We start from the raw sequence: 57,671 nt of genomic DNA, 5'->3' as shown, positions 1-57,671 counted from the left end.
GCAATGGGATCAACCCCTGAAGTTGGTTCATCCAATATCAACATTTCAGGTTTATGGATAACAGCAACGGCGAGCGACAAACGCTGACGAATTCCTAATGGCAAACCATCAGGCATTATTTCTTCAACATCCGTTAAATTAAAACGCTCACTCATTTCCCTAACACGTTGAGGAATTTCCTCTTCTGGAATATGAAAAAGCTTGGCGTGTAATTCAAGGTTTTGTCGTACAGTCAATTCACTGTAAAGTGAAAATGCTTGAGACATATAACCAACACGACGACGTGTTTCAATATCTTTAGGATCAACTTCTTGACCAAATAACCAAGCTCGCCCTTCACTCGCTTCGAGTAAACCTGTCAGCATTTTCATAGTAGTTGATTTACCACAACCATTCGATCCTAAGAATCCAAAAATTTCTCCTTTAGGAATACGAAAGCTTACATGGTCTACTGCAACAAATTGCCCAAAACGCATGGTTAAATCTTGTGCTTCAATGGCGATAGTATCATCGTCACTTTTATCTCTTGGAGGGATAATCACTTTTTGATGATCTTTCTTTTTCTCTTCTGGCAATAACTCGATAAAAGCAGCTTCTAGTTCATCAGTATGAGTTTGGGCTTTTAATTCATCGGCATGGCCTGTTGCTAATATTTTTCCGGCATCCATAGCAACCAACCAATCAAAACGTTCAGCTTCTTCCATATAAGCGGTCGCTACTAATACGCTCATATTTTTTTGACGCTTACGTATACGATTAATTAATTCCCAAAATTGCGCGCGGGATAACGGGTCAACCCCAGTAGTGGGTTCATCGAGAATAAGTAACTCTGGATCGTGAATAAGCGCACAACATAAACCCAGTTTTTGTTTCATTCCTCCAGAAAGTTTACCCGCAGGCCTATCACGGAATGGGGCTAAACCCGTACTTTCAAGTAAATCATTTATGCGTTCTGCCCGCTCTTGTTTTGATTGACCAAATAAACGACCAAAAAAATCCACATTTTCAAAAACAGAAAGTGTGTGATAAAGATTTTTACCTAATCCTTGAGGCATATAAGCAATACGAGGACAAACAGCTCTTCGGTGTTCAACATCATTCATATCACCGTTTAAAACAATTATTTGCCCAGTTTGGATTTCTCTCGCACCAGCAATAAGAGAGATCAAGCTCGATTTCCCTACACCATCAGGGCCAATTAGCCCGACCATTTTTCCAGCAGGAATAGCCAATGTCACATCATCAAGCGCTTTGGTATCGCCATAATGTTGGGATACATGAGTCAATTCAATGATATGAGAATGACTTTGCGTTCTCATTGTTTGACTCATTGCGGTAATTTCACCTCTAAATCAGTTGGCCAAGATTGGTTATTATCTAATCTAATATAAGCACGACCCGGTAATCCTGTTTTGACATATTCAAGGTGTTTTTCAAGTAATTCAGGTGCAATACGCGCTCTTACACGAAACATGAGTTTTAATCGTTCATTATCAGTTTCAACAGTTTTTGGTGTAAATTGAGCGACACTAGCAACGTAGGTTGTTTTTGCAGGAATAACGATATGAGGTGCCGCATCTAAAATAATGTGAACTTCACTTCCTAATGCAGCTTTACCAGCAGCTTCTGTTGGTAAAAAGAACGTCATATAAACATCACTTAAATCGACCATATTTAATACACGGCCGCCAGCGCCTAAAACTTCACCAGGCTCTGCGACACGATACTGAACACGACCATTACGCGGTGCTTTTAAAATACTGTCATCCAATTCTGCTAAGATGCGTCTTTCGGTTGCCGTTGCAGCATCCACTTTTGTATTAGCTTGAATGATCCCCGCTTTTGCCGATTCTATTGCAGCAATGGTTGCGGTTTCTTGAGCTTTAGCTGCTTCAACCGCCGCTCTTGCTCCTTCTGTTCTTGCAATATCATCATCTAATTGTTGAATAGAAATAGCATTAGTTTTTACTAATGCACGAGAACGATTAAGTCTTTTTTGTGCAGCATCAAGCTCCGCAATACGTTGACGAACAACTGCCTGAGCTGCAAGTTGTTCACTTTTACGTTGTGATAATGCAGATTGTGCAGTGACCACACTGCTTTTTGCTTGGTTTAATTGAGCTTGAACTTCATGAAGTTGTTCTTTAAGTGTTCGAGTGTCCATGTTTGCTAACACTTCACCCGCTTTAACAAAATCACCTTCTTGAACTAAAATAGAGTCTATTCTTCCCGGACTCTTTGTTGAAATATCGATTTCTGTTGCTTCTATTCTCCCATTACTTTGAGCAAATCCTGAAGGAAGTGTTGGTGCTTGAGATTTCCACCAAAAAATTCCCGCAGCAACAACCGCGACAAGAATGATGCTATAAATAAAAAAACGACTCTTTTTTTGATTTTTCATATAAATTATTTAACCTTCCTTTAGCCATAAAAGAATACCAAAAATATGTTTATCCGCTGTATGTAAGAAAATAGTTAAATAATGAGACGTATTAATTTTTATTTTTTATTTATATTTAAAAATAGTTCATTTGTATTGATAAAGCTAACGCACTCACTATAAAAAAATAAAATATTAAAAGCTAACCTTATGAATTATAAATGTTATGTTATTATAATAGAGCCTTAACCCAAATTAATGTAGTACTTTTATCACATAATCTACCATCTATTTTTGATTATTCGAGGAAACACACAAATTGTATATAGAAAGTTAGTTTTCGTTACATTAAAATACAAATGAAATAATAACAAAACGTTATCAAATATTAATCAATATTAAAATAAAACTTAATTTTTTGATAAAACCCAATTAATAACCGAATTATCCCTAATTTAAAATTATCAAAAATTGTATTTATTATATTATTTAATAAATTTTATATTTTAAATTTCATAATATAAAATAAAAACAAAAAGTAAAAATAACATTATTATTTTTATTCTTAAAAAAATACTATTAGCTACGTCTTATATTTATTATCTTCATTAAACAAAGAAACATTAAAAATATACACCGCATTAACTTTTCCATTTAAAAAATAACGAAATCAGTCTATTACATGATGAAGATCGATAATTTAAAAAGAAAGTTGAGTGTTCAGACCACTTACACTTTAAACTTTTTATATAGTGATTATTGCAGTTAGTAATCAAAGTACTTTGATGTAGTTAATTAGAATTTAAGATCAAGATCGTAAAATCCATATGATGATACCACGTCAATTTTAATTAAAAACAAGAAGGGTTATATGAATAATATTAAGTATAAACTCGCTACAATAACACTTTGCACACTGTTTGCTACCTCTGTTTTCGCAAATACTGATACCCCTATTCGCCTTGTAATTCATGGTGGTGCAGGAACAATTACTAAAGACACCATCACACCAGAACAAGAAAAAGAATATAAAGAAAAACTAACTGAGGCATTAAATGCTGGATATGCTGTTTTAAATAGTGGAGGTACCAGCATAGAAGCTGTTCAAAAATCCATTAATGTGATGGAAGATTCCCCCTTATTTAATGCAGGGAAAGGTGCCGTTTTTACCCATGATGGTCGTAATGAACTTGATGCTTCTATTATGGATGGTAAAACCCGTAAAGCTGGCGCTGTTGCGGGTGTAACTACGGTTAAAAATCCAATTAACGCAGCCATTGCAGTGATGGAAAAAAGTCCACATGTTATGATGGTTTCTAATGGTGCTGATCTTTTTGCTAAAGAACAAGGGCTTACAATTGTTGATCCTTCCTATTTTAGGACTGAACATCGTTGGCAACAACTTCAAAAAGCAATAGAGAAAGAACAAGTCGTTTTAGACCATGATGGTAAAACAGCTGCTCTTTTTGTTGATCCTATGATGTACGATTATAAATATGGCACTGTTGGTGCAGTTGCTCTTGACCAACATGGCAACTTGGCAGCGGGAACTTCGACGGGAGGCATGACAAACAAGCGTTATGGCCGAGTTGGTGATTCCCCAATTATTGGTGCGGGTAATTATGCTGATAATGAAACCGTTGCTGTATCTGCAACAGGATCTGGTGAAATGTTTATCAGAACATTAACGGCATTTAATATCGCAACCCAAGTTAAATATAAAAATTTACCTTTAGAAGAAGCTGCTCAAAATGCACTTGATGAAGTTAAAGCGATTGATGGTAGTGGCGGTGTTATCGTATTAGATAAAACAGGTAACTACACAATGAGTTTTAATTCTGAAGGTATGTATCGTGGCACGATTGGTAATGATGGAAAGCCAGTTGTCGCCATTTATAAAGAGTAAATTTAAACGGTTATTTTTCTATTTCGTACCCAATATTTATGTTTGATCTTCTCCTTTTCTAAAAAGAAAAAAGATAAAACATTGGGTACGAAACTCATAATATAAGCCTATTCCCCCCTTATTTCCTGCATTCTATCTTAAATCTATTTAACGTTATTTTTATCATTAACGCGCTCCGATTATTATCCCCCCCCAAAAAGCTCATTTAATAAACGATATGATGGTAAAGCATACAAGATCGATTCTACTTATTAAAATGATCCTTTGAAAAAGTAGCTTTTTTCTTTTTTGGATCTGTTAGAATATTCATCATGGTTATGTTGATTTAATAAGGAAATCACAGTGGAATTTCACCACGACGATCAGGATTTAACACCCGAAACATCGCTAGTGTTGTCTGAAAAACAAGCAATATTGGATCTGAATGCAACATTCACCTCGCCTGCTCATACTAACCCTGCAATGGCATATTTAATGAGTTTAGGTTCAAAACGTAGTCGTCAAACAATGGGATCGTTTCTAACTATTGTTGCCAAAATGATCGGTTTCTCTTCTCTTAAAAATTGCCAATGGGGAGCACTTCGTCGTCATCATATTCAAGCAATTATTGATATGTTGTCTGATGCCAATAAAGCCCCCGCCACTATCAATACTTATCTTGCTGCCTTAAAAGGTGTTGCTTTAGAAGCTTGGGCAATGAAACAAATGGATACTGAAAGTTATCAGCATATCCGCCAAGTTAAATCGGTAAGAGGAAGTCGGTTACCCAAAGGGCGTGCACTAACTAGCAGTGAAATCCGTGCTTTATTTAGAAGTTGTGAAAAAGACAATTCATCGAAAGGTTTAAGAGATGCCGCAATATTAAGCGTGCTATTAGGTTGTGGATTACGTCGCTCAGAAATTGTGGCTCTAAATTACGAACATATTCAGTTTCGTGATCAAGCCTTTATTGTCAGGGGTAAAGGTAATAAAGAACGCATGTCTTATATGCCTGATGATACTTGGGATCGTGTTCAATTATGGATCGATGAAATAAGAGGTACTCAAGATGGCGCCCTTTTTACTCGAATTCGTCGGTTCGATGATGTTACTGATGAGCGAATAACAGACCAAGCCATTTACTATATTTTAGAAATACGCCAACAAGAAAGTGGTATTGATAAATTTGCTCCCCATGATTTGAGAAGAACCTTTGCTTCAGCAATGCTTGATAACGGTGAAGATATTGTCACGGTAAAAGATGCTATGGGACATGCCAGTATTATGACAACTCAGCGTTATGATAGACGTGGAGATGATCGACTAAGAAAAGCGGCTCGACATTTACGTTTTTAGTCTGAAAAATACCCAATTTAATAAATTAAATTGGGTATTTAAATTAAGCTTATTTTTATAACATGCTATTTTGCTGTTATTTTATTGTATTTTATCTGAAAGGTGGTTCGTTAAACGTTCTTAACTTACGAGAATGTAATTTATCTTCTTCTTCTTTTAATAGCTCAATCGCTTGAATACCAATTTGCAGATGTTCTGATACCGCACCTTCATAAAAATGATTAGCCTGACCAGGCAATTTAATTTCACCATGTAACGGTTTATCTGATACACACAATAAGGTGCCATAAGGAACGCGAAAACGATAACCTTGTGCAGCAATTGTGGCACTTTCCATATCAACAGCGACGGCGCGACTTAAGTTAAATCTTCTCGCTGAAACGGAAAAACGTAATTCCCAGTTGCGATCATCCGTTGTAACAACAGTTCCCGTTCTTAATCTCTGTTTTATTTCATGTCCTGGTTTACCACTAATCATTTTCGTCGCATCATAAAGTGCACGTTGTACTTCAGCAATATTTGGGATAGGAATATCAGGAGGTAAAACGTCATCTAAAATATGATCATCACGTAAATAAGCATGAGCCAAAACATAATCACCAAGTTGCTGGCTTTCACGTAGCCCGCCACAATGACCAATCATTAACCAAACATGAGGGCGTAAAACCGCTAAGTGATCGCAAATTGTTTTCGCATTTGAAGGGCCAACACCAATATTCACTAATGTTATTCCGGGACCTTCTTTAGCAATTAAATGATAGGCAGGCATTTGATATTTCTTCCAAGTTAAATCAGAAATTAACTTTTCAGGATCAACGGTTTCCGCCGTAATTTGCTGAAATCCCGCACAAGAGAGTGCGCAATATGCGCTATTCTTATCTGCAACTTGTTCACAAGCCCAACGAACAAACTCATCAACATAACGATTATAGTTTGTATATAAAATATAAGGTTGAACATCTTCAGGTAATGTTCCCGTATAATGTTTTAAACGTGCTAATGAAAAATCAGTACGCAATGCATCAAAATGAGAAAGAGGTAAAATATCCCTATCACTGATTAAACCATCGGTAATTTCATCACCAATTTTAGACAAATCAGTAGTAGGAAAGTATTTTGCTAAAGAGGCACTCATCTTTCTATCAAAACCAATGCCTGTACCATCAATGACAAAAGGATAAGGAATTTCTTGTTTTGAAGCAGTTACTTCAAAAGTAGCATGGTAAGCATCAGCAATAAGTTGCAGTTGTTCTGACAGATAATTTTCAAATAAAGCCGGATTAGTAATCGTGGTAGAATAATTACCTGATTTTGATAATCTACCATAAGCACGCGTTTTATCTTCTGTTTTAACTTCACCATACCAATGTACAGTTAATTGAGGGTAAGCAAATATTCCTTCAGCTCTTTGTTTTATATCTGGTAATTTTCCATCTTGAACATAATCAATAATGGCATTGCGTAATGCATCAACAGCATTTTGATATTGTTGTTTTAATTCATTAATAATTTTTTGAATTTCTGGATTATGAGGTTGTGACATAAAAGAGCCTCTTATTTATTATTGGTTTATAACCATAATAGCAAGAAGCTCTGTTTAGCCCAATAGTCAACATTCTAAGATCGCGTATTTATATTCACTTTTACTATCTAGAATAAGTGTTTTATTTTTAAAATCATATTCGAAAATTAATTTTGTATGATCTTCTAACGTAATTTTATTTCCGACTAATAATAACTCTGAAAGATTAGAATCAAGTGCAGTTACATTAAAATATTTATCCAATGAAAAAGGCTTTCCTACAAGCTCCTCACTAACGAGGTTGACTAAATTATAGTGTTTTTCATTAACGTACGCTAACTCTGTATTTACTAAATTGTCTATATCATTAGTATTTTTATCTTGTAATGATTTTTTATTTTCTACTTCAATTCTTATTTTATTTTTACTATCATCTTTTATAACATTTATTGTTGTTTTTCCTGAATAAGGAACATTAATTAATCCTGCAAATGGATCTTGTTCCATCAAAAATGATTTAAATTCAAGAATTCCTTTTTGATACAATAAGGAGTAAATTATTTCTTTATCATTTTCATTCAAATTTGTAAATTTATTTTTTAATTTTTTGAATTCTAACTCTTTGAATTCTATCTCATCTAAACCTTGTGGTTTATTTTTTAGATCACCGATTGGAATAGAATCAATACTCAGCGTCATTCTTGATAGATCTTTAAATAGTTCAGTTTCAATTTTCTCTAACAGAGTCTTATATTTTGATGCTCCTTTTATACTCTCTTTTTCAATTTCAATAAGCTCTTTTAATTTATCTGGGAATAGCTCACAATCAAATTTAGCATTTTTATACAATTTATGTTTTAATATATAATCTCTATTGAATTTTTCCTCACTTCTGAATCTACTTATATTATTGATGATCATTTCGCTAATAATATCTTTTTTAATATCATCACTTTCAATTTTTTTCTTCTTTATTTCGATAGCCTTATCTATAGCATAGAATAATAAATCATCAAATCCAATTTTTTCTAACGATAGAATTATATCTTTTATGATTTTTATTTCATCAGATCCATCTTCATTTATATTACATATAAAGCTTATTTTTTCATCATTAAAGTTACCATCCAAAAGAATGGAGAAAATTATTTCATTATGTTTCTTTTCAATAAAAAAATTCTCTTTATATGCATCACCAGTAAGATCCCTTAATTTGCAAAATCCTTTTATTTTCTCAAAGTCATTTATTCTATGATCAAAAAAAGTCTCTTTAATTAATGGGATAACGATTTCTTCTTTCCCAAAACCAAACCAATTTTTTATTTTCTCCCATAAGGTCCTTACATTTAATGGTTCTTCTGTATTTTTTATCTGTTCCATTCTATCATGATGAATTGAAACACCGTTGATTTTCATAGTTTTTATACCTAAGTCTAGAGTTTATGAAATTCAAAATATCACGAAGTAGAATTTATGATATAAAAAAACACCATTTAATTTTGAAATAGTATTTTTTTAATAACGCCAATTTTTCTATGGTACTAAAAGATTTAAAATAATAGGTAATGTAATCGTAGCAAATATCGTTTGAGAAGTAATTATCCCTGCCATAAGTTCAGAATCTCCCCCTAATTGTCGAGTTAAAATATAAGAAGTAGGAGCAGTTGGAATAGAAAAGAAAATAACGAGAAGTATTGTCACAAGTGGTGATAAACCTAAAAAGTAGGCAACACTATAGGCGATTATTGGCACAATAAGTAAACGAGTAACCGTATTAATACTAATCATTTTACTTTCTGCTTTTAGTGTTGATAAATGTAATGCTGCACCAATACAAATAAGCCCCAAGGGTAAGCTGGTTGCTGCTAGCAATTTGAGAAATTGATCGCTACCAAAAGGAAGCCCCACTCCTGACAGATTTATTATGATCCCAATAACACAAGAGATAATTAAAGGGTTTTTTATGATAGGTAATATTAGTTGACGCAATGTCACATTTTGCCCTGCGGTTAAACAAAGTACTGAAGTGACATTTGATAAAGGAACCAGTGTTGCTAATATCAAGGCGGCTATTCCTAATCCTTCAACACCAAATAAATCAGCGACAATAGCTAAACCTAAATAGGTGTTAAATCGAATATTGCCTTGAACGATTGCTCCAAAACGTCCAGCTGGCCAACCTGTGATTTTTTTCAAAATAACACACAAAATAGTGACAGTAATGACTACAGAAAAAATAGCTACAGCAAGGTGAGGTAATTGAGGATCAGATAAAGGTGCATTTGCCAAACTATTAATTAGTAAAGCAGGAAAAAGTAAAAAATAATTTAATTTTTCAGCCCCCACCCAAAACGCAGGCTCAAACGTTTTATTTCTTCTTAAAATTGCACCTAGCGCAATTAACGCAAATAACGGCCATAACGTTAATAACACATTTTGCATAATATTTATCCTAGAGATATTGTGATACTTTACAATATCGCAACATTATGCAAATTGCTATTTCATGTTATTTAATATAAAAGCTAATTCAAAAAATGATAAAAATAAATTTATACCGCATTTTAAGAATAGCTTTTTTATTATTAGTCTATTATAAAAACCATCCTTAAAAATGGTTAAAATACAAACAACTAATCTAAATCAATGCACATGCGGTAACAAGGTAAATTTGCTTTTGCTAAATCAGAATAATAATCACGTTCTTCTAATACTTTAAAACCCTGCTTTAAATAAAATAATACTGCATTAGGTGTTGCATCTAAAAACAACTTGGATTGACCTCTCTTAATTGCTTCATGTTTAAGTTGTTTTAAAATTAGTCCAGCGAATCCTTTCCCCATGTATTCAGGTAATGTAAAAATGGCCTCAGCAAAACCAGTTTTAACATCTAAAAAACCTGAAGCAACAGGAATATTGTATTCTTGATAATCAATCACATAAAATGGATTATCAATAATAGCCTGCCGATATCCTTCAGGCATTTTATCAGGAGTCCAAGCGGCTAAAATCTCTGATGGATAAACATTCTCACAACCAAATCGCAATGCTTGATTTCGTAAATACCATAACCTTCTGGCTTCTTGTGGTTCAGCGAGTCTAAGTTGAATCATACTTATTTCCATCTTATTCATTAGAATTAACAGCCTCAAATTAGTGAAACAATTTATTCTAATAATGCTTTTTAAATTTTAATTTTTTAGTGTTACTTTTTTTAAGAGCGTGATATGTTTTTGAAGAAGGAATAATGTAAGGAAATCTTATGCCTAATTCAACATTGCCTTCATCAATAAAAAAACCTCCTCTTTTGTTGCTGGTTCTCCACTTCCTTTTTATTATCGATTCATCTCGAGTGCAATTAGAGAAATCTACTTTTCCAAAATTTCACTTATTTACCCTAGTAGATCTCAAGCTGAAAATACACATCCAAAGTTAATTCTATGTAGTCATCGGAACAGTGCATTTGATGGTTATGTGGCATTAAAAGCATTTCCCGAAGCTCAAGCTTTAGCATCAATACAATTATTAAATAGTCGGTTAATAAGACTCTTTTTTACGGGTATTCCGGTAGTTAGAAAAAAAGATAGGCAGCGTTTGGGTATAAATACAAATACTTTTTCAAGTCCTTCAGAGGCCGCGATTGCACATATAAAAGCAGGTGGAGATTTACTTTTATTTCCTGTATGGGATTATGTCCAAAGAATTAATAAGTTAGGTGCTGATTACTTTTTACCTAATATTGCCATATCCTTAACTCAGCGCTCACTCTATTCCGCATTAATGGCATTGCTAAAACTCTTCTTTAAAGAAGAAAAATATGCACATACAGCATTCGATAATTTAATTGCTATGTCTGAAACTAAAACTGGACAAGTGAATGCGGAACTTTGGACTCTTTCTCGCTATGTGCGTCAGCACCCTCAACTTCTCAAACTTATAACATCCATTGTTCCTGAAAGCATTATGCAAGAAATTGAGGTATGTGATCCTCATTTCTACCAGCAATTTACCTTATTCTTAGCTAATCATGGCCATAGAGAATTAGATTTTGATGCATATCATCCTACTTGGTTAGATGCCCCACATATTGTATTAACTCAAATTAAAGCAATGGCAGACTTAGCAGATGATAAACAAACCGATGATCCATTAGGTAAAAAAATTCTTCAGTCAGAAACTGAATTTTCAATTCTCTCTGATGCACCAGAAGAGTTGCGCTTTTTCTTACAAGAGATTATTCGATTAGCTCGTGTTTATACTGCACTTGATGACTTAGAGCATTATCAAACAACTCGATTAGCTTTACCTATGCGTCGCGGATTAAAAGCATTAGGAGAGCGATTGGTTATTCGTAGCGTCTTAGATTGCCCAATGGATATTTATTTTGCTAATGAAAAACCTTTAGCTGATGCAATTCTTGCAGATAACCCTACTGAGTGGAATCAGTTACGTCATCATATATACCAAAATAAGGCGGGATATCTAAAAGCAAAATCAGTCACACCACAATGGATCTATGGTGAGGATAGTTGTAATGCACTAAATACAAATGAGCATCAATTAAAGGGACTAGCTGGTAGTGCAGGTATTGTTGAAGGTGAAGTTTATCTTGTTTATGGTTCAGAGAATTTTGCCTAATTTCCGCAGAATGCCATTTTAGTTGCAAGAACAACTAACCCTGCTTGGACAGCACTTTTTTACCGTGCATCTGGCATTATTACAGAAAGTGGTGGGCCATTATCTCATGGTGCGGTTACTGCTAGAGAATTGGGATTACCCGCAGTAATGGGTGTTCGCAATATCTTAAATATTTTAAAAAATGGGCAAAAAGTAAGGGTTGATGGACAAAAAGGTATTATAGAAATCTTATCTTAATTATTAGATCAATAATGCCTATTAAGCAGAAAAAGCATCTTTTCAGATGCTTTTTCTATTTTTCATACTATCAATCTGTCTTTTAACTGATTATTTTATTTTTTACTCTCTTTGGCGTCTTTATTAGTATCAATATCGACTTTATAAGCTGATGGTGCAAATAAAGCAACCAACCCAGCGATTAATAATATAGAAAGCAATACCATTAACATAGATGGTGCATTAAATAATAAGTATGGTGTTAATAAAATAGGACTAGCCGTTAAAATAATTGAAATAATAATAGGATAGCCTATACCTATATCTCTTATTCGTTGAGATAAAATAAGTGTAAATATGTAGACTTGTACTATTAAAAACACCATTTCTATTAGGCCATATGGTGTAAAAGAAAAGTGATAGTAAAAATAACTTTCAGTAATTGACTCCATTTTTTCGGGGTAAAGTTCTATATACCATCGATCAGCTAAGTTTTCTGCAATAGAAAAGAAAATTGTCCAAGCAATTTCTAGACCTAAAAAAGAGAGTCTCCCACGTCTTTGTTGTTTCCATTGATAAGCAAGTTTAGCTTGCATAACAAATTCCTTCATTTTTAAATGATAATTTAATCCTTTTAATCATAATACACTTAATATCTTTATCAAAATAATGTATTAGTTTAAAAAATACTGCTCTTTTATCGATTAAATAAAAGAGCGGATATCATTATTAAAAATTAAATTATTAATAATCATCTAACCTGCTTATTGATCCACTTAATCTCTTCATTAGTGAATCGAATATTGCTTTCTTTAGTTGTATCAGTATCTAACAAGATTTTATCTTTAATTAATTTACTGACAGGTACAATGATATTGAAATGGTCACCATTTTTAATGTTATATATTTTTAATGGAATATCATGCACCATTGCAACCGCTCGTAGCTCATTAAACTCATTCCAAAAATAGTCACGCCCTTCAAAATAGAAAGTTGGTGTTTTTATTGATTTAATATAGCGATATACAGAGCGAACATTAAACTCTTCTTCGTTATTTCTATCAAAAGGCAATTCAACTATCATATCTCCTTCAGCTCTTAATTTAAGATCAGGTATTCCACCCAAAGAGAAAATAGCTCTAAATTTGTCACTATATTCACTCGCTAATAATGCTCTAGTTCCCCCCGTACTATGTCCAACGACATAGATACGCTTAGAGTCAATATAAGGCAGTGATGCTAAATATTCTCTCGCTGATTCTAAATCTTCTAATTCGCCATAAAACATTTCATAACGACCTGGGTTAGTATTTTCACCTCGGAAAGACGGGATCATCAACACCATATTGGGATCACGGAAAGTTGCACCTGTTTGGTCATTATCAACTGGTTTAGGTTGCCAAAAATAATCATCACCACCAATTCCGCCGTAGCCTCCATTTAACCAAATTACAGCAGGTAATTTCATTTTTTTATTTGCTGGAGGTGGTGTTAAATAGGCATACATATCTCCTGGTTTTGCCGGATATTTAATAACATTAAATATTTCAGGCGGCGCTTCCCAAGGCGGATCAATATTATCAAAACTGTCGTTTATAATTTCTGTTTTAAAGCGTTGATGCGCTTCATATAAAGTTTCATCACGCACTTCAATATCTGCGTTGACAGAAAAAGAACTAGCACATAGCAGGGAAAAAAATAGCGCAGGTACAACTTGTCTAAAACACATTTTATTTATATTCATATCAACTTCCCTATAAATTATTAATTTTGCGTGATAATAGCATAGGTTATTTGGGGTTTATGAATAGGATTTTTAAGGTAAGTGGAAATTAATGCAGAAAAAAGCATCTCGATTGAGATGCTTTAAACGATATAAAATAATTAAATTTTTTAACGTTGATTTGCTTATTTTGCACTTGTGCGAATCAAGTAATCAAAGGCGCTAAGTGAGGCTTTTGCACCTTCACCAGCGGCAATGATGATTTGCTTATAAGGTACGGTTGTACAGTCACCTGCTGCAAACACACCTTTGATATTAGTTTCGCCACGAGCATCAACAATAATTTCGCCCATCTTATTACGCTCAACAGTACCTTCTAACCACTGTGTATTAGGTAATAAACCGATTTGAACGAAAATACCTGCTAATGCAATATCATGCATAGAATCATTAGTACGATCTTTATATTTTAGACCTGTTAACTTAGTGCCATCGCCATATACTTCTGTAGTTTGCGCATTTAAGATAACTTCTACATTGCTTAAGCTACGTAATTTTTTCTGTAATACTGCATCTGCTCTCATTTCTGGAGCAAATTCTAATACTGTTACATGTTCAACTAAGCCAGCTAAGTCAATTGCAGCTTCAACACCTGAGTTACCACCACCAATAACAGCAACTCTTTTACCTTTAAACAGAGGGCCATCACAATGTGGGCAATAAGTTACACCACGAGTGCGGTATTCATTTTCACCGGGAACATTCATATTTCTCCAGCGAGCACCTGTTGCAATAATTAGGCTACGAGTTTTTAAAATTGCACCTGATGCTGTTTCAATTTGATGTAATTCCCCTTCTGATGCACCCGGAATTAAGCGACTAACAGTTTGGCTATCAATCACATCCACTTGGTAATCATCAACGTGAGCTTTTAATGCACCTGCAAGTTTTGCACCTTCAGTTTTTGGTACTGAGATGTAGTTTTCAATATCAACAGTATCAAGAACTTGACCACCAAAACGTTCGCCAATAAGGCCTGTATTTAAACCTTTACGAGCGGAATAAACAGCTGCAGATGCACCCGCAGGACCACTACCCACAATTAATACATCAAATGCAGCTTTTTGATTCAACAATTCTGCAGTACGTTTTTCTGCATTGCTATCTACTTTGTTAACGATTTCAGCTAAGGTCATACGGCCTTGACCAAACTCGTTACCATTTAAGAATACAGCAGGAACGCCCATGATATTACGTTCCTGAATTTCATTTTGGAACATGCCTCCGTCAATCGCAGTATGTGTGATCTTCGGATTTAAAATCGCCATTAAGTTTAATGCCTGAACAACATCAGGGCAGTTATGACAAGAGAGCGAATAATAGGTTTCGAAATGAAACTCACCGTCTAACTGACGAATTTGTTCAAGTAATTCTTGTGCTTCTTTTGATGGGTGTCCACCAGTTTGCAGTAATGCTAAAACTAATGAAGTAAATTCATGACCTAATGGTGAACCTGCAAAACGAACACCAGTTTCTTTCCCTGGGTTGGTAATAAGAAAAGATGGTTTACGTACATTTGCGTTATTATCTTCACGATAAGTGACTTTATCGGATAATGGTTCGATTTCTTTTAATAGCGCTTGGATATCAGCAGAATGTTTACTGTCGTCTAATGTTGCTACTAACTCAACTGGCTGGGTTAATCGTTCTAAATAAGCTTTCAATTGAGCTTTTAAATTATTATCTAACATTTTTGCACCCTCAATAAAATCGGGTGCCGAAACACCCGATAAATAACTTTTTAGTGGCTTAATTCTTATTTAGATTTTGCCAACTAAATCCAGTGATGGAGCTAAAGTTGCATCACCTTCTTTCCATTTTGCTGGGCAAACTTCGCCTGGGTGGCTAGCTACATACTGAGCGGCTTTAACTTTACGCAGCAGGTCTGATGCATCACGGCCAATACCTTCAGCTGTGATTTCAATTGCTTGGATGATACCTTGTGGGTCAACAACGAAAGTACCACGGTCTGCAAGACCTTCGTTCTCACGCATATTTTCGAAGTTACGAGTTAATGCGCCAGTTGGATCGCCAATCATGCCATATTTGATTTTACCGATAGTTTCTGAGCTGCTATGCCATGCTTTATGGGTAAAATGTGTGTCAGTAGAAACTGAGTAAATTTCTACGCCCATTTTTTGGAACTCAGCATAATGATCAGCTAAGTCACCTAATTCAGTTGGGCACACAAAAGTGAAGTCTGCAGGGTAAAAGAAGAAAACGCTCCATTTGCCTTCGACGTCCTTTTCAGTCACTTCAACGAATTGACCGTCTTTAAATGCCATGTTTTTGAATGGTTTGATTGGGGTATTAATTAAAGACATTGTATTTCCTCCTGTTTGGTATGGGACTAATGTACCTATTCCATTTGAGAATAGCTAATACATTCCTGCTATCAGTTCAATAGGTTTTACCTAATTAGTTGAAGAAATTGATAGAGATAGGTTAACGAAATGTAGCTATTAAAGCAAATGGACAACAAGTCAATTACGCCTACTTTCTATTAGCCTACTCTCTGTTTAATATCCTTAGCTTCAGCAACGAAATGATTATAACATTATGAATTATAAAATTAATATTCAATCCAGCATAGATAGATTCAATATTATTGCGCTAATTTGGCAGGTTTAAGAATAGTATAAGTACATTCAAATGCTGCCTTTTGAATACGATAAACATCTTGGCTATCTGTTGTGGATTGCACAACGGCATCGCCCGATTGAAAACGTTGTAATTCTCCCCAAGGAGCTTTCATTGCAAACGCGGGTGTAGATTCAGGCACAATAAAATAATTCATTTCGATACCTTTAGGGATAAAAGGCTGATAATTATCGGGATAAGACGTTATATTGATTTTGATCTTATTTTTATCTGTTTCGCTATAACGCTGAATAAATTTGTTTTTCCTTACCAGGATTTCCTCATTACCTGTTTCTGGGCAAATATTTTGTACTACCCAATCTCCTGCTTTTGCAGATTCTGAAACTGTTTCAATCCCTTCACCTTTAATTATCGTTGTAATGATCTCACCTTCTTTGGCTGGTCTTGCTAGGACAGGCTTTGTTTTAATTGCAACACCAGTGATCCCCGCTTGCTGAGCTTGCGTAAAGTAAGCGACACGTTCTTTTTGCGGTAATTGAGAAAGATCATTAGCAAACACAAATGAAGGAATTAAGGTTAAGCCTATTAATAGTGGTTTTGTTCTATTTTTCTTATAGGTCTTGTCGTTATTTGAATTACTGCGTTGTATATAGAAAGGCATTGAATTGTTTCCTGATAAATATCATCTGCACTTAATACGCTAGTCAGCGTCTGTAAACATTAAACCGATTATGGCAGGAAATAAAACAATGGCACGAGTAAAATCAGATACCTAGTCGAAAAAGATCAAAAAATCGAGAGATCTCACAACTTAGAAAAGAGAACATGTAATTAAGAGAAAAAAGGTTCAAGTAGTTAAATAAAACGTTAGGATATTTCTTCATCAAACCTATTTAATTAAAAGGAATTACTTATGCAAATAATTTACCCTGATGACTATTCAAAAACAGGAAAACCTGATGAGGCCTTTGAACAAGAATATCGTTGCGCTCAAATGCTAAATATTCATTGTTTGTTACTCTCATCAGAAGATATGGCATTGGGCAAATATAAGTTTTCACATCCTTTTAAATCAGACTCTCCTGTTATTTGGCGTGGATGGATGCTAAATAAAGACGAATATCAACAGCTATACCATGCTGTGAATACTCATGGTGGTCAAATGCTTGAAACTTCTGAAGATTATATCCGTAACCATCATATAACGGGTTGGTATGAAAATTGTAAAGAGTTCACACCAAGAACAGTTATCACAACTATGGATACTGACTTTGAAAGCTTAACTAACCAACTTCAATGGCCAGCTTACTTTGTAAAAGACTATGTAAAATCTTTAACAACCACGAGAGGTTCCATCGCTAAAAATGCAGATGAAATTAGAGAAATACTAAAACTTATTGCACAGTTTAGGGGAAACATTGAAGGTGGTGTAAGTCTTCGCTATGTTGAGGAATTTATTAATGATAGTGAGCGCAGATATTTTGTTTTAAATAAGAAAATATTCTCTGCGGATGATGAAATTCCTGAGTTTGTAAAAAAAGTAGCGCAGCATGTAAACACACCCTTCTATTCCATTGATGTAGTCAAAAATGCAGTAGGAGAATTACGTTTAGTTGAAATTGGTGATGGGCAAGTTTCAGACATTAAAGAGTGGTCAGCTGAAAAGTTAGTTAAGGCTTTTTTCTTATCGGGTATCTGATGTTTTATGTCCCAACACTGAGTAAACTATATAAAAATATAAAGACCTCAATTAGCCAACAATACGCTGTATCTTGAAGTCTTTATATAAAATCAATCTCTAACAAGAAGTACTAAGAATAAAGTTAAAATAGATACTTAAAGCGAATACGGGCACCGTAACGATCTTTATCACTGCTATTTACATTAATGTCGTCTTTACCATCTATACGTGAATAATAAGCACCTAAATAGGTTTTAAAATTATCCATATCTAAAATATTAGGCAGTTCATAAGAAGCAAATACAGTGTTGATATTGTACTTACCGGGATTGAGTGTTAAATAGGTGTCATTTTGACCACTGCTATTCCCGTTTTTGTGATAGTAAGTTTTAATATCATTATGAGCATAAATATAACCAAGTTGAAATTTACGCCACAACACATTACTACCAATAGAAAAATCATTTTCATCTTTAGCGTCGAGATAAGCAGCACTTAAATTTGCAACAATACCGTTAATAGGATCATCAGCTAAAGTGTCCCATTTTACAGTTAAGCCATAACCTGTACGTCGCGATTGATCTTGGAATTTTCCATTTTCATCATCATAGCCATAGGCTTTGTTTATCACATTTGCATCTATTGCTCCTGCAATAGTTAAATTATCTTTCTGCCATGCAACAACAGGACGCATATAAATAACATTTTTGCGATTATCAAGTTTACGTCCATGATATTCATTGTCTTTAAAAACAGAAGTTCCATCTTCAACTAAAGCATTTAGCTCAAAATACCAGTCGTTATAGTGTGTATTAACCATCATACTACCACCGTCACTACTACGACCTCGCCCTTCTTTCATCATATAGATATAGCCAAAACCATCACCATATAAATCATTTGCTGTATTACCTGAATACTCAACAAATGTATCTTGGTTTAGAGGGAACATGTCGTAAGCTTCATAACGACCAATTTTATATTGCCATTTATCGCGTTGACCAAAGTAGAAAACAGCATCATCTAGATTCATTTTACCTGTCATGTCAGCCATAGGCTGAGCACGAAAACCAGCATAATTGCCGTTTTTTAATTCTCGTTCACCATCCACACCAATTAAAATGCGCCCGTTAAGTGACCATTTTTCATTATCATCAAAGTCTTTTTGATTACCGGGCATCATTCTCATCGAGGTTAGTTGCCCTTTTTTACTCGCCGCATCGATATTATATTCAACGTCACCATACAATTTGAGATCACCCCAATTTGTATTGGTAGAGAAAAAGCCCGTACCTTCTTTATTTTTCGTACTAGCAAGCTGAGCCGATTGTTTTTGTTGGATTTCATTAAGCTGAGTTTGTGCAATGTTTACTTTTGCTTGAGCCTCATCAGATTGCTTTTCTAATATAGCAACGCGTTGCTCCATGCCGACGGTTGTAACATGATCCGTTTTAGATAGGCTGTTGGAATTAATTAATTGCTCAAGGCGAGCCGCTTTTTGTTCTGCGGCAGCGGCTCTAGCTTCAGCAGCAGTTGCACGTTGTTCAAGTGCATTTAATCTTGCTTCAATAGCACTTATATCAGTTTGTGCATTTGCACATAATGGCGTAGCGAGTATTAAACTTATCACAACAGATAATGCTTTTACTTTCATTCGAATATTCCTAAATTAGCAAATGTTGGTTTAACAGGTACGGCAAATACATAACAATCAATTTAGTTGATTGATTGTTCTATCTAGTGAGCGTATTGTTATTTTTATTCGATAATATTTTTATAAATATCAATCAGTTATTCGCATCATTATTTCTATTCTTAACAATAAATAAACCGATACCTCATCACTTTGCCATTATTTATGCTGACTAGCGTCCTACATCATAAGTAAGGCTACGTTTGAACTAAGGTACTTATTCTCGTTTAAGTACTTACAAACGCTTATTATTTTGATTCAGTATTTAATTTATTATTTCAAGCATATCTCTGGTTTAAGTTTTCAAATTTTATAATGGGTTCACTAGCTAAATAAAATAATAGTTAATATGGAACATTTCCACAATCATTTGTGATTTTTTTGAGGTTAGTACAATAACCTAAGAAAAACGATGTAATCCTCATCAAAAAATGATGATTTACAAATAAATGAAGTTAAGGATTAACTTAGATAGCGATAGAAGATAAAGAGAGTTTTATCAGGAATTAGGCGGCTTTGATATTTAGAAACCATTTATAATGATAACAAGTGGGTAGGAATAGCTTGATTGAAGGGAAAATAACAGAGGTCATATCATTATAACCTCCGTCCATCATTATCATATTCTGCCAGGTTTACGTAACGCTCTACGAAAATAAGAAACTGGCATTTTAGGGCAAATTTGTTCTTTTACTGCTGGATTATTTTCCAAATCATCTTTGTCTATTTCATTATTTCTTCTTGAATTTTGTAGCTGAGTATCTGTTTTATTCATCTTCCCTTTCCTCTGAGATCAATGCCTCATTGATAGCTTCAATTTTCTCAACTGCTTCATTAAGAATAGAAGCAATACGTCCTGCTCTTTCCACAGAGAGCTCTTTTAATACTAATTTATGGCGTAAAACTGCTTTTAATTTACCAACAGCAGATTCAATTTCCTCAGAAACACCACCTGCGTTTTGAGATAAATCTCTCGCATAAGCCAGTTTCTTTTGAATATTGGCATCTATATCCTGATGTTCTGCTAAAAATGCAGTGCCTTCAGGTGTAATGCTGTAGTTTTTACGGCCTTTTTCAGCAATCGTCGCAACTAATAGATCTTGCTCTTCAAGTAGTGTTAGCGTTGGATAAATAACACCTGGGCTAGGTACATATAATCCTGAAGATGCCTCATCTATTTCTCTAATAATTTCATAACCATGGCTTGGTTTTTTCGAGATCATGCTAAGTAGCAGAACGCGTAAATCACCATGATCAAACATACGTTTTAACTGGCGACCTTGGCCTTTACCTCTGCCACCGCATCCACGACCACGTTGTTTTCCATGCCCTTCAGAACCATGCTCACCATGACAACACTCACCACGACCTTCATGTCCATGACCGTGTTCACCATGACGGCATTCGCTACGACCTTCGTGTCCATGACTGTGTTCACCATGACAGCAATGCTCACCATGATTTTCTTGGTGCTGGCTATGTTTGCCTTTACCACCACAACGCCCTTTTCCGTGACCATGTCCGCCATTTTCAGCACGTTGTTGATAAAGTGAGTTTAATGCTCGAATCATCATAAATATTCCCTCATTGTTTTAGATATATCGAATTCATGGGGTGTAATATAATCCGATATATCTAAATGATCAAGTTTTAGATATATCTAAATACACATCTAAATTCTCCTTCTTATTAACAATATGATTTATCTATGATTATATCTTTCAAACGTAGCCTTAATTATGAATGATTATCATTCTCTGGCTTGCTTTTACGTGCTATCAATAAAAATAAAAGAAGATAATTAACAATAATGAATAAAAAGCAGACACCTTTAGCTTTAGATGCACACAAAAAAGAACATATTTACAATACAAAGAGTGACACTGTCACCTTTAATTCATTTAAAAAAAGCGAAGATAATGAGTAACAACCCACTACTTCGCTTTTTAACAAAATTTATTTTAATTGTAGGAAATATAAAAAAGAGATATTGCTACTGGTCTAATGCGGATAAAACTACTTTCTTAATATATTGATATCCAGCTTCAATTTGTTGATCATCACAAATTTCAGTACTTTTTATAGTAAGCTGCAACAAATTTAAGTATTTGATAGTTTCCCACTCATTGTTATCAAAACCGCACTCAGAACAAAACTGCGCTGGTGCATCATCGCTATTACGAGCACAAAACGTTAATAAACTTAAATCTTGTTTATGATGACTTTTTATAACCAAGTTTTCATAGATTGTTTTATTCAGATCATTTTGCGTTTCTAAGTCCTTATTTCCTTTCTTTACAATCGCAAAATTTAGTTTATTAAAGTCAGATACAGATAAAATACGAATATAATAGTGATCACCTTCTTTTTCGAAAGCTGCGGCTTGATTAAAAAACTGCTCAAGTTTGACACGCGTTTCCCATTGAATTTGTGCATATTTTCCATATCCAGATGAAGTAAAAGGATAGAGTTGATGCACACTCCACATCGACGCCACTGCCGGTGCGGATTGAATACCATCAATTTCAGGAACGTTATCTGCTTGATCTGGACATAATCTAGGGGGACTTGTTAAAAAACGACTAAGACGCGCATCTTTAATACATACTACACCAGTTGGATATGGTGAAAATCCAGCTTGAAATGGTTCAAAAGAGACTGAATCAGCGAAAGAAAGTTGTGTGATGCTTTCATATATTTCAGATGTCAATTGCAGTAGTGGTGCTTCTTTCTTTAATTTCTTACATAAAATCTGATAAGGAATAAGATCATAATTGTCATCAAGAAATAAGCTTTTCATATAACCAAATTGCGATGCATCAATATGGATATAAAATGAATTGTTGTATTTTTCCTCACACTCTTTTCTTAGTTCAAAAAGTGGTTTTAACTTATCAACACAACCATAAGACGGTGTGCCGAATATTCCTATAACGCCAAGAATAGGCTCGCCTTGTTCAATCAGGCGAAAAACAATACTGCGTGTTTTTTCAATATCGGTTTTAAATGTTTCATCAATAGGCAATGCAATAAGATTGTCATATCCCAACCCAAGGATATCCATTGCTTTTTTCCAAAATTCAAAACAGGAAACAGGAACAAGCAGTTTTCCTAAATGCATTGTTTTTGTCATGCCTGTTCCTCGGCATGTTAAATGACTAACATCATCAAAAATCCCACGCTCATTGAGTTGTTCGCTTATTGCTAAAATATCTGTGACAGACATATTGAATAACTCAAAGGCTTTTTTATCTGCAACCAAATCCCGTGATTTTGGATGACGAGCAATTGCCATTGGTAATGTTTTTAAATTTCTAAGTGCCCATAATATTTCATAGCAAGCAAGAGTATGGCTTGTTGTGATATGACCAAATGCATCTTCTGATGAGAAACCGATTAATTTACAGAGATCATCTGTAATTTTCTTTTCTTGTTCTTTTAGTAAGGGGGAATGATTATTAAAAACATTATCTGAGTTGCATGCTAATGCAGAAAGATAACCAAATTTCGCCAATTGCATCACTTGTGAATGATGATGGGAAAAATAAGGTTCAATATCAGATTGATTATAATTATTTTGTTGTTTTAAAGTTTCTAAAATACGTTCATAAGCATTATCTACTGCTTTTTTTTCAATAGTGTTACTTTTTATTTTAGCGTCTAAACTCTCGCTATTATTTCTTTTCATTTTATTTGCTTTAGGAAAAGAATACTCACTATTCATTAGTATTTTTGCCATCTCTCGATGATAACATGTAAGAATATCAATGGTTCGGGTATGGTATACACGCTCTGTAGCACTCAGACAGGTTTGTTTGTAATTTGCCATCATCGCACCTATATATAAATTTTTATTATCTGTTTTAATGAAATTTGTGTTTATTAATCGTCAATAATTAATCTTTATTCAAATGATATACTACATGATGAGTAAGAATCTTCTTTATTTTATTGATATCAGTTAACATTTTTCTAGTTTGATTTAAGCAAAAGATACTTTAATGATAAATGATTTAGCTTTATTTGTTAGTTTACTAAATTCACTATTAATTTTGATTTAAGTTATATTTCTGTAAATGTGATATTATTTTTGATAAGGTCAATATTTAAATCTACCTTAATCAGAATTAATGAATATTTCTATTGCTTAATATCTATTAAAAAGAATAGATATTAAATTACTTATCTAAAATAAGAATTTATTTATTTAAATGTTATTCATTTTTTCTTCAATACATAAAAAAACACATGAAATATTTAACATGTGTTTTTCGGAATATTCGCTTTTTAGAAAGTAACAGAAGTGCTTACTCTTATATCAAATACGTTTTAAGCACTCTTATTTTTACTCTTTTCCGTTATAAGATAAGATTTCAAGCATTACCTTACCAATTAAATCACCAGACTCCATTAACTCATGTGCTTTACCCACTTCTTTTAATGGAAAAATAGCATTAATGATTGGTTTAATTTTTCCTTCAGCAATAAGTGGCCACACTTGCTGTTTTAATTCTTGCGCTATTTGTGCTTTCTCTTCTATTGAGCGAGATCGCATCGTTGAACCAGTATGAATTAAACGCTTAATCATCATTGGCATCATATTTAAATTTTTAGGCATTCCTTTCATCATGCCCACTTGTATAACGCGCCCAAACTTGCTGGCAACTTGATAATTTTTTTCTACGTAATCCCCACCAATAATATCGAGAATAACATCAACGCCTTTCCCTTCAGTTAAAATAGGAATTTCTTTAGCAAAATCGGCCTGTTTGTAATTGATGACATAATCAGCGCCGAGTGCGCGGGCTGTGGCAGCTTTTTCTTCAGAGCCAACTGTTGTATAAACTGTCGCACCTATTGTGTGAGCAAGCATGATGGCAGTTGATCCTATTCCCGATGTTCCACCATGAACAAGAACAGATTCACCTTGTTTTAGTTTTCCTAACTGAAATAAATTAGCCCAGACAGTAAAGAAATTCTCAGGCAATGCTGCTGCTTCAATGTCCGTTAAATTCATTGACGGTAATGCGATATCTTCATGCGCAATACAATATTGAGCGTAACCACCACCAGCAACTAAAGCACAGACTCTATCGCCCAACTGCCATTTAGTGCAACTTTCCCCTAATGCAACAACCTCTCCAGCAACTTCAAGACCTGGAATAGGTGAAGCATCTGCTGGTGGCGGATAACTGCCTTGACGTTGAAAAATATCAGGGCGATTCACACCAGAAGCTGCAACTTTGATCAAAAGATAATGTGGAGGAAGTGGCGGTATCGGTGATAGTTGGGGTTGTAATTTATCTATACCACCAGGCTCTATAATGGCAATTTCTAACATATCCGCAGGTAAAACAGTTGTTTTCATCATATGCTCCCATTTTATTTTGCCACTCTCAAAACTTAATAATAAATAAAATTAACATGTTATCTCTCACTTTAATAAGGATGTGAGCTTATTAAGCAATAAATAACTTAAGTCTATTTGAGAGAGATTATAACCAACCTTGCTTCTGATGTTGTATGCAAATCGGGCACAATTTTGCATCTGGAGTCCAAGATAAGAAGGCTAAACGACATTTTTCACAGTGGGCATTATAATAATGGTAATGTGTTGGTTCGTTATTTTTAGCAACTTGTTCATTAACATGGATAGATTTAGGAAAACAAACCACTTCACAATTCATGCAACCCGTACAACGCTTTTCATCAAGCATGAATATATTGTTTTCAAGTTTAATCGCACCTTCATCACACACTTTGGCGCAGGCAGAGCAAAGAATACAGCTGTCTTTGTCTAACTGAATTTGGAACCAACTATCTTCAGGATAAAGCTGTTTTCTTGCATTTAATCCTGTTCTTACTTGATTTTTATTGAGCGGTTTTTCATCTAATTTTTGACGAAAAAGCATAAAACGACGTCCGCTATCAATATCAGTAGGCTCTGTGATAATTAATTGCCAAATAGGCTCTTGTAATGTTTTTAGTTGAAGATTTAAGTTTGCTAAAACAGGAAGCCATTTATCCACTAAAGGCTGTGCTATCTTCATTCCTCTAATTTGATATTGGCGATGCCACACTAATAATTCTTCTGTACTTGCTAACGGTTCATCATGATTAACAACAAGGTAATTATCTTGGTGTGTTCTTTCGTGAGGCGCGATATTTTCTATCGCGTCAACGGGACAGGTAAATAGACAATTACCACATTGAAAACAGAGTTCATTGTCTATTTTTACATCTAAGTGAGCAAAAGTGATAGCGCCCACAGGGCAAACTTTGGAACAACTATCACATAGGCTTTGTTTGAGGCGTTTTCTAACACATTTATCATTAATAATCGGTTCAGGAGGAAGATCTACCTTAATGAAACGCCTCATACATCACTACTCCACTACTTAACAATAAAAAATGCAAAACGATTAAGAATTTCTGCAATCAGTATTATTGCGCTACTTGCTAACACCATACGCAATCCTGAAGTAAATACAGCATTACGATATTTCCATACACTGTATCCCATCATTAAAATATCAAGAACTGACATAAGCTATGCAGATATTCTTAATCCGAATGTTTCATTATACGCAATGATAGGCGTGTGAGGGAACGTTATTGCATCATTTGTTGAAATGACTGCTTCAAGGTAGCATTAAGTTGCATCAAAAATACATCTAGTTAACTTTACCTAATCTTTTGTTATAAAAATAAAGAGTTATGCATAAAAAATACGAATTTAAGGTAGAGTCGTAAATAAAATGTCAATATAAAGGTAAAAAATATTGAAGCGCCTCTTCATTTTTGGCTTTTGACAAGGATAATTTAGTAATAGCACTATGACTTCGTTAGAAAATCGAATAATATACCAATTGAGTATAGGGTTAGCGCAAATTGTTCTAAATAGACCTTTAAGCAAAACATTGTTTTTATCAAGATACATGTTTTGTTACATTCAGAATTATTTCCACACGTACCGTTATTCCCCTTACTAATTACTGCAATATGTGTTAAAATTGACGCATATCAATATTTTTATTTGTAATGAGCAAGCTTATGATCCCAGAAAAACGCGTCGTTCGCCGAATCCAATCTGGCGGTTGTGCAATCCATTGTCAGGATTGCAGTATTAGCCAGCTCTGCATCCCGTTTACTTTAAACGAGCATGAGCTTGATCAACTCGATAATATTATCGAGCGTAAAAAGCCCATCCAGAAAGGTCAAACCTTGTTTAAAGCAGGTGATGAGCTGAAATCACTTTATGCCATACGTTCCGGTACAATTAAAAGTTATACCATCACGGAAGAAGGCGACGAGCAAATAACAGGATTTCATCTTGCTGGTGATTTGGTTGGCTTTGACGCCATTATTAATACTGAACATCCAAGTTTCGCACAAGCTTTAGAAACATCTATGGTCTGTGAAATTCCATTCGAAACTTTGGATGACCTGTCAGGCAAAATGCCTAACTTACGTCAACAAATGATGCGCCTAATGAGTGGTGAAATCAAAGGTGACCAAGAAATGATCTTACTGCTATCGAAAAAGAATGCAGAAGAACGTCTGGCTGCTTTTATTTATAACCTCTCACGCCGTTTCGCACAGCGTGGTTTTTCTCCTCGCGAATTCCGTTTAACCATGACTCGTGGTGATATCGGTAATTACTTAGGTTTAACTGTCGAAACAATTAGTCGCTTACTGGGTCGCTTCCAGAAAAGTGGCATGTTAAGCGTTAAAGGCAAATACATTACTATCGAAGATAGTACACTGTTAAGTGAACTTGCAGGCAAACTTCCTTCATCAGTTGAAGTTTAATCTGTTACATTTCACACGCTAATTTTATAACGGGGCACACAAATTTGTGCCCCGTTTTCTATTTTGTACTATTGCATTTTATCTTCTTGGGTTATCTTTAAATTGTAGATGGATAAATCCAGCCCTAAAGAGGATATTACAATGGAAAAATATCAAAACCTTCTCGTTGTCATTGATCCTAACCAAGATGACCAACCAGCACTTCGCCGTGCTGTCTATATCGTTCAGCGTAATGGTGGGCGGATAAAAGCTTTTCTACCTGTTTATGATCTCTCTTATGACATGACAACCCTTTTATCTCCCGATGAACGTAATGCAATGCGTAAAGGTGTTATCAGCCAAAAGGCAGCTTGGATCAAACAGCAAGCACGCTATTACCTTGAAGCGGGCATAGAGATTGATATAAAAGTCATTTGGCATAATCGCCCCTATGAAGCCATTATTGAAGAAGTTGTTGCACATCAACATGACTTACTCATAAAAATGGCTCACCAACATGATAAATTAGGTTCACTCATTTTTACGCCTCTGGATTGGCAATTGCTTAGAAAATGTCCTTGCCCTGTTTGGATGGTCAAAGATAAAGAGTGGCCTGAATACGGTACTATCGTTGTCGCCGCAAATTTATCGAATGAAGAATCTTATCATGATGCCCTTAATCTGAAACTGATTGAGCTAACAACCGACTTATCTCATCGCATACAAAAAGATCCTGATGTTCATTTACTTAGCGCTTATCCCGTTGCGCCGATTAATATTGCGATTGAGCTACCTGATTTTGATCCTAATCTTTATAACAATGCACTACGTGGTCAACACCTTATTGCGATGAAGGAACTTCGCCAGAAATTCAGCATTCCCGAAGAGAAAACACATGTTAAAGAAGGATTGCCAGAACAAGTGATCCCTCAAGTTTGTGAAGAGTTAAATGCTGGCATTGTTGTTTTGGGTATTTTAGGAAGGACGGGGCTTTCAGCCGCATTCTTAGGAAATACTGCGGAGCAACTGATTGATCATATCAAATGTGATTTATTGGCTATCAAACCTGATGGTTTTACCTGCCCTATTACTGTTGATAGTGATCACGATTAAACGCTCTGTATACTAAATAAAAAAGCCAGTCAAAATTTTGACTGGCTTTTTGCTATTCGCTATCTGTATCTATTACAGTGCTTTTAAAATTGCATCCACACTGGCTTTAGCATCGCCAAACAACATCTGTGTATTCTCTTTAAAGAATAGTGGATTCTGAACCCCTGCATAACCTGTATTCATTGAGCGTTTAAACACAATAACATTTTGCGCTTTCCACACTTCTAATACTGGCATACCTGCAATTGGGCTATTTGGATCATCTTGTGCCGCTGGGTTTACTGTATCGTTAGCGCCAATAACCAAGACTGTATCAGTGTCAGAGAAATCATCATTGATTTCATCCATTTCTAATACAACGTCATAAGGCACTTTAGCCTCTGCTAACAATACATTCATGTGACCCGGTAAACGCCCTGCTACTGGGTGAATACCAAAACGCACTTTCACACCACGCTGGCGTAATTTTTCAGTAATATCATGAACAGGGTATTGTGCTTGAGCAACCGCTAATCCATAACCTGGAGTGATAATGACTGAGGTTGAATTTTTCAGCATATCAGCCACTTCTTCCGCGGTTGTTTCGCGGTACTCACCCATTTCACCTTCTTCTGTTGAGGCTGAGCCATCAGTACCAAATCCGCCCGCTATTACGCTAATAAAAGAGCGATTCATCGCCTTACACATAATATAAGAAAGGATAGCACCTGAAGAACCCACTAATGCACCCGTTACAATTAACAAGTCATTGCTTAACATAAAGCCTGCTGCTGCTGCTGCCCATCCTGAGTAAGAGTTCAGCATCGAAACAACAACTGGCATATCCGCACCACCAATTGACGCAACTAAATGCCAACCAAATGCCAAGGCAATCACAGTCATTATGATGATTAAGAAAACTTGTAAACCAACACTGTCAGTTTTAACAAACCAAACCATCAATAAAAAAGAAACCACTAAAGCTGCAAGATTTAATTTATGACGATTAGGTAACATCATCGGTTTAGATGACATTTTCCCACTTAATTTACCATAAGCGACAATCGAACCCGTAAATGTAACAGCACCAATGAAGATCCCTAAAAAGACTTCTGTTAGGTGGATATTCACCATGACAGGATCCATTGCTGTATTGTGGTCAAGATAACTGTTAAAGCCCACTAAAACTGCCGCTAAACCTACAAAGCTGTGCAAGATTGCGACCAATTCTGGCATTTGAGTCATTTCGACTTTTTTAGCTAAACGAATACCAATAACGGCACCGATTACCATTGCAATAATGATCCAACTCACATTGCCAGCATAAGGCCCGAAAATGGTTGCGAACAATGCAATTGCCATCCCTGCAATACCAAAGTAGTTACCTTGTTTAGAGGTTTCATGCTTTGATAAGCCGGCAAGGCTGAAAATAAATAATATTGCGGCGACAATATATGCCGCTGTAACAACTCCGCTGGACATAATTGTCTCCCTTATCCTTTACGGAACATTTTCAACATACGTTGAGTAACAGTAAATCCACCAAAAATATTAATACTCGCAATCAATATTGCGATAAACGAAAATAGGCTAACCCAGCCACCACTACCAATTTGGAGTAAAGCACCAACGACAATAATGCCTGAAATTGCATTTGTTACTGACATTAATGGCGTGTGCAATGAATGACTTACATTCCAAACAACGTAATAACCTACAACACAAGAAAGTGCGAATACCGTAAAGTGAGATAAAAACTCTTTCGGTGCAACATTTGCAAGCCATGCAAACAATAAAAAGGCTATCGCTAATAAACTGTATTTCTTCCAAGGTGAAACCGGTTTAGCAACGGGTTTTTCTTGTGGTTTTGCAGCAGGAGTAACTTTAGGTTGTGCTGAAACTTGAATTGGTGGCGCAGGCCATGTTACTTCACCCGCACGAATTACAGTCACACCACGGATGACAACATCATCAAAATCAATATTGATATTACCGTCTTTTTCTTTACACAATAATTTCAATAGATTAACTAAGTTAGTACCATAAAGTTGAGATGACTGTGCTGGTAAACGAGCAGCTAAATCAGTGTAACCAATGATTTTTACACCATGTTCTGTCGTAAAGACTTCATTAGGCACGGTATATTCGCAGTTGCCACCATTTTGAGCCGCAAGGTCGACTACAACACTTCCTGGCTTCATTGAATCGACCATCTCTTTCGTAATTAAACGAGGAGCGGGTTTTCCTGGAATTAATGCCGTTGTAATGATGATATCAACATCTTTTGCTTGTTCTGCAAATAATGCCATTTCAGCATCAATAAATGCTTTTGACATTACCTTAGCATAGCCATCACCACTGCCCGCTTCTTCTTTAAAATCAAGCTCAAGGAATTCAGCACCCATGCTTTGAACTTGCTCTTTAACTTCAGGGCGAGTATCAAATGCGCGAACAATTGCACCAAGACTTCCTGCGGCACCAATCGCAGCAAGACCTGCAACTCCAGCACCAATAACCATCACTTTAGCTGGTGGTACTTTACCTGCGGCGGTAATTTGTCCAGTAAAGAATCTTCCGAATTCATGGGCAGCTTCTACAACAGCACGGTAGCCTGCAATATTTGCCATTGAACTTAACGCATCAAGAGATTGTGCACGAGAAATACGTGGCACACTATCCATTGCCATCACGTTAATATTCTTTTCAGCTAACTTTTCGAGTAATGCCGCATTTTGAGCTGGCCAAATAAAACTTACCAGTGTCGCGCCATCTTGTAGCAACGTAATTTCATTATCCAGAGGTGCATTTACCTTCAAAATAATGTCTGATTCCCAAACATTTTGAAGAGCGAGGATCTCGGCACCGGCGTCCTGATAAGCTTTATCTTCAAAGCTTGAGGCAATACCTGCGCCATTTTCAACTGCGACTGTAAATCCTAATTTTATGAGTTGAGTCACTGTAGCTGGTGTAGCTGCAACCCTTGTTTCATTAGAAAGTCGCTCTTTGGGTATACCAATTCGCATAATTTTCCCTTCTTATCCATAGAGTTCTGTTAAAACTTCTCCGTTAACTTCACATTCATGCAAAAAAAATGTTAAAAATAATAATATGCATGCCATTAATCGGAGTTCTAATAACCTACTGAAAATAAAACCAATAATCTATATCTGTGTAAAGCTAAAATTGAACTTAATTAGATCATTTTAGTCGAAAAGGCATATTTATGAATTATTCACTATATTCAGGTAAATATCTGGTAACATATACTGGTCATTTGACTCTGTGGTGATTCGCTAAATAAAATAATGCGACAAATGCTATTATTACATGTAATAATTAATCCCTATGTGATAAACCACGACGTTCAGCACATGACCAATATTAATTGCGCAAGGCGGAAGGATTTTGTATGAAGCTGAAAACCTCAGTCATCGCAGCAGCGATGTTGTCTTTAACTAATATCACTGTTGCGCAGGCTGCTCAGGAATTAACACCCGAACAAGCTGCAGAACTAAAACCATTTGAAAGAATTACAGTTATCGGTCGTTTTAACGCTATTTATGAAGCCGCTGATGCGGTATCTCGTCGTGCGGATAAAGTCGGTGCTGATAGTTTCTATATTCAAGGCCTAGATGATATTAGTGATAGCGGCAACATGAGTGTTACTGCTGATCTATACCATAAAGATGCACCTAAAGCAGATCAAGAAAGCTATCGCGTCTTTCATGGCGTGAAAGAACTACCAAAACCTGAAGCAATTCTGCTACAACCATTTGATACAGTTTCTATCCGCGGTTACTACCCTACAACCCCTGATATTAACGACGCAATTGCAAAAGCGGCAGCTAAAAAAGGTGCTGCATCATTCTTTATTGTACGTAACGTATCAACAAATGATGGTGGTAACCAAGAAGTAACAGCTTATATCTACAAAAAAGATGCGCCTAAACGTGCAATTCAAGCACCAGAGGCTGTCGTTCCTTATGACTCAGATGCAGGTCGCGCACTTATTGCAGAAGGCGGAGCCGCTGCCAATAAAGTTGAAAAACCTGGTCTTGCATCGAACACTGATTTTGATAGAAGTGTAGGAACATTTGCTGATACACAAACTTCGGGTGCTAGTGGTCGTTACACTGTCACATTACCTGATGGTACTGAAATCCAAGAAGTCAACAAAGCAGCTGCTGCATTAATGGATCCATTTGATACCATTACATTTAGCGGATACTTTGTAAACTCACCAGAGATTTCTTATCAAGTTGCTAAACGTGCAGCTGCAAAAGGTGCCAAGTATTACCATATTACAAATGAATGGCAAAGTGATGGTGGTACAGTCACTATTACCGCTGACCTATTCAAGTAATAAAGCGTCCTAATTAAAAAAACCTTGCTGATGCGAGGTTTTTTTTACTCAAAATATCATCAAAACCAACCTCATTTTGTAAAAGTGCATAATTTTTATGATTTAATGCATAGACAACCAAGTCAACTCTCCGTAAAATCTCGCTGTTTTTTAGTGTTTTTATCTTTATTTAAATTTGAGATATTCATATTTATTCTATTTACTGACCAAAAAACAAGAAAATACGCTATTTATTTACAATTTTAATCACGTAGGTAATTATCCTTGAATAAGAAACTTGGCTTAATATCACTCACCGCGTTAGTATTAAGCTCAATGGTTGGTGCAGGTGTATTCAGTTTGCCTCAAAATATGGCCGAAGTTGCCAGCCCTGCCGCATTGATTATTGGCTGGGTGATAACTGGCATTGGCATCCTCTTTCTTGCTACATCTTTATTACTCCTCTCACGCCTTCGACCTGATCTTGATGGTGGCATTTTTACCTATGCGAAAGAAGGATTTGGTGAATTTATTGGTTTTTGTTCAGCATGGGGTTATTGGGTCTGCGCTGTTGTTGCTAACGTTTCTTATCTTGTTATTGTTTTTGCTGCCTTTAGTTTTTTTACAGATACACCAGAGAACGTTATTTTTGGTGATGGGAATACATGGCAAGCATTAATTGGGGAATCAATCTTACTTTGGGTTGTACATTTTCTTGTATTACGTGGTGTTCAAACTGCAGCCAGCATTAATTTAATGGCGACAATGGCAAAACTCCTTCCTTTAGGGTTATTTGTTATTGTCGCCCTATTAGCTTTCAATATGGATATATTTACCCTTGATTTTAAAGGTGTAAATCTGGGTGTCCCTGTTTGGGATCAAGTCAAAAATACCATGTTGATTACACTGTGGGTATTTATTGGCATTGAAGGCGCGGTCGTAGTTTCCGCAAGAGCTAAAAATCGTCGTGATGTTGGTTTAGCAACAGTACTCGCCGTTGTCATCGCATTAGTTATCTATATTCTTGTCACTTTATTATCGCAAGGTTTAGTTAGCCAAGCAGAATTAGCAGCGATGAAAAACCCGTCAATGGCGCCGTTACTTGTTCAGCTTATTGGTAACATAGGCGAGATAATTATTGCAGCGGGTCTTATTCTCTCTGTATGTGGTGCATATTTAAGTTGGACAATTATGGCGGCAGAAGTGCCTTATATTGCCGCACTACATCACTCTTTCCCTAAACAATTAGGGAAGCAGAATAAAAATGATGCGCCTTCATCTTCATTATGGTTTACCAATTGTGCAGTCCAATTCTCTTTAGTTTTAATTTGGTTGACGGGAAGTAACTACAATACATTACTGACCATTGCATCAGAGATGATCCTTGTTCCTTACTTTCTCGTCGGTGCATTTTTATTTAAAGTGGCAATTGCACGCAGTAGCCGTGCCTTATTATTAATAGCCATACCTGCAAGTCTTTACGGTTTATGGCTACTTTATGCATCAGGTGTTATTAATTTATTACTCTCTGTCGTTCTGTATGCACCAGGTATCCTAATGTTTTTATATACACGCAAGCAGTATAAAGATAAAAAACCATTGCATATAAGTGAGCGAATTCTGTTAGCACTGGTATTATTTGGCGCTATTCCGGCATTAAGCTACTTAACTATTTACTAAAGACAATCTGAGAGGTACTCGAAAAACAGTGCCTCTCTTACCTTTCTCTTCCTTCTCTCCAAAAATCAATTTCACTTAAGTCAAAAAAATTCCCCTGCTAAGCTGTTTTTTTTAATATCGATGGTTAGGTAGTTATAAATTAAGAAACACATTGTATGTTGTAACTAATAAATAGTTAGCTATTTATTAGCTAGGCAATAAAAAACCCACAAGAAGCATGAGTTCCCGTGGGTTTAAAAATGTCACTATTAAATTAGTTAAAACTAACTTGTTCCATCGCCTGCAATATACGTTTATCTGATATTGGATACGGTGTACCTATCTGTTGAGCGAACAGGCTTACTCTCAGTTCCTCTATCATCCAACGAATATTTTGCACTTCCTCTTGCTGCTTTTGTTTCTCTGTTAGCTTACCTAACCACTGTTGCCACTGTTGAATAACATTTTCAACTCTGCTCATTTGAGCGCGATCGCGATTAGGATCAATGGCCAGTTTTTCCATTCGTTTTTCAATTGCACTCAAATAACGAGGAATATCCGCAAGACGTTTCCATCCATGAGAGGTAACAAAACCAGGAAAAACTAACTGACTAAGTTGAGCTTTAATATCAGACAATGCAAAAGCAACGCTAATATCCACCCGCCCTTTTAAACGTTTATTGATGGCAAAAACTTGAGTCAAAATAGATTCAACTTGTTTTGCTATTTCGACTACAGCATCGTTTAGTTCAGCTCTGACATATTCTTGCAGTTTTTGATACTCGCCTTCTTGCCAAACTAAACCACCATAAGACGCCATTAGTTTATCAACACCACAAGCAATACAATCATCAATCAACTCTAACACTTTGCCATAAGGGTTAAAGTAAAGACCAAGTTTTGCTTTATTTGGTAATTTCTCATGTAGGTATTTTATCGGTGACGGAATATTTAATAATAATAGTCGTCTTACTCCTTCCCACATTGAAGCTTGCTGTTCAGATTCTGTTTCAAAAAGCTTAATACCCACACTGTTTTTTTCATCAACGAGTGCTGGATAAGCTTTCACTGAATAGCCACCCCGTTTTTGCTCATAACGCTGAGGCAAATCACCAAAACTCCAAATATGTAAATCTTGTTGTTCGATACCATCATCAGCTACTGCTGATAATGTTTCTTGCACTTTTTCCTTTAAGTTCTCTTTTAATTTATTGAGATCTTTACTTTCTGCCAGCGTTTTATTTTTATCGCCAACAACACGGAATGTCATTTTTAAGTGATCAGCAACTTGATCAAGTTGCCAACTCTCTCTATCAACGGTCACTCCTGTCATTCGGCGTAATTCGTTTTCGAGTTTATCGAGTAAGCCGCCTTCAACTTGAGGAACACGTTCTAAAAAAGCAGAAGCATAATTAGGTGCTGGTACAAAATTACGACGGATAGGCTTTGGTAATGACTTAATTAAGGCCACTATCAATTCATGACGAATACCTGGAATTTGCCAATCAAAACCTTCGTCTTTTACCTGATTTAAAATCGGTAATGGAATATGAACAGTGACACCATCAGCCGCTGTACCCGGTTCAAATTGATAAGTTAAGCGTAATTTTAAATTATCTTGATGCCAATAATTTGGATAATCTAGTGCGCTAACACGTTTGGCATCATCCTTGATAAGCATACTTTTTTCAAAGTTAAGCAGATCAGGTGATGCTTTTTGTGCTTCTTTCCACCATTTATCAAAATGACGTGATGAAACAACGTCTTGTGGTATTCGCTGATCGTAGAAAGTAAACATTGTTTCATCATCGACAAGAATGTCACGACGACGAGATTTATGCTCTAACTCTTCCACTTCAGTCCGTAATTTTAAATTTTCACGGAAGAATGCATGACGAGTTTGCCAATCACCTTCTACTAACGCATGGCGGATAAATAGCTCACGACATAATAACGGATCAATTTGGCTATAATTAATAGGTCGAGAGGCAACAATAGGTAAACCATATAACGTAACTTTTTCATTAGCCATTACAGCGCCTTGCGCTTTTGACCAATGTGGTTCGCTATAGTGATGTTTCACTAGATGTTCGGCGATAGGTTCAATCCATTCAGGTTCAACGCGCGCTGCGATTCGTCCCCATAAACGAGACGTCTCGACTAACTCTGCCACCATTGTCCATTTTGGTGGTTTTTTAAATAAACCAGAGCCAGGATAAATAGAAAAACGAGCATTTCTCGCACCTGTAAATTCTTGTTTATCGGCATCTTTTTGACCAATATGTGACAACAAGCCACTGAGTAGAGCAACGTGAATACTTCTAAAATCAGCGGGTTCGCTATTAACAGGAAAACCTAATTCTTTAACAACTTGTCGCAATTGCGTATAAACATCTTGCCATTCTCGAACACGCATAAAGTTTAAAAATTCTTGGCGACATAGCTTTCTAAATTGGGAATGGCTCAACTCTTTTTGTTGAGTTTTTAAATAATCCCACATATTTAAAAAAGACAAAAAATCAGAATCTTTATCTTGGAAGCGTCGATGTTTTTCATCAGAAGCTTGCTGTTTATCCATCGGTCTTTCACGAGGATCTTGAATTGAAAGTGCGGATGTAATAACCATCAACTCTTTTACTGCACCATATTTACGTGCTTCAAGTACCATTCTCGCCAAACGAGGATCAATAGGAAGTTGTGCAAGTTGTTTCCCCATTGGGGTTAAACGATAAGCACCATTGTGGTCGGTTTCGTCTTGTAACGCGCCTAGTTCTTCTAATAAACGGACACCATCCTGAATATTGCGTTTATCAGGTGGCTGTACAAATGGGAAAGCACTAATATCACCTAATCCTATCGACGTCATTTGCAAAATAACAGATGCAAGGTTAGTTCTTAATATTTCTGGATCAGTAAATTCAGAACGAGAAATAAAATCATCTTCTGAATAAAGACGAATACAAATACCATCAGAAACACGACCACAACGCCCTTTTCTCTGATTTGCTGAAGCTTGAGAAATAGGCTCTATTGGAAGTCGTTGTACTTTAGTGCGATAACTATAACGACTAACACGCGCAAAACCGGTATCAATAACGTACTTAATACCTGGCACAGTTAATGAAGTTTCGGCAACGTTAGTGGCTAAAATAATGCGCCTGCCATTATGAGGATGAAAAATTCGGTTTTGTTCACTGTTAGATAAACGGGCAAATAAAGGCAATACTTCAGTATGGCGAAGTTGTAATTTATTCAGCGCATCAGCAGTGTCACGAATTTCTCGCTCACCGCTCATAAAAATAAGAATATCACCCGCACTTTCTCTGCTTAATTCATCAATAGCATCAACAATGCCATCGGTCATATCCTTATCACTGTCAAGTTCGTCACCACCAATAGGACGATATCTCACTTCAACAGGATAAGTTCGACCAGATACTTCAATAATCGGTGCTTGATTGAAATGCTTGGAAAAACGTTCAGGATCGATGGTTGCAGAAGTAATAATGATTTTTAAATCAGGGCGCTTAGGTAATAACTGCTTTAAATAGCCAAGAATAAAGTCGATATTTAAACTACGTTCATGGGCTTCATCAATAATGATAGTGTCATATTGTAGTAACAGCTTATCTTGCTGTAATTCCGCCAATAAAATACCATCTGTCATTAGCTTAACGAGGGTATTATCGCCAACATGATCACTAAAGCGAACCTTATAACCTACAGATCCGCCTAACGTACTTTTTAATTCATGAGCGATACGTTCAGCTACTGAACGTGCAGCTAAACGACGAGGCTGAGTATGTCCAATAAACCCCTTGATCCCTCGTCCTAATTCAAGACAAATTTTAGGGATCTGTGTTGTTTTACCAGAGCCAGTTTCCCCTGCAATAATAACGACTTGGTTATCTTTTATTGCATTATAAATAGCATCTTTCTTTTGACTAACAGGCAGGTTTTCTGGGTAAGTAATTTCAGGACAATTAGCACGACGGCGAATTATCATCTGTTGTGCCGTATTAATATCTTCTTTAATTGCACTTAATACCGCTTGTTTAGACTCTTCATTATTAATTTTAGCGACGCCACGTAGACGTTTTCTTAATCGCTGCTGCTCCCGCAACGATAATTGCTCTATTTCTTGATAGAGCGTGGCAGATGATAATGTCACCTTTTATTATCCTTTTTGAGGTTATTCTAATCAAAACTATTGAGTTCATAATATCACAACAGGCTATTTGCACATAAAGGCTTGATTAAATTTCTTAGTATATGATTTCATATAATCAATAATTTTGAATAGCATATTCAAAGGATTGTGATGTGATATTTTAAAGATTGGGTAAACTACTATTAACCAATAAATTTAAATAAATAGAACATTTTATAGACCACGAGAAAATAATGAAAAAGATCCTTGTACTGAAATCCAGCATTTTAGATAGCTATTCACACAGTAATAAAATGACCGATTACTTAATTGAAAATTGGCAAAAAAACCATAAAGACGACCTGATTACTGTACGTGATCTCGCTAAAGATCCTATACCAGCTCTAGATCAAGCCACCTTATTTGCCTTTGGCAAAGATGTTTCCATACTCTCTGATGAGCAAAAATCAGCTAGAGCTTTATCAGATGAACTGATTAATGAATTAAAAGCACACGATATGATTGTGATTGCTGCACCAATGTATAACTTCTCAATTTCAGCGCAATTAAAACATTATATCGATTTTATTGCTCGCGCAGGCGAAACATTTACTTATACAGAAGCGGGTGCTGTTGGTTTACTCGAAAACAAACAAGCTGTTGTATTAACCAGTCGTGGTGGTGTTCATAAAGATAAGCCTTCTGATTTGATTGTTCCATTCCTTACACAGTTTTTAGCTTTTATCGGTATCAATGACGTACAATTTATTATGGCTGAGGGTACTGCATTTGGTGAAGAATATGCACAGCAATCTCATCTGCAAGCACAAAAAGAAATTGATACTGTAATTAGTACAAAAAATATCACCGCAAAATAATTAATTTTATCTTTTTATAAAAGCACCTAACTAGGTGCTTTTTTTATATCTAAATATTAAAGATATATCAATATCACTTAATTTTTTATAAAAAAGACCTTATTGAGTTATAACTAAAAAACCTTAAAAGAAGATAATTCCGAAATAACCTGATTTATTAAAAATATAATTTAAGAATTAGTTTTAAAAAAAGAATTTATTCTATTATTCACGCTAAAAATAGATATATAGGATTGAATTAAATTTGATTTTAAAAAGATAAATTAATAATATTTTTTTGCTTCTAGAGATAAGAAGATTATTAAATAATTTTATTAATTCAATAAATGGAATTTTAAATGAAAAAGAATTTACTCTCAATGCTCATTTTATCTACAAGTTTTTTATCGACCCAATCAAATGCAGTTGAATATGTAGAAAATGGTATAGGTTCAGTTGAAATTAGTGGCTTAGTAACACCAAATCTTCGCTGTGAGTTACAAAATATAGCACCAATTAAATTACATGACGTTCAAGCAAATAATTTTGCAGATACCCATTTGGCAAACGTGGACGCACTACCAATTAACATTAATTTTACAAATTGTTCTGATGGCCTTCAGAATATAAAATTAAGAGTTAAAAATAATGGAGAAAGTATATTAAAAAATACAGCAAAAGATGGTAGTAATGTATCTGTTGCTATTTTAAATGCAGATGGAAATGAAATAGACTTATCAATAGCAGAAAATCCAGCATTTAAAGTAAATATTGATGGTGATGATAATACGGCAAGTTATGAATTTCTAGCCAATTATAAAAAACCAGACAATGCAAGCGCAACACCTGGCCAAGTAACGGCTAGCTTAAGTTTTGATGTTATTTATTCTGATATTGAAGACCTAAATTAAAATTCAAAAAGTAAACAAAGCTGGTTATCCAGCTTTGTTTTAACATTCCTTATTTATAAATAATAATATAATATTACTATATAACAATAGAAAATGATTAAAAAAATAATAACCACCACACTATCTCTATTTATAATCATCCCTACTTATGGTTACGCATCAATAGAAATAAATAAGGATAAATTTATTTTCATTGAAAGCAAGGGTCAGGAGATTATTGAAATAAAAAATAACACAACTAATGATTATTTTATACAAAGCTGGATTTCGCATTATGATGAAAATAATGATACTGAATTACCTTTTATTATCACCCCCCCACTTTTTAAAATAGAAAAAAATGAAAACTATTCTTTAAAAATTTTTAAAACAGATGAGATAGAAAAAAAGGATCAAGAAACACTATATAAAATAAACATTAAGAGAATACCATTGCTATCTAATTCAGATGAAAATAGAAATTTATTACATATATCAATGAATTCTGTCTATAATTTAATATATAGACCAATATCAATAGAAAAAGGTGCAAAAGATGCTTATAAAAGAATTGAGTTTTTAAAAAATAAAAATAATGAATTTATTATAAACAATCCCACACCCTACTTTATTACTTTGCTTAATGTTAGTTACAATGGTGTACTACTGATGAATAAAAGCAAAACCATACCTCCATTAAAAAAATACAATACAAAAAATATAATTAAAGAAGATGGATTAATTAAATGGAAAACAATTAATCAATATGGCGTGGAAATAAATGCAACAGATAAGGCCATAATAAATGAAGATTAAATATAAAAAAATGGAGTTCACTTTCTTTATTTTTATAATTATTTGCACCAAAGATGCTATCGCTCAGAATAATTTCCTCTCTCTTTATTCTAATTCATTTTCTAATATTAATGATGAAACGATTAAACTACTTCTTGAAGATAAAAAACCTGAAGGGTTTTATCATTCGATTATTCATATTAATAATAGAAAGAAAATGGCAAAGCTCCTTTATTTTAAAAATGTAGATAACAAGTTAACTCCTTGTCTTTCTATCAATGATTTAACTTCTCTTGGTATTGATACTTATTTTTATAAAATAACAAAAGAAAATCAGGAAATAACTCCTTTAAGCAATTATTCGATAGATTTTAAATACCAATTTTCCAATCAAAAATTAAATTTAATCATTCCGCAAAAAGCATTAATAAAAAAAACAGACTATGTCATCAATGAACAAGATTGGGATGACGGAATTACCGCATTATTCACTCAATATTCCTATTGGATTAAATATCACCAAAAAAAATCGACTGAGCAAAAACTTAATTTACACTCAGGTATTAACATGGGAGCTTGGCGTGTACGTAGTCAAAGTGGATTTAATTGGAATAAAGATCGTTATCAATCTAAGCTTTCATCAATTTACACCTATCGACAAATTAATTCTTTTTCTTCTCTTTTTTATGGAGGTAAATTTTCACCTACGACACGAATATTATCAAATGATAAAATTATTGGCTTTCAATTAATATCCAATAATTTAATTTCGAACAAAAGTCTTTATGCTAATAGCCCGATTATTGAAGGTATTGCTGATACACAAGCTCAAATTATCATAAAGCAGGGTGATAAGATCATCTATGAAACAACGGTTCCTCCTGGCCCCTTTCTTTTAAATTCATTACCTTCAATAGGAAGTGAAAAACTCACTTTGGAGATCAAAGAAGCAGATGGAAGAGTAAAAATTTCGACACACTATTTTGCATCATTACCGAATCAATTAAATAAAGGAAGTTATCAATATAATATCATCTCAGGCACATTATCTGATCATCCAAATAACAAAAAATCTCTTTTTCTTTTAGGCGAATTTTCATATGGTCTAAGCCAAAAAATCACTTCTTACAGTGCAATAAAAAAACATAATAAAAGACAAACCTATTTATCTGGACTATCTCTAGATTTAGGTATTTTAGGTGGTTTAGCGACAAATATAAGTTATGAAAAAAATAACAATAATAAAATTAAATATCAATTTCGTTATCAGAAAAGTATTCCCATGACACAAACTCACTTTACTTCGGGAATGTCTTTCTATCATTATTTAGGTAATTCATTATCAAAAAACAACATTAAAAAAAACCATTCACTATCTTTATCTCAAAATATTAATGAGTTAGGCTACTTCTCTTTGCATTACCACGGTAAAACATACCATGATTCATCGAAAGAATTTGAAATTGGAGCATCCTTTTCATCCTCATTTAATAGGGTAAATTATCATTTAAAGTATGATTTCAAAACAGAGAAATATTTTTCGGATCATTATTTTTCATTTAATTTTCATATTCCTATAGGTAATATTGAACATCATCATTGGATGAACAATCAAACAAGCTATCAAGTCAATAATAAACGTTATACAAATAGTACAAATCTAGGAGGAGCATTGCTTAATAATAATTTAGGATATTCAATAAACTATCAACATACACATCATCCTAAAAGAAAATATAATCAATTTTCTGCTAATACACGCTATCAAAATAATTATCAATCTTATAGTTTCTCTGGAAATAAATCAGAGAATAATTACAATCTTAATTTTTCAATTAATGGTGCATTAGTACTTCATTCCGAAGGTATTACTCTGACACCCCGTTTAGGAAAAACCTTTGCATTAGTGAGTACACAGGGTATTACTGGTATTAAAACATCATTTTCATCTAATTTAGAAACAGATATCTTTGGTAACCTAATTTTAAATAACATCACGCCTTATCGAATAAATAAAATCAAACTAAATGCGACTACACTCCCCCAATCCGTTGAAACCGAATATTACAGCAAGAGTATTATTCCTACATTAGGTGCAATATCTAAAATTACTTTTCCAATGAAAACAGGTTATCGTATTATTTTCAAATCAATAACCCCACTTCCTTTTGCTTCAACAGTTACCGTACTAGATAAAGAGGATAACATTATTTCCCAAGGATTGGTGACAGAAAATAATGTTATTTTTCTTTCTGGTATTCCTGATCATGGATTAATAAAAGTAAAATGGGGAGAAGATAAACAGTGTCAATTTAATTATAATTTGAGTTCCGATGAAAAGAAAAAAAACCTGATAAAAAAAGAAGTTAATTGTCTTTAATTCAAAAAAAAAAGTACTAAATATGAAAAATAAAAAATATTTCTTCTATTTAATTATAATTTTACTCTATTCATCATTTTCATTTTCATCAATACCAAGACGTGGTGATCACGATATTCCTCTAAGCTGTGATATAGATCATATTTATGAAAATACAAGTGATAGATTTTCTATTAACAGAAATGACTTTTCTTCATATGAGAAAGGAGAATTAGCGAATATTGATCCTCACATTATTCTTATTAATATAAAAGATTGTTCTAAGAGTAATGGGAATATTCGCTTAAAAATTGAAAATACGAGTATTGATAATACAACAGGTTACTTGAAAAATATGATTAGTGCTCCCGATGCAAGTAATAATATTGCTTTTCAATTATTGTACAATGAGGAAGAAAGACCCATCAATCTTAATAAAAAGAGCGAATTTACTGAAGAACTGACTGATGGAGAAGCTGAATTTTATTTTTTAGTTAACTATGTTAAAAAAGATAATATGCCTCCTGCATCCGGTTATATACGCTCAAACATTAATTTCATTGTCATGATCAATGACGATATTGTTAATTTTAGTGGTAATGATTAATTAGTCATAAAAATTAGCTACAAAAAAGCACGATAGAAATTATAATATATCGTGCTTTAAAAATAAAATGAGGTTAAGTCTGTATTTAAGATTTAGCTACTTCTTTACCCATTTTCCATTAATCCCCTTTACAAATTCACCTTCATTAGCTCTTGCGACTAATTTTTCACCTGCTAGTCGAGCAACAGAATCAGGTGTTACTTGGTTAGTTTTAGCAATTTCAGCATATTTTGCTTTTCTTGCTTGATTTATTTCATCAGCAAGTTGTTGAGCCTGCTTGTTATTAGTTTGCACAAGCTCAATATAACCACTAAAGGTTTCCCCTACTAATCCTTGTGATCTTGCTTCATCAAGCGTTAATGCTATGGCATTTGCACTGCCTAAAGCTATCATTAGCGCAAAACTTAAGAAATATTTTTTATAATTCATCATTTATCCTTTAAAAAATGGCGCTGTTATTTTTTAAGAGATCTTCAACTTGTCGGTCTATTTTTACATTAATTTCATGTTCAATTTTTACATTCATATTAATGTTAATGGGCTTATCCGGTGTGGCGACTTCTAACCGAATACATCCTGTTAATGCTGATATTCCCATCATCAAAGCTGTTAGTAAGAATAGTTTTCTTAAGAATAATGGTTTCACTCTGACTCACTCCCTAAATCTGATAAGCTCTTTTCTAACCACTCTTCCAATTGTGAACCAAATCGTAAACTTCGCCATAATTGGAAGACATTTTCTTCATGTCGATAATTTAAATTAACTTGTCGACGTTTATCTTCTAGAGGATTCGTTCCATTGATTTCTGCTTCTAATACCAACTCACCCAAATTACTTAAATTAACGCGAGTCCAAGAACGGCTGATCTCTAAATAGCGTAACCATGCCATAGCAACGCCCGCAGACATATTATTTTCATCAATAGAATCCACAAAATCCTTATCAAGTCTTAACGTTAAATAAGATGAATTAGCCAGCCAACCATCTTTAATAATCCATTGGTTATTATTAATAAAAAACGGAAATTCACCACTAACTTTACCTGATGCCGCAAACTGCGTCACTTTTAACAAAGTAAAAAGATGACTTAATTGAATGTTATCAAGAGAAATAATCGCTGCATCATGTTGTGGAATTGTGAGTTTTGCCAATGAAATGGTTCCATCAAGCATAGCAACATTCACATTAGATAGAACTAACGGTTTATTTTCTGTTGCAGGGTAAAAACCTTGAAGATCAGCCGTAATATCCGTCATGTCAAAAAGATTATTAACACGCTTTATCCGTAACTGGACAGGCTGTTTAACACCTAATTGCCATTCGTCGCCATTTAAACGCCAAGGCAAAATAAAATCTAAACCTTCTAAAACACCATCTTTAAGCCACATTCCACCTTGTTTAACAACAAGATGCCCTCCTGCTATTAATCCTTGTTCTGGTGCAATAGAAAAATCTGCTTGTGTGTAGAGTTCACCTTTATCAAGAGTGATCCCTAAATCTTCAGGCAAGAGCGATTGAAAAACATTAATAGGTTGTGAAGGCCAACGCATTTGACCTCTTAATCTTGCGCCATCCCAACGCGTATTTATTGCAATAGGTCCTATATTGGGTTTAGCACTTAATTCGCCTTTTACATTAAAATTAAAAGGGGAATCACCATTAACTGTGGCAATAAAATCGGCCTTATCTAAAAAACCACCAGCAGGAAAATCAATACGTTGACTCGCTAATTTTAGTTTTCCATTAAATACAGGCTTTTTATCATCTCTTACCCAACGAAACGGACTTTCTAAAGATAATCGAGGAGCAGTCATCGTAGTATTTTGATATTTTAAAACATCAAAACCTGTATTGAGTTTCTCAAAACTAACCACTTTATCAGCCCAGTACCCTGTTCCTGCGATATCCCAACGTGCTTTTAAAGGTAATAAATCCCCTTCTCCCCAATAGCGCCATTGCCAAGTCCCATTGTCAGGTAAAAAATCAATCGCCTTACCTTGAAAATGAATACGGTAATCCCCCCAAATGCTATCTTGGGCAACGACTATCGCATTTAAACGACCATTAAAACCATTTGATGAAAGTGTGGTTCCAGCTAAAGGTAAACGAGCATCTGTGATGGTAAGCGTTTCAGTGAGTGGTCCTTTAAAACGAAACAAAGAGCCAGATTGAAATTCAACAGTAGGATCGGTCAACATGCCAGTGACTTTAACAGGTAATTGCGCACTGGCTTGCATTAATTCTTTATTAACAATACCAGTGATTTGAATAGGGATTTGTGCATCTAACCAATTTACTGCGGTTTCAGGGATCGATATTACTAAATTCCCTTTTCCCGCTTTGCCTTCTGTCATCACGTTTAATCGTGCAGTTAGTCTTAAATCCGCCAATCCTTTTTGCCATTGAGCGATATTAATATTTACACCGCCTCGCAAAGGTTGATCCAATCCAAACCATTCCCAACGACCTTGTTCAATCACTATATTTTCGGGTGTCACTTTCCAAGGTAATAAAGCCAATGCATGGCCACCACCTTGTTCAGCAAGCGAAATCGCGCCAGATTTTCCTACCCATTCAAGAATAATAACCAATGGGTGAGCGTAGTGAGACGTCAATAGTGTCGCATCAATGGTTCCTTTTTCTGGTAATGAAGCAACATCAAGAGGAAGCGCTATTTCAGCAGCAAGTTCAATGTTATTGTTATCAGGCAAATTCACTTTGAACCGTTTAATATCAAGCCATTGGTTATCTCTAATAAAAATACCAAGTTGTACATTTTCTCCTTGGTAAGTCATTAATCTTCCATTATTTTGTGTTCTTAATTGCAAAGAACCTTGATAACGCGCATTTTCTTTTAAGAGTACATTTTCGATGTTGACAAATAAATGAGGTATTGAAGTCAGTAGTGAATTTATCTCAAGAGGAACGGTTGCAGTTTCTTCTTGCTTACTTACAGGCATCATTGAAAAACATTGTTCATCAATGGCAAGTTGCTGGCTATTAAATTGCAGTTTATCAATCTGTTCTTTTTGATAAGAGAAAACAAAGTTATCAAGATTAGCTAAAGTGCAGCTCTCTGTCTTTAATACGACGTTTTCAATTGAAACACCCATACGCTGTAATTTGGGCTGTGATAAAGAAAGAGTTACACCTTCAGGTAAGTAATAATGAGCAACAACAGGTAACCAACGAGGAATAGACACCCATAAAGCAGTGCCTATTAGGCCGGCGCCTAGTAGTATCGTCCCTGTCCATTTGATTGTTTTTCTTAACAACACATTATATTCCTTTTAAACAAACCTGAATCATCCACTTACCTCGCTAAATTGTTTATAATGATAGTATTAATTTCTTTCATATTGGGGCTGGATAATTCTTGTTTTTCCAGCCTCTGAATAAAAATTTAATCGAGAGTAGAGAAGACTGGATGAAAATCGTTTCCTATAGTACTAAACATTATGATCGTAAGCACATGGAATGGGTCAATCAACATAATGGATATCATTATGATATTGAATATTTCGATTTTAATTTAACAGAACAAACTGCAAAAAATGCCGTTGGCGCTGATGCTGTCTGTATTTTCGTCAATGACGATGCAAATCGTGCGGTTTTACAAGAACTTGCTAGCCTTAATATACGTATTCTCGCATTACGTTGTGCGGGCTTTAATAATGTTGACTTAGAAGCCGCCGCTGAATTAGGCATTACTGTTGTTCGTGTTCCTGCTTACTCACCAGAGGCTATTGCAGAACATGCTGTTGGTATGATGCTGTCACTTAATCGTCGTATACACAGAGCTTATCAACGTACTCGTGATGCTAACTTCTCATTAGAAGGCTTAACTGGCTTTAATATGCATAATCGTACTGCCGGTATTATTGGTACAGGTAAAATAGGATTAGCAACATTACGCATATTAAAGGGTTTTGGCATGAAGTTACTTGCCTATGATCCTTACCCAAACCAAGCTGTACTTGATTTAGGTGCCGAATATGTTGATTTGGCGACGATTTACGCAAACTCCCATGTAATTTCATTACATTGCCCATTAACCGCAGATAATCATCATCTATTGAATGAAACTGCTTTTTCACAGATGAAAGATGGTGTGATGATTATTAACACCAGTCGCGGTGCATTGATTGACTCTGCGGCTGCGATTAATGCATTGAAACAAGGTAAAATTGGTGCACTGGGAATGGACGTTTATGAAAATGAACGCGATCTTTTCTTTGAAGATAAATCAAATGACGTTATTCAGGATGATATTTTCCGTCGTCTTTCTTCTTGCCATAACGTGTTATTTACTGGGCATCAAGCATTTTTAACAGAAGAAGCCTTAATCAGTATTAGTGAAACAACTCTGCACAATATTAAAGAAATTGCTTCAGGTAATGAGTGCGTTAATCAGATCAAAGCTTAATTCTAGGCATTAAGAATAAATGTAATAAAAAGCCCCCTTCGCCATAGATTAGCCAAGGGGGCTTATTTTATTTATCATCGATACGACACTTATTTTCCTTGAGTGTCGATAACTTCTGTTGATTGTGTTGAATCAAAACGTGAAAGAATTTCGTTCTCTTCATCTACTGTAAATTGTGAAACCAATTTAGCTAATTGATGAGCTTCATCATCCATATTTGCTGTGATAGCTGCTGATTCTTCAACCAATGCTGCATTTTGCTGAGTAACGGTATCCATTTCACTGACGGCCAACGCGATTTGGTTAATACCCATGCTTTGTTCATTAGAAGCAAGGGCAATCTGTTGCATAAAGTCATTTACCTGATTAATGGTTGTAACGATCTCTGACATTGAACGTCCAGCTTGAGCAACCTGTTGCGAACCAACATGCACTTTATTAACAGAGTGCGTAATCAACTCATTGATCTCTTTTGCAGCTTCGGCACTGCGGCTAGCTAAACTGCGCACTTCAGACGCAACAACGGTAAATCCTCTACCTTGCTCACCTGCTCTTGCTGCTTCAACTGCCGCATTCAGTGACAAAATATTCGTTTGATTGGCTATGCTGTTAATAATGTCATTGATATCTGCAATTTTTTTCGCACTTTCAGAGATTGAAGACATGGTCTCTACCACGCTATCCATCACATTTTCGCCATTTTGAGCAGATGCCGTTGCTGTTAGTGCTAATTTGCTAGCTTCACGCGAGTTATCCGCATTTTTCTCAACTGTTGTTTTAATTTGCTCCATGCTCGCAACAGTTTCTTGTAATGCACTAGCCTGCTCCTCAGTACGGGAAGATAAATCAGTATTTCCTGTCGCAATTTCACTTGCACTTACACTGATGGTATTCACTGCATTTTTGACAGATGCGATCATATGGCTTAATGAATTTTTCATCTTATTCATTTCATTGAATAACTGACCAAATTCATTAGTACCATGATTCTCTACACGCATACTTAAATCGCCTTGGCTCATCTTACTAAATATGTTGATTAAGATTTTAATATTGCCAATAAACGTATGAGAGAACCAACGTAATATAAAGATAAATAAGAGAATAACGACAGTGCCAATAGAAATCGACACCAACATCAAGCGTTCTTGGGATGTTTTTGCAATATCGATATAGCTATTCTCAATGCCATTAGCAACAGCATAATATTGCATAGTAATATCATTTAGCTCATCCATTTTAACACTGGCAGAGTGTGTTGTTAGCTCACCTTTACGCAGTTTATCTAGTGCGCCAGTGAAGATATCCAGCAGTTCATCAAAACGCTTTATCATATCATCGGCTAATTCTCGCCCTTCTTGGGTAAGTTTTTCCGTATCTGACCAACGATGGATCTCTTCACGCGTTATTTCAATATATTCCGCAGTTTGGTGAAAGTATTTTGCTGAGGGTTTTTCATTAACGCGTAATTGTCCATCTAACCCATTAATATTTGCCCTGATCACCGCCATTTGATATCGCGCTTTGCCCATAAGTAACATTTGCTGACTGAGGCTATTTGATGAAACGAAATTATTGTAGGAGCGAGTGGAAGCATCATAACTAAAATAAATAATGCTCATAATCAACGCAAACAAAATGGCCAGCATGACCTTAACGGTCTTTTCTATACTGATATTTTTAAACATGGTCATATTCCATCAAAATATACAGAGTTTGTTATCTGTACATTTGTAAGATATCAGAATGCACTCTTTCTCTGATAAAGAGCATATTCCCTAGTGTCAATAAAATAAGGCTAAGATTTATTCATTAGAATATAAAGGCACGTAGGATCTACCTTTGTTTATAATGTCGGTAATAATGAGAGAAAACTTTAGAGTATAGTGAAAATCATTTTTCATTTATGAAATAAACGATTGTTTTAGCCACCAAGATACAAATTAACTATATAATATCCCGCAATGAAGGTGATTTTACTCAGAAAAAGATAATTTATTAATTATATTTTAGTTTTTTTGATTTTATTTATATATTTTCATATTAAGTTTTAATAGGTATATTTACCTATTAACATTAATTAATTTAATTCTGAGATTAATTTACAGTGAGTTTTAAAAGTGTTTTATTTCCAATAAAAATAAAGCAGTTTCTAAAAACCGCTTTTATTGTTTATTTATTATGAGTAATTTAGCTTTATTAAGAAATTTAAATAATTTTTTCTATTAATAGTTTTTCAGTTAGTTCAATAAGTCTTATCACATTTAATGGGGTTTCTATTTTTCTAACTTCTTCCAAAGAAAGCCATTGGAAAGAATTATTTGTTAATCGGCTATTTTTTAGCGGCTTGCAAAGGTAAATCATATCAATGTGATAATGAAATCCTTGTTTTTTATCGTGGATGGGTTCTTTTAAAATGGCGAGAGGTTTTACAAGCTCAATAACATCATTGTTATTGAGGTTAAGGCTAAATTCAGGTTGATAGCAAAGACACTCACACAGTAAGCCTGTTTCTTCTTCTATTTCTCTTAATACTGCATCTTGTGGCTCTTCATTTTCTTCTATATGACCACCAGGTGGTAACCAACAACCTATTTTAGAGTGTAAATGGAGAAGGAATTTGCCCTGTTCATTGAATACAATGCCCGTTGCGGTGAAATGACTCTTAGGCACTTCTATTGTCATAATATTCTGATCCTTTACTCTATTTATTTTTACCCAATGTACATCACACCTATCATTATTTTTGTGCTATTTATGGTCTTTCACATTTATTGAAGATTGTTTCATTCCCATTAAAAAATCAGAAAATATCGTTTTAAAATCCTTACAAGCATTTTCAGGTAATGTAGTTTCATTTTTTAAATTAATCGCAATATGCGTAACAAATCCATAAATTAAATTAACGACAATATCAGGAGAATAGGTACAAATTTCTTGTTTATCATAAAGCGTATCTACACATTTTTTTATTCGAGGAATAAGAATTTGTGAATCAATTTCATCCCATTCCTTCCAACCTAAAACGGAAATTATTTCTTGTAGGGGAATAAGCTTATCTTTATGTTGATAAATATGATCAACACAGAAACTAAAAATAGCCTCTAACTCTTGCCATTGATCATCATAGGTAGGAATTTGAACCAGTTTTTCAACAACCTTATCAACCTGAAAAAGATAGCACTCTTTTAATAAGGCTTTCTTATTACTAAAGTGGTGATAAAACGCCCCTTTCGTTACTCTTGCGTGACGTGATATTTCATCAACAGAAACATCACAATAGTTTTGATTTATAAATAGTTCTTGTGCAGCTTCACGTAACGCAGAGCGCGTTTGCTCTGAATTCTCTTGTTGCCGTGATTTTATTTTCATGATAAAACCCTTAAAACATACCATAAGTATGTAATAATATATGGGTATCAGTTTCGTGTAAACTGAACAAAATATTTTCAGGAAATCATCATGTCATCTCAGTACAATGGGCTTATCCCCTCCAATACCTTATCCTCATTTAATATAGAAATTATCAAAGAACTCCTTCTCTGGATTGAGGTGAATCTGGAAAAACCGTTGTTACTTGATGATGTGGCAATTAAATCAGGTTACACAAAGTGGCACTTACAACGTGTATTTAAACAAGCAACGGGTTTAACGCTTGCTTCGTATATTCGAGGAAGACGTTTAACAAAAGCTGCAACAGAGTTACGGTTAACAAAGTTACCTATTCTCACTGTTGCATTGCGTTATCAATTTGATTCTCAACAGTCATTTACTCGTCGCTTTAAAGCAACATTTGGTGTTACACCAACGGAATATCGTAAACTTGATAATCTTTGTGGTAATAATTTCCAGCCCCCCATTAATTTTGATGTTATTGATTTACCTATTCCTAAGATTATGGAATTACCAGACAGTTATGTTTACGGCATGCAATATCAATATTTTTGCTCTATAGAAGATATTGGCAAATTACATGAAGATATTCGTCATCAATTTTGGAATGATTTTTTACTGTATACTGATAAAAATTTTACGGAAAGTACGGTGCTTATCTCATACCAACCCAATACTTTACGTAAAAATAAAATCCAAATTGATTATGAAATTGGCTTGAATAACTTAGATCATTTTACAAAAACCAGTGGTTTTAGAAAAAGAGTGATAGAAGGAGGACGTTATGTCCGATTTCAATTTAAGGGAACATTAGAAGAATATAAGCAGTTTGCGATGAAAATTTATTTTTATACGCTACCTGCATTAGGTTTATGTCGTCGCTTAGGCGCTGATATTGAAAGGTATGTCAGTATAGAAACTGATGTTGATTTAATGGAATTACCAAAAACCTTAGAGATTGATTATTTCGTTCCCATCCATTGATGATCCTCAAATAGCTTGAATTTTCAGGCTATTTTATTAAGAGCAGATTAATTTCATAGTGACTATCTGTGCGATAAATTTTTCATCACTTGTTTCTGTACAATAATTCACTAAATTAGCTGTTTACTTATTATTAAAATAAAATTTCGTATTACCTCCCTACAAAAACAAATAAGGTGATCATGCGCATTTCACTTCTATTTTTACTCTCTACTTTTTTGCTTCCTTCTTTTGCAAGTTATGCAAAAATATCGACACATCTACTCCCACGGAAAGATGGTAGTGAAATTAGCTATTACTTGGATAAACGAGCTGAAAAAAACCAAACTCTATTAGTATTAATGCAAGGCTCTGACTGTAACAGCATTAAAAATAACATGTTTATCCAAGAAACCTTTGGTCAGTGGTTACCAAATAGTGATGTTCTCATGGTGGAAAAATACGGTATTACCGCCCTATTACCTTATTCACAATATGATGGTGAACGTGTTGATTGTCCTAAAATCTATAAGCGTCATGATAATCCCAAGCAACGAATCGAAGATTATGAAGCTGTGTTAGATAAATTATCCTCACAGTATCCGAATATTATTTTAATTGGTGGAAGTGAAGGCGCCACGATGGTGCATTTAGTGGTAACTAAGCGCAATGATATTAAAGCAGCTATTGCGTTAAATGGCGGGGGTCGTTTTTTTCTTGATGATGTTCTTTATAATATCCGCCATACCACACCGAAAGAATACGTTGAAGATGCTCTAAATGGCTTTCAGCAATTTGCTGACGCAATAAAAAATAATCAAATAGATGATGAACAATTTATAAGCGAACACAGTAAAATATGGTGGCAACAATTTTTTACTATCGATTTACTCAAAGTCATTAAAAGTAATCAACACACCCCTGTATTAATTATTCAGACACTTAATGACACTAATGTAAATGTCGATGCATTTCATCAATTAAGCCAAGATATCAATCAGCCTAATGTGAAATTTATTAAATACAATAAGCTAGATCATGGGTTTTATAATGAACAAGGCGAGCGTTTAACGAATGAAATAATCAGCGATATACAGCAGTGGTACTCTCAATATACAAAATAATTTTATCTTTTTTATTGGCTCGCATTCTTATTATCCTATACTTCAATAGTAACAAATTTGCTTACTAACTGATTTAAAGCAGGATCTTTATATCGTTAATTCTGTATAATAATTATTATTCTCTCTTTTAAGTTTGGGATAAGAATGGAAAGCACGACTGCACTTTTACGTCTTGATAAAATAAGTTATCGAGTCGATAACAAAACTATCCTCGATGATATCAATTTTGAACTTCAACCTTCTGAATTTAAACTTATCACAGGCCCTTCAGGTTGTGGTAAAAGTACCTTACTCAAGATTGTCGCTTCTCTATTATCACCTACCAAGGGTTCAATTTTCTTTGAAAATAAAGACTATTTAACGTTGTCACCCGAAGAATATCGTCAACAAGTTTCTTATTGCACTCAAACACCTATGTTATTTGGTGAAACTGTTTACGATAACCTTAAATTTCCTTATTTCTTACGAAAACTCTCAGTGGATGATAAGAAACTAGCACATGATTTGGATTATTTTTGTTTACCTGAATCCATTATGAAAAAAGGAATTAATGAACTTTCTGGCGGTGAAAAGCAGCGTATTTCACTGATAAGAAATCTGCAATTTATGCCAAAAATCTTATTACTTGATGAGATAACAAGTGCATTAGATGAAGATAATAAAACAAAAGTGAATGATGTTATTCACCAGTACGTTAAAGATCAAAATCTTGCTGTGTTGTGGGTTACTCACGATCAAAATGAAATAAAACACGCTGATGATGTGATTTTATTACCTTCTCACAATGATGCCTGATTTTTTATTTCTTTCTCAGTCATCCTTTTGTTATGAGCGAACATAATATTATGAACGAACATACGATAAGCAATGAATCTCTAATTTTCTCGCTTTTATTAGTTCTCGTGGCTATTTTTATTAGTCGCAAAGAAAAACTAGCTTTAGAAAAAGATATTATTTGGAGTACAGCAAGAGCCATTATTCAACTATTAATTGTTGGCTATGTCTTGACCTATATTTTCCATGTTGACCATTTTATTCTCACCTTCTTAATGGTGTTATTTATCTGCTATAACGCAGCTCATAATGCCAAAAAGCGAAGTAAATACGTTAAAGATATTTTTCTGATCTCATTTACTGCTATTACAACTGGGGCACTATTAACTTTAACTATTTTATTGCTCACCAGTTCTATTGCTTTTACACCAATTCAAATTATTCCTATTACGGGGATGATTGCGGGTAATGCGATGATAGCAACAGGGCTTTGTTATAATAATTTGGGTCAACGTTTTCAAAATCAACAACAGCAATTGCAAGAGATGTTAAGCCTTGGTGCGACACCTAAATTAGCCTCAATGAGTATTATTCGAGATAGCATTAAATCTTCATTGATCCCGACCGTTGATGCAGCAAAAACTGTGGGTATTGTGAGTTTACCGGGTATGATGTCAGGGCTTATTTTTGCCGGTGTTGATCCATTACAAGCTGTTAAATATCAAATTATGGTGACTTTTATGTTGATGGCAACAGCCAGTATTTCAACCATTATTGCTTGCTATTTAACCTATAAGAAGTTTTTTAATCAGCGACACCAGCTTATTAATCTTGAAAACCGCTAAATTATAGCCATTTAACTATATTGATAAAGGTCACTCAATTGAGTGACCTTTTTTATTACTTACTAAGAAATCGGTTTAAAATCTTATTTTAATACCGTACATCCCATTTTTTTGACTAACTCACCAGATTGAGATTTCACACCTTGAGCGCTTTCAGGTAATTGACTCCAAAGTGTTAGACCTGTACGTGCTTCCACTTCTGCCGCAGTTACTTGGAATTCACAGAAATTTGCTTTTTTCGGTGTTTGTTGATCCATAATAAACGCTGCATAAGAGGAGTTTTCAGGTGAATCATTTAGAAAAACCACTTTAAAATAAGCACTTGGAATTGTGTGATCTTTATCTGTACTTGGCAATTTACCCATATCTCTTTCATAGATAGGACCAGTAACTGTAAAGACTTTATGACCTTCTTTTGCCAAATTACGCTCTTGATCTTCTAATCGCACCCACGCACCTTGGTTTAAATCTGCTTTTTGTGGTGTGATATTCGAAAGATAGTTAAGTGCATTCCAACCAGGCAACGCAGCCAATGAAGCTAAAGGCGCCTGATGACCACGGTCAACTTTTAATGTGGCATTGGCATTTTTGTAATCCGTTGGCGATAAGGTTTCATCATTACCTAAAGCTGGGTCTTTTTTCCAGTTACGTGCTTTACCACTACCAATACTGTCTTTAGTCACTAAATAAGCAACCCAGTCCGCAAACTTGGTTTCGCTATTATTATTTAATGTATAAACATCACGTTGAATTGTGGTTTCACTGCCTCCTAATGGACAACCAATACCACAGTTTTCATCATTCATTGCACGCATTGAAGTATCACGCGCAACGGCAGATGGTTGTGTTTCAAGATCAGGCCCTACCATCGTCTCTGAATTGGCATAGCTAGTTGAAACCATAAGAAGTGATAAAATAATCGGGGTAATACGTTTCATATAAAATTCCTTTTTATAAAATGAAGAAACAAAAAAACTCGCCGAAGCGAGTTTTGATGTTTTAGATAAGAGAAAATCCATTCTTCTCTTTTAGTGAATTCTGGTAATAAACGATAAAGAAAAGCGCATCATTTTAATATTGATGTGCTTTTCAATGACTGAATACGACTCAGAATTTTGCTATAAAATATGGCGGGAATTTTCACAGCACTAAAATGCAAAAAGCCCCGCATAAGCGAGGCATTTATTCATTTAGTTGGTGAAATTCAAATTTCCCACCATGAGAATAATCATGGACTATATTTCCCATCTCGTCAATAGATTTTCTTAAAAAGATTATTTGATGAATATTTTTTCTCTTATTGGCATCAAATCAGGAATTTTTTATCATTGACATCATGTCAATCAGTATAGCTGACCCAGCAATATCTATTGTCATTACTTAGCTCCTTTAACAAAAAGCGCCTATAAAGGCGCTTTTTAATGAAAAGAAGTAATTAACCACGCCCTTTCGGACGATTAAGAATATGATCTTCCCAATCTTCAACTTCCGTTTCTGGTACCGCAATATATCTTACGGAAATATTGCCTTGGTGCATTTTTGCTTTATTACCTGCAATAAGTGGATGCCAACTTTGTAACGTCTTACCCTCTGCTAACAGGCGATACGCACATGTCATTGGTAGCCACTCAAATGTTGGTAAATTATACCGTGTAAGTTTGATACAATCTGGCTCATAACGGAAACGATCTTCATAATTACTGCATTGGCAAGTTTTAATATTTAGCTGATTACAAGCGACATTGGTAAAATATATCTCATCAGTATCGTCATCCATTAACTTGTGTAAACAACACTGTCCACACCCGTCACAGAGCGATTCCCACTCATCATCACTCATTTCATCTA

At 34.8% G+C, this 57,671-nt stretch carries 47 protein-coding genes and 1 pseudogene (2 of these 48 only partly in view); 19 read left to right on the top strand and 29 right to left on the bottom strand.

Translation table 11 applies throughout. From position 1 onward, the window contains the following. A protein-coding gene (gene rbbA / locus ABN212_RS08670) for a ribosome-associated ATPase/putative transporter RbbA (RefSeq protein ID WP_180949084.1) crosses the window boundary here: on the bottom strand, nucleotides 1-1,319 show its start. It extends 1,438 nt beyond the left edge of the window; the window shows 1,319 of its 2,757 coding nt (coding positions 1-1,319); it begins with the start codon at nucleotides 1,317-1,319; its stop codon lies off the left edge, out of view. An 8-nt stretch (nucleotides 1,320-1,327) separates the two neighbouring features. Further along, nucleotides 1,328-2,401 carry an HlyD family secretion protein gene (locus tag ABN212_RS08665; RefSeq protein ID WP_102086674.1) on the bottom strand — a complete coding sequence of 358 codons (1,074 nt, stop codon included), beginning with the start codon at nucleotides 2,399-2,401 and terminating at the stop codon, nucleotides 1,328-1,330. An 850-nt stretch (nucleotides 2,402-3,251) separates the two neighbouring features. Here ABN212_RS08665 and ABN212_RS08660 point away from each other — a divergent pair. Together ABN212_RS08660 and ABN212_RS08655 are read left to right on the top strand one after the other, a co-directional pair. Beyond that, entirely contained in the window at nucleotides 3,252-4,286 is a 1,035-nt protein-coding gene (locus ABN212_RS08660) for an isoaspartyl peptidase/L-asparaginase family protein (RefSeq protein ID WP_198632149.1), read from the top strand. A gap of 342 nt (nucleotides 4,287-4,628) precedes the next feature. Next, a complete protein-coding gene (locus tag ABN212_RS08655; protein WP_198619482.1) occupies nucleotides 4,629-5,621 on the top strand; it encodes a tyrosine-type recombinase/integrase in 993 nt (330 codons plus the stop codon). 91 nt (nucleotides 5,622-5,712) lie between these two features. Here ABN212_RS08655 and ABN212_RS08650 read toward each other — a convergent pair whose 3' ends face one another. The 4 genes from ABN212_RS08650 to ABN212_RS08635 all read right to left on the bottom strand — a co-directional run bounded on the left by ABN212_RS08650 (nucleotide 5,713) and on the right by ABN212_RS08635 (nucleotide 10,262). Continuing rightward, on the bottom strand, nucleotides 5,713-7,164 hold the full coding sequence (locus tag ABN212_RS08650; RefSeq protein ID WP_349443114.1) for an AMP nucleosidase: 1,452 nt from the start codon (nucleotides 7,162-7,164) through the stop codon (nucleotides 5,713-5,715). A 66-nt stretch (nucleotides 7,165-7,230) separates the two neighbouring features. After that, nucleotides 7,231-8,559 (bottom strand): hypothetical protein, encoded by a 1,329-nt coding sequence (locus ABN212_RS08645; RefSeq protein ID WP_349443113.1) that lies wholly within the window; start codon nucleotides 8,557-8,559, stop codon nucleotides 7,231-7,233. 117 nt (nucleotides 8,560-8,676) lie between these two features. Continuing rightward, entirely contained in the window at nucleotides 8,677-9,585 is a 909-nt protein-coding gene (locus ABN212_RS08640; protein WP_349443112.1) for an AEC family transporter, read from the bottom strand. A 191-nt stretch (nucleotides 9,586-9,776) separates the two neighbouring features. Further along, a complete protein-coding gene (locus ABN212_RS08635; RefSeq protein WP_196532740.1) occupies nucleotides 9,777-10,262 on the bottom strand; it encodes a GNAT family N-acetyltransferase in 486 nt (161 codons plus the stop codon). A gap of 355 nt (nucleotides 10,263-10,617) precedes the next feature. On the opposite strand from ABN212_RS08635, the gene ABN212_RS08630 reads away from it, so the two are divergent. Together ABN212_RS08630 and ABN212_RS08625 are read left to right on the top strand one after the other, a co-directional pair. Beyond that, nucleotides 10,618-11,781, top strand: a complete 1,164-nt coding sequence (locus tag ABN212_RS08630; RefSeq protein ID WP_349443111.1) for a hypothetical protein — start codon at nucleotides 10,618-10,620, stop codon at nucleotides 11,779-11,781. Nucleotides 11,782-11,793: 12 nt separating this feature from the next. Further along, nucleotides 11,794-12,018 (top strand): annotated as a pseudogene (locus tag ABN212_RS08625) (PEP-utilizing enzyme); the annotation flags it as partial. 95 nt (nucleotides 12,019-12,113) lie between these two features. On the opposite strand, the gene ABN212_RS08620 reads toward ABN212_RS08625, so the two are convergent. From ABN212_RS08620 to ABN212_RS08600, 5 genes are all read right to left on the bottom strand, one after another. Beyond that, the gene (locus ABN212_RS08620) at nucleotides 12,114-12,593 is read right to left on the bottom strand and encodes a hypothetical protein (RefSeq protein ID WP_232797452.1); all 480 of its coding nucleotides are present in this window, start codon (nucleotides 12,591-12,593) and stop codon (nucleotides 12,114-12,116) included. A 155-nt stretch (nucleotides 12,594-12,748) separates the two neighbouring features. Then, nucleotides 12,749-13,741, bottom strand: a complete 993-nt coding sequence (locus ABN212_RS08615; protein ID WP_198619477.1) for an alpha/beta hydrolase family protein — start codon at nucleotides 13,739-13,741, stop codon at nucleotides 12,749-12,751. 164 nt (nucleotides 13,742-13,905) lie between these two features. Then, complete coding sequence (gene ahpF, locus ABN212_RS08610; RefSeq protein WP_198619452.1) at nucleotides 13,906-15,471, bottom strand: alkyl hydroperoxide reductase subunit F; 1,566 nt, start codon at nucleotides 15,469-15,471, stop codon at nucleotides 13,906-13,908. 69 nt (nucleotides 15,472-15,540) lie between these two features. Continuing rightward, nucleotides 15,541-16,104: an alkyl hydroperoxide reductase subunit C gene (gene ahpC, locus ABN212_RS08605; protein ID WP_006536680.1), complete on the bottom strand. Its 564-nt coding sequence runs from the start codon at nucleotides 16,102-16,104 to the stop codon at nucleotides 15,541-15,543. Between the two features lie 281 nt (nucleotides 16,105-16,385). Then, on the bottom strand, nucleotides 16,386-17,042 hold the full coding sequence (locus ABN212_RS08600; RefSeq protein WP_349443110.1) for a hypothetical protein: 657 nt from the start codon (nucleotides 17,040-17,042) through the stop codon (nucleotides 16,386-16,388). Between the two features lie 252 nt (nucleotides 17,043-17,294). Between ABN212_RS08600 and ABN212_RS08595 the strand changes: the two genes are divergently transcribed. Then, nucleotides 17,295-18,080: an ATP-grasp domain-containing protein gene (locus ABN212_RS08595; RefSeq protein WP_198630515.1), complete on the top strand. Its 786-nt coding sequence runs from the start codon at nucleotides 17,295-17,297 to the stop codon at nucleotides 18,078-18,080. 124 nt (nucleotides 18,081-18,204) lie between these two features. On the opposite strand, the gene ABN212_RS08590 is transcribed toward ABN212_RS08595, so the two are convergent. From ABN212_RS08590 to ABN212_RS08560, 7 genes are all read right to left on the bottom strand, one after another. After that, on the bottom strand, nucleotides 18,205-19,716 hold the full coding sequence (locus tag ABN212_RS08590) for a carbohydrate porin (protein WP_198632154.1): 1,512 nt from the start codon (nucleotides 19,714-19,716) through the stop codon (nucleotides 18,205-18,207). A gap of 658 nt (nucleotides 19,717-20,374) precedes the next feature. After that, complete coding sequence (locus tag ABN212_RS08585; protein WP_164996164.1) at nucleotides 20,375-20,530, bottom strand: hypothetical protein; 156 nt, start codon at nucleotides 20,528-20,530, stop codon at nucleotides 20,375-20,377. Continuing rightward, entirely contained in the window at nucleotides 20,523-21,329 is an 807-nt protein-coding gene (locus ABN212_RS08580; protein ID WP_349443109.1) for a PadR family transcriptional regulator, read from the bottom strand. The genes ABN212_RS08585 and ABN212_RS08580 overlap by 8 nt, the downstream gene beginning before the upstream one ends. Nucleotides 21,330-21,748: 419 nt before the next feature. Beyond that, nucleotides 21,749-23,584, bottom strand: coding sequence for a pyridoxal-dependent decarboxylase (locus tag ABN212_RS08575; protein ID WP_198632156.1), 1,836 nt, complete (start codon nucleotides 23,582-23,584; stop codon nucleotides 21,749-21,751). Between the two features lie 516 nt (nucleotides 23,585-24,100). Next, entirely contained in the window at nucleotides 24,101-25,126 is a 1,026-nt protein-coding gene (locus ABN212_RS08570) for an NAD(P)H-quinone oxidoreductase (protein WP_311747737.1), read from the bottom strand. Between the two features lie 124 nt (nucleotides 25,127-25,250). Next, complete coding sequence (locus tag ABN212_RS08565; RefSeq protein WP_198620020.1) at nucleotides 25,251-26,135, bottom strand: 4Fe-4S binding protein; 885 nt, start codon at nucleotides 26,133-26,135, stop codon at nucleotides 25,251-25,253. Nucleotides 26,136-26,149: 14 nt separating this feature from the next. Further along, nucleotides 26,150-26,302 carry a hypothetical protein gene (locus tag ABN212_RS08560; RefSeq protein ID WP_198625658.1) on the bottom strand — a complete coding sequence of 51 codons (153 nt, stop codon included), beginning with the start codon at nucleotides 26,300-26,302 and terminating at the stop codon, nucleotides 26,150-26,152. Between the two features lie 506 nt (nucleotides 26,303-26,808). On the opposite strand from ABN212_RS08560, the gene ABN212_RS08555 reads away from it, so the two are divergent. Together ABN212_RS08555 and uspE are read left to right on the top strand one after the other, a co-directional pair. After that, nucleotides 26,809-27,567, top strand: coding sequence for an FNR family transcription factor (locus ABN212_RS08555; RefSeq protein ID WP_036912995.1), 759 nt, complete (start codon nucleotides 26,809-26,811; stop codon nucleotides 27,565-27,567). Nucleotides 27,568-27,708: 141 nt separating this feature from the next. Further along, a complete protein-coding gene (gene uspE / locus ABN212_RS08550) occupies nucleotides 27,709-28,659 on the top strand; it encodes a universal stress protein UspE (RefSeq protein WP_109372272.1) in 951 nt (316 codons plus the stop codon). A 72-nt stretch (nucleotides 28,660-28,731) separates the two neighbouring features. Here the strand turns inward: uspE and pntB are convergent, their stop codons facing one another. After that, entirely contained in the window at nucleotides 28,732-30,120 is a 1,389-nt protein-coding gene (gene pntB / locus ABN212_RS08545; protein WP_198620018.1) for a Re/Si-specific NAD(P)(+) transhydrogenase subunit beta, read from the bottom strand. Between the two features lie 11 nt (nucleotides 30,121-30,131). Next, entirely contained in the window at nucleotides 30,132-31,661 is a 1,530-nt protein-coding gene (pntA, locus tag ABN212_RS08540) for a Re/Si-specific NAD(P)(+) transhydrogenase subunit alpha (RefSeq protein ID WP_198620017.1), read from the bottom strand. 386 nt (nucleotides 31,662-32,047) lie between these two features. Here pntA and ydgH point away from each other — a divergent pair, with 386 nt between their 5' ends. Continuing rightward, nucleotides 32,048-33,001: a DUF1471 family protein YdgH gene (gene ydgH / locus ABN212_RS08535; protein ID WP_100158325.1), complete on the top strand. Its 954-nt coding sequence runs from the start codon at nucleotides 32,048-32,050 to the stop codon at nucleotides 32,999-33,001. 264 nt (nucleotides 33,002-33,265) lie between these two features. After that, nucleotides 33,266-34,660 (top strand): basic amino acid/polyamine antiporter, encoded by a 1,395-nt coding sequence (locus ABN212_RS08530; protein ID WP_349443108.1) that lies wholly within the window; start codon nucleotides 33,266-33,268, stop codon nucleotides 34,658-34,660. Nucleotides 34,661-34,913: 253 nt separating this feature from the next. On the opposite strand, the gene hrpA is transcribed toward ABN212_RS08530, so the two are convergent. Next, nucleotides 34,914-38,810 carry an ATP-dependent RNA helicase HrpA gene (gene hrpA / locus ABN212_RS08525; protein WP_349443107.1) on the bottom strand — a complete coding sequence of 1,299 codons (3,897 nt, stop codon included), beginning with the start codon at nucleotides 38,808-38,810 and terminating at the stop codon, nucleotides 34,914-34,916. A 233-nt stretch (nucleotides 38,811-39,043) separates the two neighbouring features. Between hrpA and ABN212_RS08520 the strand changes: the two genes are divergently transcribed. The 5 genes from ABN212_RS08520 to ABN212_RS08500 all read left to right on the top strand — a co-directional run bounded on the left by ABN212_RS08520 (nucleotide 39,044) and on the right by ABN212_RS08500 (nucleotide 44,297). Then, a complete protein-coding gene (locus tag ABN212_RS08520) occupies nucleotides 39,044-39,667 on the top strand; it encodes an FMN-dependent NADH-azoreductase (protein ID WP_198620014.1) in 624 nt (207 codons plus the stop codon). Nucleotides 39,668-40,005: 338 nt separating this feature from the next. Then, nucleotides 40,006-40,557 carry a fimbrial protein gene (locus ABN212_RS08515; protein ID WP_198625662.1) on the top strand — a complete coding sequence of 184 codons (552 nt, stop codon included), beginning with the start codon at nucleotides 40,006-40,008 and terminating at the stop codon, nucleotides 40,555-40,557. Nucleotides 40,558-40,650: 93 nt separating this feature from the next. Further along, the gene (locus ABN212_RS08510) at nucleotides 40,651-41,352 is read left to right on the top strand and encodes a fimbrial biogenesis chaperone (RefSeq protein ID WP_198625663.1); all 702 of its coding nucleotides are present in this window, start codon (nucleotides 40,651-40,653) and stop codon (nucleotides 41,350-41,352) included. Next, on the top strand, nucleotides 41,342-43,711 hold the full coding sequence (locus ABN212_RS08505) for a fimbria/pilus outer membrane usher protein (protein ID WP_349443106.1): 2,370 nt from the start codon (nucleotides 41,342-41,344) through the stop codon (nucleotides 43,709-43,711). Before ABN212_RS08510 ends, ABN212_RS08505 begins: the two co-directional genes overlap by 11 nt. 22 nt (nucleotides 43,712-43,733) lie before the next feature. Beyond that, a complete protein-coding gene (locus ABN212_RS08500) occupies nucleotides 43,734-44,297 on the top strand; it encodes a fimbrial protein (RefSeq protein ID WP_349443105.1) in 564 nt (187 codons plus the stop codon). A gap of 96 nt (nucleotides 44,298-44,393) precedes the next feature. On the opposite strand, the gene ABN212_RS08495 is transcribed toward ABN212_RS08500, so the two are convergent. The 3 genes from ABN212_RS08495 to ABN212_RS08485 are packed head-to-tail and all read right to left on the bottom strand — an operon-like array spanning nucleotide 44,394 to nucleotide 47,576. Then, complete coding sequence (locus tag ABN212_RS08495; protein WP_198620009.1) at nucleotides 44,394-44,726, bottom strand: YdbL family protein; 333 nt, start codon at nucleotides 44,724-44,726, stop codon at nucleotides 44,394-44,396. A 10-nt stretch (nucleotides 44,727-44,736) separates the two neighbouring features. Then, nucleotides 44,737-44,943 (bottom strand): YnbE family lipoprotein, encoded by a 207-nt coding sequence (locus ABN212_RS08490; RefSeq protein ID WP_100159376.1) that lies wholly within the window; start codon nucleotides 44,941-44,943, stop codon nucleotides 44,737-44,739. Further along, the gene (locus ABN212_RS08485) at nucleotides 44,940-47,576 is read right to left on the bottom strand and encodes a YdbH family protein (RefSeq protein ID WP_349443104.1); all 2,637 of its coding nucleotides are present in this window, start codon (nucleotides 47,574-47,576) and stop codon (nucleotides 44,940-44,942) included. Before ABN212_RS08485 ends, ABN212_RS08490 begins: the two co-directional genes overlap by 4 nt. A 149-nt stretch (nucleotides 47,577-47,725) precedes the next feature. On the opposite strand from ABN212_RS08485, the gene ABN212_RS08480 reads away from it, so the two are divergent. Next, on the top strand, nucleotides 47,726-48,724 hold the full coding sequence (locus tag ABN212_RS08480) for a 2-hydroxyacid dehydrogenase (RefSeq protein WP_109372260.1): 999 nt from the start codon (nucleotides 47,726-47,728) through the stop codon (nucleotides 48,722-48,724). Between the two features lie 89 nt (nucleotides 48,725-48,813). On the opposite strand, the gene ABN212_RS08475 is transcribed toward ABN212_RS08480, so the two are convergent. The 3 genes from ABN212_RS08475 to ABN212_RS08465 form a co-directional block, all read right to left on the bottom strand. After that, complete coding sequence (locus ABN212_RS08475) at nucleotides 48,814-50,412, bottom strand: methyl-accepting chemotaxis protein (RefSeq protein WP_349443103.1); 1,599 nt, start codon at nucleotides 50,410-50,412, stop codon at nucleotides 48,814-48,816. 520 nt (nucleotides 50,413-50,932) lie between these two features. Continuing rightward, a complete protein-coding gene (locus tag ABN212_RS08470; protein ID WP_198620006.1) occupies nucleotides 50,933-51,409 on the bottom strand; it encodes an NUDIX hydrolase in 477 nt (158 codons plus the stop codon). A gap of 66 nt (nucleotides 51,410-51,475) precedes the next feature. Continuing rightward, nucleotides 51,476-52,096 (bottom strand): TetR family transcriptional regulator, encoded by a 621-nt coding sequence (locus ABN212_RS08465; RefSeq protein ID WP_198620005.1) that lies wholly within the window; start codon nucleotides 52,094-52,096, stop codon nucleotides 51,476-51,478. Between the two features lie 90 nt (nucleotides 52,097-52,186). On the opposite strand from ABN212_RS08465, the gene ABN212_RS08460 reads away from it, so the two are divergent. The 4 genes from ABN212_RS08460 (at nucleotide 52,187) to fetB (ending at nucleotide 55,823) form a co-directional block, all read left to right on the top strand. Next, nucleotides 52,187-53,101 (top strand): helix-turn-helix domain-containing protein, encoded by a 915-nt coding sequence (locus ABN212_RS08460; protein ID WP_109372256.1) that lies wholly within the window; start codon nucleotides 52,187-52,189, stop codon nucleotides 53,099-53,101. A gap of 182 nt (nucleotides 53,102-53,283) precedes the next feature. Next, on the top strand, nucleotides 53,284-54,204 hold the full coding sequence (locus ABN212_RS08455) for an alpha/beta hydrolase family protein (protein ID WP_198630006.1): 921 nt from the start codon (nucleotides 53,284-53,286) through the stop codon (nucleotides 54,202-54,204). A gap of 144 nt (nucleotides 54,205-54,348) precedes the next feature. Then, on the top strand, nucleotides 54,349-54,999 hold the full coding sequence (fetA, locus tag ABN212_RS08450; protein WP_198625668.1) for an iron efflux ABC transporter ATP-binding subunit FetA: 651 nt from the start codon (nucleotides 54,349-54,351) through the stop codon (nucleotides 54,997-54,999). Between the two features lie 50 nt (nucleotides 55,000-55,049). Next, nucleotides 55,050-55,823 (top strand): iron efflux ABC transporter permease subunit FetB, encoded by a 774-nt coding sequence (fetB, locus tag ABN212_RS08445; RefSeq protein WP_109372253.1) that lies wholly within the window; start codon nucleotides 55,050-55,052, stop codon nucleotides 55,821-55,823. A gap of 83 nt (nucleotides 55,824-55,906) precedes the next feature. On the opposite strand, the gene ABN212_RS08440 is transcribed toward fetB, so the two are convergent. Together ABN212_RS08440 and ABN212_RS08435 are read right to left on the bottom strand one after the other, a co-directional pair. Then, nucleotides 55,907-56,638, bottom strand: a complete 732-nt coding sequence (locus ABN212_RS08440; protein ID WP_232797488.1) for a DNA/RNA non-specific endonuclease — start codon at nucleotides 56,636-56,638, stop codon at nucleotides 55,907-55,909. A 620-nt stretch (nucleotides 56,639-57,258) separates the two neighbouring features. Continuing rightward, a protein-coding gene (locus ABN212_RS08435; RefSeq protein WP_088495473.1) for a YcgN family cysteine cluster protein crosses the window boundary here: on the bottom strand, nucleotides 57,259-57,671 show its 3' portion. It continues 31 nt past the right edge of the window; only the last 413 of its 444 coding nucleotides appear in the window; its start codon lies off the right edge, out of view — the gene reads right to left on this strand; the stop codon is at nucleotides 57,259-57,261.

It is taken from the genome of Proteus genomosp. 6, assembly GCF_040139785.1.
Taxonomy (GTDB): Bacteria; Pseudomonadota; Gammaproteobacteria; order Enterobacterales; family Enterobacteriaceae; genus Proteus.
Note: the sequence above shows the minus strand (reverse complement) of the source record. Positions and strands in the feature narration are given on the sequence as shown.

Coding starts and splice junctions, on each gene's coding strand:
- ABN212_RS08665 (WP_102086674.1), bottom strand. CDS start 2,401: ATGAAAAATCAAAAAAAGAGTCGTTTTTTTATTTATAGCATCATTCTT.
- ABN212_RS08660 (WP_198632149.1), top strand. CDS start 3,252: ATGAATAATATTAAGTATAAACTCGCTACAATAACACTTTGCACACTG.
- ABN212_RS08650 (WP_349443114.1), bottom strand. CDS start 7,164: ATGTCACAACCTCATAATCCAGAAATTCAAAAAATTATTAATGAATTA.
- ABN212_RS08645 (WP_349443113.1), bottom strand. CDS start 8,559: ATGAAAATCAACGGTGTTTCAATTCATCATGATAGAATGGAACAGATA.
- ABN212_RS08640 (WP_349443112.1), bottom strand. CDS start 9,585: ATGCAAAATGTGTTATTAACGTTATGGCCGTTATTTGCGTTAATTGCG.
- ABN212_RS08620 (WP_232797452.1), bottom strand. CDS start 12,593: ATGCAAGCTAAACTTGCTTATCAATGGAAACAACAAAGACGTGGGAGA.
- ABN212_RS08615 (WP_198619477.1), bottom strand. CDS start 13,741: ATGAATATAAATAAAATGTGTTTTAGACAAGTTGTACCTGCGCTATTT.
- ahpF (WP_198619452.1), bottom strand. CDS start 15,471: ATGTTAGATAATAATTTAAAAGCTCAATTGAAAGCTTATTTAGAACGA.
- ahpC (WP_006536680.1), bottom strand. CDS start 16,104: ATGTCTTTAATTAATACCCCAATCAAACCATTCAAAAACATGGCATTT.
- ABN212_RS08600 (WP_349443110.1), bottom strand. CDS start 17,042: ATGCCTTTCTATATACAACGCAGTAATTCAAATAACGACAAGACCTAT.
- ABN212_RS08595 (WP_198630515.1), top strand. CDS start 17,295: ATGCAAATAATTTACCCTGATGACTATTCAAAAACAGGAAAACCTGAT.
- ABN212_RS08590 (WP_198632154.1), bottom strand. CDS start 19,716: ATGAAAGTAAAAGCATTATCTGTTGTGATAAGTTTAATACTCGCTACG.
- ABN212_RS08585 (WP_164996164.1), bottom strand. CDS start 20,530: ATGAATAAAACAGATACTCAGCTACAAAATTCAAGAAGAAATAATGAA.
- ABN212_RS08580 (WP_349443109.1), bottom strand. CDS start 21,329: ATGATGATTCGAGCATTAAACTCACTTTATCAACAACGTGCTGAAAAT.
- ABN212_RS08575 (WP_198632156.1), bottom strand. CDS start 23,584: ATGGCAAATTACAAACAAACCTGTCTGAGTGCTACAGAGCGTGTATAC.
- ABN212_RS08570 (WP_311747737.1), bottom strand. CDS start 25,126: ATGATGAAAACAACTGTTTTACCTGCGGATATGTTAGAAATTGCCATT.
- ABN212_RS08565 (WP_198620020.1), bottom strand. CDS start 26,135: ATGAGGCGTTTCATTAAGGTAGATCTTCCTCCTGAACCGATTATTAAT.
- ABN212_RS08560 (WP_198625658.1), bottom strand. CDS start 26,302: ATGTCAGTTCTTGATATTTTAATGATGGGATACAGTGTATGGAAATAT.
- ABN212_RS08555 (WP_036912995.1), top strand. CDS start 26,809: ATGATCCCAGAAAAACGCGTCGTTCGCCGAATCCAATCTGGCGGTTGT.
- uspE (WP_109372272.1), top strand. CDS start 27,709: ATGGAAAAATATCAAAACCTTCTCGTTGTCATTGATCCTAACCAAGAT.
- pntB (WP_198620018.1), bottom strand. CDS start 30,120: ATGTCCAGCGGAGTTGTTACAGCGGCATATATTGTCGCCGCAATATTA.
- pntA (WP_198620017.1), bottom strand. CDS start 31,661: ATGCGAATTGGTATACCCAAAGAGCGACTTTCTAATGAAACAAGGGTT.
- ydgH (WP_100158325.1), top strand. CDS start 32,048: ATGAAGCTGAAAACCTCAGTCATCGCAGCAGCGATGTTGTCTTTAACT.
- ABN212_RS08520 (WP_198620014.1), top strand. CDS start 39,044: ATGAAAAAGATCCTTGTACTGAAATCCAGCATTTTAGATAGCTATTCA.
- ABN212_RS08515 (WP_198625662.1), top strand. CDS start 40,006: ATGAAAAAGAATTTACTCTCAATGCTCATTTTATCTACAAGTTTTTTA.
- ABN212_RS08510 (WP_198625663.1), top strand. CDS start 40,651: ATGATTAAAAAAATAATAACCACCACACTATCTCTATTTATAATCATC.
- ABN212_RS08505 (WP_349443106.1), top strand. CDS start 41,342: ATGAAGATTAAATATAAAAAAATGGAGTTCACTTTCTTTATTTTTATA.
- ABN212_RS08500 (WP_349443105.1), top strand. CDS start 43,734: ATGAAAAATAAAAAATATTTCTTCTATTTAATTATAATTTTACTCTAT.
- ABN212_RS08495 (WP_198620009.1), bottom strand. CDS start 44,726: ATGAATTATAAAAAATATTTCTTAAGTTTTGCGCTAATGATAGCTTTA.
- ABN212_RS08480 (WP_109372260.1), top strand. CDS start 47,726: ATGAAAATCGTTTCCTATAGTACTAAACATTATGATCGTAAGCACATG.
- ABN212_RS08475 (WP_349443103.1), bottom strand. CDS start 50,412: ATGTTTAAAAATATCAGTATAGAAAAGACCGTTAAGGTCATGCTGGCC.
- ABN212_RS08470 (WP_198620006.1), bottom strand. CDS start 51,409: ATGACAATAGAAGTGCCTAAGAGTCATTTCACCGCAACGGGCATTGTA.
- ABN212_RS08465 (WP_198620005.1), bottom strand. CDS start 52,096: ATGAAAATAAAATCACGGCAACAAGAGAATTCAGAGCAAACGCGCTCT.
- ABN212_RS08460 (WP_109372256.1), top strand. CDS start 52,187: ATGTCATCTCAGTACAATGGGCTTATCCCCTCCAATACCTTATCCTCA.
- ABN212_RS08455 (WP_198630006.1), top strand. CDS start 53,284: ATGCGCATTTCACTTCTATTTTTACTCTCTACTTTTTTGCTTCCTTCT.
- fetA (WP_198625668.1), top strand. CDS start 54,349: ATGGAAAGCACGACTGCACTTTTACGTCTTGATAAAATAAGTTATCGA.
- fetB (WP_109372253.1), top strand. CDS start 55,050: ATGAACGAACATACGATAAGCAATGAATCTCTAATTTTCTCGCTTTTA.
- ABN212_RS08440 (WP_232797488.1), bottom strand. CDS start 56,638: ATGCGTGCAATGAATGATGAAAACTGTGGTATTGGTTGTCCATTAGGA.